This window comes from Bifidobacterium longum subsp. longum JCM 1217 (assembly GCF_000196555.1).
GTDB classification, from domain to species: Bacteria; Actinomycetota; Actinomycetes; order Actinomycetales; family Bifidobacteriaceae; genus Bifidobacterium; species Bifidobacterium longum.
Map to the genome: position 1 here is coordinate 1 of NC_015067.1, position 57,671 is coordinate 57,671.

A 57,671-nucleotide genomic window follows, 5' to 3' on the forward strand; every position below is an offset into this window, starting at 1 on the left:
ATGGTTAACGCTTCCGGCGACCCCGTAATCGAGGCCGCCCACATCTGGTCAGACACGCTGACGGTGCTCAAACACAGCGCTTCGCTCAGCCCACGAGAAAAAGGCTGGTTGGAAGGCGTTGTTCCTGAAGGCGTCTTCGGTTCGACCATCGTGCTGTGTGTGGACAACAACGACACGCTTCAAGCCATTCAGGGTGATTTGAACGATTCCCTGCTTCAGGCATTGCGTACGGTAACCGGCGAAAATATGTTTCCCGCGTTCAAGGTCGTGCCGAAAACCGAGCCCGAACCGCTTTCGGAGGCAAAGCCGGCGCAGCCATATCCTTCGGAAATTTCTCCGACTGTCGCCGAATTCGGTAAAGAATCCTATGGTGCAAAGCCGGCAGCCGCACCGCGGGAACCGATGCCCGCCACCGAGCCGCAGTTCCCGGTCGGTCAGCAGAAGATGAATCGCGATCCCGAGACTCATCTCAATAAGAACTTCACGTTTGATTCCTTCGTGCCCGGCGATTCCAACCGTTTTGCCCGTACGGTCGCACTGGCCGTGGCCGAAGGTTCCGGGCAGGATTTCAACCCGTTGTGTATCTATGGCGGATCGGGCCTGGGCAAAACCCACTTGCTGAACGCCATCGGCAACTATGCACTGGTCAAGGATCCCGGGCTGAAGGTTCGATACGTCACGTCTGAGGAATTCACGAACGAATTCATTGACGCGCTGCAAAACCCGAACCAAAGCCAGGGGCAGATTGCTGAATTCAACCGTCGATACCGACAGGTTGATGTGTTGCTTATTGACGATATCCAGTTCCTCGGCGGCAAGGAAGCCACCTTGGATCAGTTCTTCCATACGTTCAATGCACTGCATCAGGCAAATAAGCGTATTGTCATTGCTTCCGATGTAGCGCCCAAGAATTTGAAGGGTTTCGAGGCTCGACTCATCTCGCGCTTCGAATCCGGCCTGACCGTAGACGTCAAGCCGCCGGATCTGGAGACCCGAATCGCCATTCTTCGCATGATCGCCTCGATGAACGGCTCGAAAATCCCCAGCGATGTGTTGGACCTCATCGCCGAACGCTTCACCGAGAACATTCGTGAACTCGAAGGCGCGCTAACCCGTGTTACGGCCGTGGCCTCGCTGAGTAATCAGCCGGTGACCCGCGCCTTGGCCGAGCAGACGTTGCAGGACTTCTTCACCACCGATGTGGAAATCAAGCCCACGGACATCATCAGTCAGGTGGCGAAGTACTTCCACCTGACGTTTGAGGATCTTGTCGGTAAATCACGAACCAAAAACGTGGCTGTTCCTCGTCAGATCGCCATGTATCTGGCTCGCGAAATGACCAGTATGAGCCTGATGGATATTGGCCAGGTCTTTGGCGGACGCGATCACACCACAGTAATGCATGCCTGCACTCGAATCAGTGACCGAATGCAGCAAAAACAGGAGATCTATAACTACGTTATGGAGCTCACGGTTCGCCTCAAGCAAAGCAACACCAACTGACACAACGCTTCTGAGAGACGAAAAACGGCACTTTTTGGACTGACTTTCCGAAAAGTGCCGTTTTTGGTTGCTCAGGCGGATTCTGGTGGATACGTCGAGGCAACGGATTCGAGACATTAGATTCCTCATGGCTCCCCTTTGTGAGGGGATCTGTCGGCGCAGACGACTGAGGGGAGTTTCGAAGGGGAACACGCAAAAAACCATGAAACGAGAGAATCGATTCTGAGGACCGATTTTGCGGGTTTGGGCGAGCGAGACGGAAAAAGTGCCGAAAACGGTCTCCAGAATCGATTCTCCTCGACGAAAAAACAGTCTTCAACACGCCGTGCGAAAGTGCGAAAACCAAAAAAGTTATCCACATAGTTGTGCACAGATGTGGGTAAACTCGGCGGATAACTCGTGGATTACCCACTGTTTTGTTGTGGAAAACTCGTGCATAACCGCGACCTCGATGTGGAAAACTCAAATTCGACGAACTGGCTGTGGAAAACTCGCCCACTTATCCACAAGCCATGCAGAATTTGTCCACAATTTTCAGGGACTTATGAACCGTTGCAGTTGTAGGGCTCAGCCCTACTTATCCACACTATCCACCGGCCTTATTATGGCGATTACTTACTCAGTTACGTGAAAAGCATCATCGCCATAGTAACAGCCGGTCATCCAGCGTACGTAAGTTCGCCACCTAACGGCTAGAATATTTCTCAGCCAATCCGACGAAGGGAACAATCACACATGAAAGTCGAAATCGATACTGCAGCCCTGGCCGACGCCGTAGCCTGGACCTCCCGAGTCATCGACGCACGTCCCTCCAACCCGATTCTCGCTGGTGTCAAGCTGGAAGCCATTGACGGAACGCTGCAATTCTCCGCCTTCAACTACGAGATTTCCGCTCGCCACCACATCGAAGCCGGCGTTGACGAAGCCGGTTCCGTACTGGTTCAGGGCAAGCTGCTGGCCGATATCACCAAATCGCTGCGTTCGGAGAAAACGTACCTGGTCACCGACGGCTCCACGCTGACCATCACGTCCGGCAAGTCGAAGTTCACCTTGCAGCTCATGCCCGACACCGAGTACCCGGATCTGCCTGTGGTACCGGCCATGCTCGGCCAAGTCGATGCCCCGACTTTCGTTCAGGCCGTGAACCAGGCGTGCGTTGCCGTCTCCCGCGAAGAAAACCGCCCGGTACTGACCGGCGTTCGCATGCAATTCCAAGGCGACAAGGTCGTCATGACCTCCACCGATCGCTTCCGTTTGGCCCGCGCCACCTTCACTTGGACTCCGCAGAACCCGGACGTCGACACCACCACGCTGGTTCGCGGCTCCCTGCTCAAGGATGTGGCCCGTGCTCTTGACGAGCACCAGAACATCCGCCTTGATTTCGATGCCGATAGCCCGACGCTGCTCGGCTTCGAAAACGCCGGCCGCGTCTCCACCTCCCAGCTCATCGACGGTGAATTCCCGGCGGTCGACCGCCTGTTCGCCGACGAATATCCGATTCAGGCCGTAGTCAACAAGCAGGATTTGCTCGACGCCATCAGCCGTGTGGCTTTGGTCGCCGAACGCAATGCTCCGATTCGCATGACCTTCACCGGTCAGGAAGTGGCGCTGTCCGCCGGATCGGTCGACGAGGCTCAGGCCAACGAAACACTGGACATCGACATGGATGGCGACGACATCACCGTGGCATTCAACCCGTCCTACCTGAAGGAGGGTCTGTCCGCCGTAACCGAACCATTCGTGCGCATCAAAATGACGACCCCGGTCAAGCCGGTCGAGTTCAATGGCCAGCAGGAAGCTGATTCCGACGAGTCCATGGACTACCGATACCTGCTCGTGCCGATGCGCTTTAACAACTGAAATCCCTGAATTTCCAACGATTCGCTAATGCACATCTCCCGTCTCGCACTCGACCACTACCGCTCATGGAGTCAGGTAGTGGTCGATTTCGTACCAGGCGTGAATATCCTGTTCGGCAAGAACGGTCTGGGCAAAACCAATCTGGTGGAAGCCGTCGAAGTGCTGTCCACCGGATCGAGCCATCGCACGTCCAGCACGTTGCCGCTGATCGAACGCGGGCAGACCACGGCCACCATCCGCGCGAACGTCGCTGATGATGCCGGTCAAACCACTACGTATGAAGCGTCAATTCATGCGCGTGGTGCCAACCGAGCCCGCATCAACTCGGGGTCGTCGCTGTATCTGCGCGATATCATCGGCAAGATTCCCAGCGTTTCCTTCACTCCCGAAGATCAGCGGTTGGTGTCCGGCGATCCGGGAGCACGCCGCACCATGATGAATCAGGCTGCGGCTCTGCTCGAGCCCGGATACATGCAGACGTTGCAACAGTTCACGCGCATCGCCAAACAGCGTGCCACATTGTTGAAGCAATTGAATGCCAATGTCAACAATGGCCAGCCGATGGATGCGGTTCTGAGCGGTTTGGAAATCTGGACCGGCCAGTTCATCGAAGCCGGTGTGGCGTTGACCCGTATGCGCGCTCATGTGATCGGTCTGCTTGCCGAGCCATTTGCCGCGATTTACGCCGACTTGGCCGGTGCCGGCGAGCAGGTGACGCTCACTTATGCGCCTTCATTCGACGAAGTGCTGATGTTCGACGATCCGCATCCGCAGATTAGCGAGCATTTCCAACGCATCTACCCCGGTGAAGTGGCTCGCGGCGTGAACCTTATCGGTCCGCAGCGCGATGACATGAACCTTGAGTTGGGCGGTATTCCCGCCCGCGAGTTCGCTTCGAACGGCGAGATGTGGACGATGGCGTTGGCCTTGAAAATGGCATTGTTCGAAATAGTGCGTGACCGGTTGGGATTGCAGCCGATTGTGATTCTCGATGATGTGTTCGCCCAGCTTGACGACAGCCGGCGCACGCAGATTCTTGATTTCGCCAGAAAACAGGATCAGGTGCTGATTACCGTGGCCGCTGAAGGCGATGTGCCCGACTATGAATCGGCCCATCGCATCGACGTGGCCGCACTGGACGAACCAGCTTCCGTGATATTGCCAACTCTGGGCAATTTGTCCAATTCGCGGGAAAATGAGAGTTTGGGTGGGTATGACGAAAAAACCGCGGTGGACAGCGCGTCCGTAGAACGGAAAGTGTCATGAACCCGCCGATCGCCCGCCAACTCAACCTGGACGAGACCAAACTGCCGGCCGAAATATTCGAGCGGCTCTCCCGTCGCGGGGCGACCTTGAAGGACTACAGACGCCGCCGTGAAGAGGCCATCGAAAACTTCGGCAAACCGGGGCGCGATCCGGCTGAACTGGGCAGCGTGATGACCACCATCGCCGGCAACGGCGTCTGGACGGCGAATATGAAGCTTGCGCAATTGCGCAACCATTGGGACCAAGTGGTGGGTCAGGCCATCGCCAGCCATTCGGCAGTCGCCGATTTCACTGACGGCGTACTGACCATCCGCGCCGAATCCACGGTCTGGGCCACGCAGCTGACCTACCTTATCCCCCAACTCACCGATACCATCCGTCGCAATCTCAAAGGATTGACCATCACCGAGATTCGCGTGACCGGCCCGGCCGCCGGATACACACGCAAATGGGCTCGGCGGCGGTAGCCAAGATACCAAACAAATTCGCAGAAGCCTCGCTATGGCGCTCGTCGGGTTAGACGAGTAAAATCACATGCAGTATGGTCAAATGGCTAGAAGAGCCCTTTACGGGCCTCGTAAGCCATATCACCTCCGTGAATGACCTTCATGACGGAGGTTGACCCTGTAGTCACGGAAGGAAGCCTGTTGGCAGACGAAACCAGCAAAGAGGAGCAGCTGAAGGCGGCTGCGGAACGCATCAACAATGCGGAATTGACCGAAGGCGAACTTGACGAATCCATGGCCCCCGAGCATTATGAGGCCTCCGATCTGAGGGTGCTCGAAGGACTTGAGGCCGTGCGTATCCGCCCCGGTATGTACATCGGTTCCACCGGCCCGCGCGGTTTGCACCACCTGGTCTATGAGATCGTCGACAACTCGGTCGACGAGGCGCTGGCCGGATACGCCAGCCATATCGAGATCACCATTCTGCCGGACAACGGCATCCGTGTGGTGGACGATGGTCGAGGTATCCCGGTCGATGAGGTGCCCGGCGAGGGCGTCTCTGGTGTGGAGACCGTGATGACCAAGCTGCACGCCGGCGGCAAGTTCGGCGGCGGCGGTTATGCAGTGTCCGGCGGTCTGCACGGCGTGGGCATCTCCGTGGTCAACGCACTCTCCACCCGCGTGGACATCGAAGTGCGCCGTCAGGGCTTCCACTGGACCCAGACGTACATCGACCAGCACCCCACCGCGCCCTTGAAGCAGGGCGAGCCGATGACCGAAGGCGAGTCCACCGGTACGTCTGTGACTTTCTGGGCCGACCCGAAGATTTTCGAGACCACCATCTACGACTTCGAGACGCTGCGTTCCCGCTTCCAGCAGATGGCCTTCCTGAACAAGGGCCTCAAGATCAGCCTGACCGACGAGCGTGAGAACGACCAGGCCGGCGACGAGGTGGCCGGCGACGCCGCGGACGAGCCCGGCGCAAAGCACCAGACCGTCACCTACCAGTACCTCAACGGCATCAAGGACTACGTCGACTATCTGGTCAAGGTGCGCAAGGCCATGCCGGTGGAAGAGGACGTCATCAGCTTCGAGGCCGAAGACCTGAAGCTCGGCATCTCCGCCGAACTCGCCATGCAGTGGACCACTGCCTACTCCGAGGCCGTGCACACCTTCGCGAACACGATTTCCACCACCGAGGGCGGCACTCACGAGGAGGGCTTCCGCGCCGCGCTGACCTCGCTGGTCAACCGTTACGCGCGAGACAAGGGCATCCTCAAGGACAAGGACGAGAACCTCTCCGGCGACGACGTGCGTGAAGGCCTGACCGCCGTGATCTCCGTCAAGCTCACCAACCCGCAGTTCGAAGGCCAGACCAAGACCAAGCTCGGCAACTCCGAAGCCAAGACCTTCGTGCAGCGCGTGATGACCGACAAGCTCGGCGACTGGTTCGATGCCCACCCGGCCGAGGCCAAGAACATCATCCAGAAGGCCATCGAGGCATCCCGCGCCCGTCTGGCCGCCAAGAAGGCCCGCGAGAACACCCGCCGCAAGTCCATCTTCGAGTCCGCCGGCATGCCCGACAAGCTCAAGGACTGTCAGTCGAACAACCCGGAAGAGTGCGAGCTGTTCATCGTGGAGGGTGATTCCGCAGGCGGCTCCGCCATCCAGGGCCGCAACCCGATCACGCAGGCCATCCTGCCGCTGCGAGGCAAGATCCTCAACACCGAGCGCGCCAGCCTGGACCGCATGATGAAGTCCGACACCATCGAATCGCTGATCACCGCGGTCGGCGGCGGCTACGGCGAGGACTTCGACATCTCCAAGGTCCGCTACCACAAGGTCATCATCATGGCCGATGCCGATGTGGATGGTGCGCATATCGCCACCCTGAACCTGACGCTGTTCTTCCGCTACATGCGCCCGATGATCACCGCCGGCTACGTGTACGTGGCCATGCCGCCGCTGTATCGCCTGAAGTGGACCAAGGGCCCGCACGACTTCGTGTACACCGACGCCGAGCGCGACCGCGTGCTCGCCGAAGGCAAGGCCAACGGACGCCAGCTGCCCAAGGGCGAAGGCATCCAGCGCTACAAGGGTCTGGGCGAGATGAGCTACCAGGAGCTATGGGAGACCACCATGGACCCCGAGCACCGCATTCTGAAGCAGGTGCACATCGAGGACGCCGCCGCGGCCGACGAGACCTTCTCGATGCTGATGGGCGATGAGGTCGAACCCCGCCGCCTCTTCATCCAGCGCAACGCCAAGAACGTGCGTTGGATCGATGCGTAACGGAATCCTCCAACCTCCCTCGTCAGAGGGAGGTACACAACGGACTTAGACAACTAAAGGAACAACAGTGGCAGATGAAAACAACACCGGCGACGAGCAGTTCACGCCGGACGGCTCGATGGAGCCGTTGAGCCCGCAGGAGGCGGACACTACCGACTACGGCCTGATGGACACCGGCGAACGCATCCAGCGCAAGGACCTGCAGCAGGAGATGCGCGAGTCCTATCTGGCGTATGCCCTCTCCGTGATCGTCGAGCGCGCCCTGCCGGACGTGCGCGACGGTATGAAGCCCGTGCATCGCCGCGTGATCTACGCGATGTACGACGGCGGCTACCGCCCCGATCGCGGCTACAACAAGTGCTCCCGCGTGGTCGGCGACGTGATGGGTAAGTACCACCCGCACGGCGACTCCGCCATCTACGACACTTTGGTGCGTATGGCCCAGTCCTGGTCGATGCGCAACATGCTCGTCGACGGCCAGGGCAACTTCGGCTCCCCCGGCGACGACCCGGCCGCCGCCATGCGTTACACCGAATGCCGTATGGCCCCGCTGGCCATGGAAATGGTGCGCGACATCGACAAGGACACCGTCGACTTCGTGCCCAACTACGACGGCAAGACCCAGGAGCCGACCGTGCTGCCGGCCCGCTTCCCGAACCTGCTCGTCAACGGCTCCGCCGGCATCGCCGTCGGCATGGCCACCAACATCCCGCCGCACAACATGCGCGAGGTGGCGGACGGCGTCCACTGGGCGCTCGACCACCCGGACGCCAGCCGCGAGGAACTGCTGGAAAACCTGATCCGCATCATCAAGGGACCGGACTTCCCCACCGGCGCCACCATCCTCGGCCACAAGGGCATCGAACAGGCCTACCGCACCGGCCGTGGCCTGATCACCATGCGTGCCGTGGTCAACACTGAGGAGATCAACGGCCGTATGTGCCTGGTGGTCACCGAACTGCCCTACCAGGTCAACCCGGACCGCCTCGTCGTCTCCATTCGTGAGGCCGTGCGCGACGGCAAGATCCAGGGCATCGCCGACATGCGCGACGAGACCTCCGGCCGTACCGGCCAGCGCCTCGTGCTCGTGCTCAAGCGCGACGCCGTGCCGAAGGTGGTCCTGAACAACCTGTACAAGCACTCCCAGCTGCAGCAGACCTTCGGCGCCAACATGCTGGCGCTGGTCGACGGCGTGCCGCGCACGCTGAGCCTGGACGCCTTCATCCGCCATTGGGTGAACCACCAGCTCGACGTGATCGCCCGCCGCACCGCGTACCTGAAGCGCGAGGCCGAAGAGCGCGACCACATCCTGCAGGGCTATCTGAAGGCCCTCGACATGCTGGACGAGGTCATCGCCCTCATCCGTGCCTCCGAAGACACCGACACCGCACGTACGGGCCTTATGGGGCTGCTGGACATCGACCAGGTGCAGGCGGACGCCATCCTGGCCATGCAGCTGCGCACGCTGACCCGCATGAACCGCGACAAGATCGTGGCCGAGCATGAGGAATTGCAGCGCAAGATCGCCGACTACATCGACATCCTCGCCAAGCCGGAACGCCAGCGCAAGATCATCGGCGACGAGCTCGACGAGATCGTCGCCAAGTACGGCGACGACCGCCGCACCAAGATCCTGCCGTTCTCCGGCGAGATGAACGTCGAAGACCTGATCGCCGAAGAGAACGTGGTGGTCACCGTGACCCACTCCGGCTTCATTAAGCGCACCAAGGCCGACGAATACCGCTCCCAGCACCGCGGCGGCAAGGGCATCAAGGGCACCAAGCTGCGCGAGGACGACGTGGTGGATCACTTCTTCCTGACCTCCACGCACAACTGGCTGCTGTTCTTCACGAACAAGGGCCGCGTGTACCGCATCAAGGCCTACGAGCTGCCCGAGGGCTCGCGCGACTCCAAGGGCCAGCACGTGGCCAACCTGCTGCAGTTCGCGCCTGATGAGTCCATCCAGACCGTGCTGTCCATCCCGAACTACGAGGTGGCCAAGTATCTGGTGCTCGCCACCCGTTCCGGCAAGGTCAAGAAGACCCCGCTGGCCGAGTACGATTCCCCGCGCCAGGGCGGCCTGATCGCCGTGCGCCTCATGGCCGACGAGAACGGCGAGAACGCCGACGAGCTCATCGGCGCCGCGCTGTGCAACGCCGAGGACGACATCATCCTGGTCTCCAAACTCGGCATGAGCCTCAAGTTCCAGGCCGACGACGAGCAGCTGCGCCCGATGGGCCGCCAGACCGCCGGCGTGCAGGGCATGAAGTTCCGTAACGACGACAGCCTGCTGGCCATGGATGTGGTCCCTGGCGACTCCGACAAGGACCTGTTCGTGGTCACCAACGAGGGCTTCGCCAAGCGCACCGCCATCAGCGAATACCGTCTGCAGGGCCGCAATGGCCTGGGTATCAAGGCCGTGCAACTGGTCGAGGGCCGTGGTGCTCTGGTCGGCGCGCTCGTGGTGTCCGAAGACGATCAGGTCATGGCCATCATGAAGTCCGGCAAGGTGATTCGCTCCAACGTGGACGAAGTCAAACGCACCGGGCGCAACACCCAGGGCGTGACCTTTGCCAAGCCCGACAAGGGCGACACGATTCTCTCCATCGCCCGTAACGAGGAGAAGGACGAGCCCGAGGATGGCGGCGATGCCGCGGCGAACGGCACCGCCGAGACCGCACAATCCGGCGAGAATGTGAACAACGCGGACGAGGCGTGAGCAGCGTCCTGAAAAGCTGGTAGCCTCGCATACAGCAGAGGCTACCGCCAAGCCTGTTAAGGAGAAACGATGAGCGAGAATCTCGAAGACAACGAGCCCCGGATCATACCGCCGGCAGTCGGCAATACGCAGAACGAGCATGTCGAGCCGCTGATCGGTACTGAGCACGCTCCCCGCGTGGCACGCTCCGTGTCCAGCGATCCGGAAGAATCCGCGTTGCCTTCTTCAGGTGCCGCCACTCCCGTGCGTCCGGCACCTCGCCGTAGCGCCCCCAGGGCTCGCCGCATGAGCTTGTCGCTGACCCGCGTGGATGCTTGGTCCGTGGCCAAGGTGACGTTCATGCTGTCCATCGCCGTGGCGATTATTCAGGTCGTTGCCTCCGCGATCGTATGGGTGCTGCTTGATGTGGTCGGTGTATTCAGCCAGATTACGCAGATTGTGTCTTCCACCGGTCTTGATGCAGGCGGTTTCGATCTCAAGAACGTGTTGTCCCTTACCACCGTGGTCTCCGGCGTCACCATCTTCTCGATTGTTGAAGTGGTGATCTTCACCCTGCTGGCCACCATTGCGGCACTGATCTACAACGTGGTCAGCTCGCTGGTCGGCGGCGTGCACGTCACGCTCGGCGACGACTGATATAGCTATACTGACGGAACTCCCCTCAGTGAACCGCACCCCGGTTGTTGGACTGAAGTAATTCAGATTCGATGATCGGAGGTGCGGTTTCTTATGTGTGGGGTTCGTAGGCGTCGTTGCTGGGCCGAGACTTGGGACTCCGGCGACGCTGGGGGTGGCAGGCGTCGGTGTTGGGACAGGTTTTGTATCTCTGACGACGCTGTGGAGGGCTTACCGTCGTCAGCGGTACAGATCTTGGAGTTCTGCCGACGCTGAGGGTGCGTTCTGTGTCGTATGCGTCCAATTCTTGGCCCTCTGCCGACGCTGGGCACAGCAAGCGTCGTTGCTGGGCCAAGTTTTGGACTGCCGCCGACGCAGAGAATGCACACAGTGGTGTTGGTCTGCCAGCGTGTGGCAGCTTGGCGCCGCTGGGGGGGAGTCATGAGTCCCATTCCAACTCCCCCTTATTGACCACTTAGGGGTGCATCCCAACACATGGGGTGCACCCCCTTTTTTCTTGTTGTGCTACGGGGTTCCAGTCGCATTTTTTTCGGTGATATTTTGAACGCGAAGACAGGCTGGGAAATGCCCGATAGTCGTGTTCCCCTCAGCAGGTGAAGCCCTGCTTTCAGGCTGCAAAACCGACTCGGGTGTTCCGAAAGCGGCTTTCGTTGTTGTACATCGATACATAAGAGAGAACACCCATGAAAAACACCATTATTCGTGCTGCCGGTGTGCTGTTGGCTGCAAGCATGATATTTGGCGGTGCGGCAGCCACTGCATCGGCCGCGGAAGCAACGTCGCCGAGCACCGGCACCACCAGCAGCACGCAAGCCGCGGAATCCATCAATCGCGAATGGGTGCTGAATCCCGCGAACAACACTGAGCTGGCGGCTCTCGGCACTATACAAGGCGGATCCCAGACGTTCGACGGGCTGACCATCGATGCCACTGCAAACGGTGCCAAGTTTGCGCCGCGCGCCAATGACACCCAGATCAACGCCGGAACCATCATCAGCATCCCGGTGCCAGCCCACACCAATACAGCCACCATCACCCTTGCGTTGTCCGGCGGCACCACCACTATTACCGCGGATGCCGGTGAAGTGAGCAGCGACAACACAGTTATCGCCTTGCCTGCTGCGGAGTCGGCTCGTACGGTAAACGTCACCTTCACTGCCCAGACCTATCTCAACGGCATCGCCCTTGCCGAACAGCAGCCGGAACCCGAGTTCCCCGGTACGCCCACGGTCGCGGCCAAAGACACGAACTGGGACTTCACGGAAACCGGCATCGATCGACCGGCCGTGCAGGGCCTACCGACAACTACCAAGGCGTCGCCATCGACGCTCGGGCGCAAGGCGCCAAGTTCAACCCGCGTACTACCGCGGCAAGCGGCGGCAGCGATACTCAGGTGAACGCTGGAACCATCCTGTACATTCCGGTCGCACAGGCCGAGGGCGGCGCTACAGTCACCGTGAAGGGCCAGCTGTACGGTCCTACGCTCAAGCTCGACGGTACGGACATCACCACCGGCACTGCTGTAACCATCGCAACCGACAGCACGCGCTACGTGCCGCTCTCCGTTGAAGGCACGGGCAGCCTGTACCTGACCGGCATCGCCATCGACTACGCGGCCGGCTCCCCCGCCGCCACCAGCCACACGGTCACCGTGGGCCCGAACGGCCAGTACCGGACCATTCAAGCCGCTCTGGATGCTAACGACTCTTCCGAAACCGACCGACTAGTGCTGAAGATCACTCCGGGCGACTATCGCGAGAAGATCACCGTGACCAAGCCGGGCGTCACCTTCGCCAACGCCGACGTGACCGCCAAGCGCGCGGTGACGATTCGCGCCAGCTACTATTCGTCCAACACATTCGATGCCGACGGCAAGTTTGTGCCGCAGGATGAATTCGACCTTGGCACCAACAAGTGCGCCACCGTGACCATTGGCGCGGGTGCCACAGGTTTCTCCGCCTACGGCATCACCTTCCAGAACGATTACAACGTGGTGGATCACACGGCGGCGGGCGAGCAGACGCCGGCCGTGGCGCTGAACACCCAGGCAGACAAGGTGTACCTGAAGAACAGCCGCATCATCGGCCGTCAGGACACTCTGTACGTGCAGGGCGCCGGCAACCGCGTGTACGTGGACGGCGGCTACATCGAAGGCACGGTTGATTTCGTGTTCGGCGACGCCAACGCCTACTTCGCCGGCACCGAGCTGCACATGGCCGCGTTCGCCGGCAAGAACAACGGCTACTTCACCGCCGCCAACACCAAGAAGTCCGGCGTGGGCCTGGTGTTTGACCGCTGCAACTTGACCGTTGCCGCAGCATATGACGACGATGCCAAGCTTTCGCTGGGCCGCCCGTGGCAGACGTTCGCGCAGTACACGCAGGTGCGTAAGGGCGACGGCAGCAGCTATGTGACCGGCGTGGATTTGGGTACGAAGAACTCGGCGTATACGGACACTTCCTCGGCCGTGACCTACCTCGACAGCACGATGTCCAGCAAGATCACCAAGAATCGTTGGAATGTGTGGACCAGCAAGAACCAGAGCGGCAAAAGCGTGGACGTGACCTTCCACGATGATGTGCGATTCGCGGAATACGCCAGCCACGATGAAACCGGCGCGCTGCTTGATCCGGCTGATTATAAGAACGTCGTGCTCGGCTCGATGTCTGCTTTGGATGAGGCTCAGGTGCAGGCGAAGCGTGCTGAATTGCTCGCGGCACTGGGCTTCGGCTCGGCGGCTGGTCAGTGGGTTGTGCCGGATGGCGCGTGGCCATTCGCTTACGACCCGAACTACTCGACCGGCACTGATGTGCAGCCGACTCAGCCGGGCGGCAACGCCTCGCCTAACGCGGATTCGGCGGCCAAGGCCGACACCATGCCGGAAACCGGCTCGGCCATCATTGCGGTGGTTGTAGTCGCCGTGCCGCTGCTCGTTGCTGGCTTGGCGCTGGTAGCAGTGCGCCGCAATCGCCAGCAGTGATTGAAAGCGTTGCTGCGAACCGGACCTGGTGACCTTGTAGACGGGGGGCTATCTCCGTTGAAAGAGGTACATTGATGGCTTTGCAGAAAGCCAACTGCTTTCAAAGGGGTACCTGAACCACGAAACCTCGAGTATAAGCGTTGCAATGACGGCGTTTATACTCGGGGTTTCCCATATTCAGTACCCCTCTGAATGCAGTTAGCTTGGATCGATGATCATATCCAAGAATTCACTCGTATAGTGGTGCGTAATGCTTACGTATTTGGGATAGCACTTGTTGCTCGTTGTACATATAGCAATGCCCTTGCCTCCTCACGGGGAAGCAAGGGCATTACGCTACTGCTTAGTACTGCTTAGTATTGCTCAGCACTGCTCAGCGATTGCTCAGCGGCAAGCGTCACAGCACGCCCTGGGCAACCATGGCGTTGGCGACCTTGACGAAGCCTGCGGCGTTGGCACCGAGCATCAGGTCACCCTCGTGACCGTATTCCTTGGCGGCGGCCAGGGAGTTGGCGACGATTTCTTCCATGATGGACTTGAGCTTGGCGTCGACCTCTTCGAAGGTCCAAGACAGGCGGTAGCTGTTCTGGCTCATCTCCAGGCCGGAGACGGCCACGCCACCGGCGTTGGCAGCCTTGGCCGGGCCGTACAGCACGCCGTTCTTCTGGTAGACCTCGATGGCCTCCGGGGTGGACGGCATGTTCGCACCCTCGACGACCACGGTCACGCCGTTGTCCACGAGCTTCTGTGCGGATTCGCCATCAACCTCGTTCTGGGTGGCGCACGGCAGAGCGATGTCGCCCTTGACGGTCCACACGCCCTTGCTGCCCTCGTGGTACTCGGAGCCCGGAACGCGCTCGGCGTATTCCTTGATGCGGCCGCGCTCGACTTCCTTGATCTGCTTGACGACCTCGACGTTGATGCCGTTCGGGTCGTAGATGTAGCCGTTGGAGTCGGAGACGGTGACGACCTTGGCGCCCAACTGCTCAGCCTTCTGAGCGGCGTAGGTGGCCACGTTGCCGGAGCCGGAGATCACGACGGTCTTGCCCTCGAAGGAGTCGTTGCGCAGCACGCGCAGGGCTTCCTGGGTGTAGTAGCACACGCCGTAACCGGTGGCCTCGGTGCGGGCCAGGGAACCGCCGAATTCCAGACCCTTACCGGTCAGGACGCCGGAGTACTCGTCGCGGATGCGCTTGTACTGGCCGAACAGGTAGCCGATCTCACGACCACCGACGTTGATGTCGCCGGCGGGAACGTCGGTGAACTGGCCGATGTGGCGGCTCAGCTCAGTCATGAAGGCCTGGCAGAAGCGCATGACCTCAGCGTCGGACTTGCCCTTCGGGTTGAAGTCGGAACCGCCCTTGCCGCCGCCCATCGGCAGCGTGGTCAGGGAGTTCTTGAGAATCTGCTCGAAGCCAAGGAACTTGACGACGGACTCGGTCACGGTCGGGTGGAAGCGTAGTCCGCCCTTGTACGGGCCAATGGCGGAGTTGAACTGGATACGGTAGCCGCGGTTCACCTGAACCTTGCCCTCGTCGTCAACCCAGGCCACGCGGAACTTGATGGTGCGCTCCGGCTCGACGATGCGCTCCAGTACACCGGCCTTCTCGTACTCCGGGTGCTTCTCGACAACCGGCTGCAGGGTCTCGAAGACCTCGCGAACGGCTTGCAGGAACTCCGGCTGATCGCCGTCACGGGCAACGACCTGGTCGTAGACACGCTTGATGTACTCGTCAGTGAGCATGATTCTCCTCGATTTGCTAGGGAATTAAGACGGTTTTATTCTATGCGCGCAGGCCCTTGCTGCATAGAGTCTCGCTCGGATAACGGGAAAGCTATCGGCGTGGTTATGGGGTGGTTCAAGTTTCCGTTTGTTAGATTTTTCGGCGATTGCTGGATGTCTGTCTGTGCGTGAATCGGGTCGAAATGGAAGCTGCATCACACCGAAGGTGCGTTCATATAGTGGACATAAAGGTGGACTTGGGTGATGTCGGATGTGCCCGTTGGGAATCGTGCGCCGTAGGGGCCGAGGTCTTCGGCGCGCAGGTTACCGGGTTCGCGGTCAGTGCGCGAAGTAGGTCTGCAGAATCATCGTGGTCTCGGTGCTTACCGGCACCGTGCGGTGGATGAGATTGAGCAATTCCTCAAGGGCGGTGGGGGAGGCCACGCGTACCACCAGTACGAAGCTGGGGGCGCCGGCCACCGAATAGCAGGAGACGATGCCGTCGATATTGTTCAGCTTGTCCGGAATCGAGGATTCGGCTGAGTAGTCGAGCGGGGTCACGTTGACGAACGCGCTGATGGGCAAGCCACGCTGCTCTTGGTCGATGATGGCCTTGTATCCCTTGATGATGCCGCGCTTCTCCAGCTTCTGCACGCGCGACTGGGCGGCGGAGACGGACAGTCCGGTCGCCTGGGCCAGTTGCGCGAGCGTGGCGCGGCCGTCGGCCTCCAGCATGGTGAGGATGCGCTGGTCGGTCTCGTCAATCGCGGTCATGGTGTCTTCTCCGTTCGTTGTGCTCTGTGTTCACTGTACCTGTTGCCGGAATGCGATGGCTTTCCGATTTTGCCTGGTAATTTCAGTAGTTCTTCCTGTGTTTTCTGTTGTGTGGTGGAATGTTTATGCCTAAAGTCCTAATTGAATGTAATAATTCCTTCTGAAATAAGAGAACGACGAAATAATTCCATTGAGGAGGGATGATATGCAGAAGTTTTCCAACATGCCTCTGTCCGAAGTTGCATCTGCTGCTGTGCCTGCTGCCAGACGGGTTGCTGTGCCGACCGCCAAGCCCGCGAGCTTGTCCGCCGAAGCCCTGAATATCCCGCGCTCCGGCATCCGAGACGTATTCGACCGTGTAGAGCGCGTGCCTGACGCGATTTCACTGACCGTGGGGGAGCCCAGCGCCACGGCCGCGCCGCATATCGTGGCGGCCGCTTGCGAGGCCGCACAGGCTGGCCGCACTCGGTACACCAACGTGCTCGGCGTCCCCGAATACCGCAAGGCCGTGGCCGATTACTCCGCCCGTGTGAAGGGACTCACTTATGATCCCGAAACCGAGATTCAAGCCGTTGACGGTGCCACGATTGGCCTGTTTCTGGCGCTGAAAGCCGTGGTAGGCACCGGCGATGAAGTGATTATTCCCTCGCCGTTCTTCACTTCCTATGACGCCGAAGTGATGCTGTGCGGCGGCCGCCCGGTCACCGTGGCGCTGCGTCCGGAGCACGGCATGCGCGTGAACGCGGCGGACATCGAAGCGGCGATCACCCCGCGCACCCGCGCCGTAATCATCAACTCACCCGGCAATCCGACCGGCGCGGTAACTTCTGCCGCTGAACTGGCGCGTATTGCCGAAGTATGCAAGCAGCACAATATTTGGGCCATCTCCGACGAGGTTTACCATCCGTTCGTGTTTGGGGAAACGTTCGGGGAAACGCTTGGGGGAGAGGCAGCCGTGGCACCATCGATTGCCGCGGTGCCGGGCATGAAAGACCGCACCATTGTGGTGGAAAGCCTGTCGAAAACCTACGCGATGACCGGCTGGCGCATCGGCTACCTGCTGGCACCCGAAGCGGTCATCGAACAGACCGGTAAAATCGCCGAACTCATGCACTCCTCGGTGAACTCCTTGGCGCAATACGCAGGCGTGGCAGCACTGGCCGGTCCGCAGGATCATGTGGCCGCCATGCGCGAGGAATACCGCGCCAAGCGCCAGATCGTGCTGGACGGTCTGGCCGGATGCCCGGTATTGCGCTTGATTGAACCGCAAGGTGCGTTCTACGCCTTTGTGGACGTACGCCTGACTGGCCTTGACTCCGGTGAATTCGCAGACCGTCTGCTGGACGAAGAGCACGTGGCCGTGGTCCCCGGCGAGGCCTTCGGCGAGGAGGGGCGCGGCTTCGTGCGCCTCTCCTACGCCGGAGATGCCGGCGAGCTGCGTGAGGGCGTCGCCCGTCTGCGCGCATTCGCCGAACGGGTATGGAACCCCATCACCGGCCACCACACCGCCACCTATCACCCCATGGAGGTGCTGGCCTGAGGCTTAAAGCGAGGCTAGGCCGCCATTCGGCCTCGTCGGCGCGAGCGATGGCCTGCTTCTTGGCTCGCAGCAAGATGTAGCCGAGTACCAGAACGTTGGCCAGAGCTCGATGTTGGCATCGCGTCAAAACAACCGCATTAAGGCTGCCGCGTTTCGTATCGTTACGCGTAGGGGCTGGCTGAGGCGTAATGCTGAAGAGTAACATTGAAGCAATGGCAATCAAGCCGATTTGAGGAAGAGAAGCACACGATGGCGTACTGCGGCCACTGCGGAAATAGAGTTGATAGGCCGGCACGATTTTGCCCGGCATGTGGAGCGTCTGTAGACAGCGCACCGGTTGCGTCTGTACCAGTGCCGGCCGCATCGTCAGCCGTACCGACTGCGTCGATACCGGCACCTGCTGTGCCAGCGCCTTCAGTACCACCATCGATACCAGCCGCGCCGGTTGCCCCATCGGTTTACGCCGCGCCCGCTGCCCCACAGCCGGCACCAACTGCTCCCTTGCCAGCTTTGCCGATTCCCGCTCCTGCCGCATATCAGGCGACTGATGCAACCGCCGTCCTGGCACCGCCGCGCAAATCCAGCAAGAAGCTGATCGCCGTTCTCTGCGCATTGCTTGCGACGATTCTGGTGGCGGCCTTGGCATTCATCGTCCCCAACTTCACCGCCGTCAAAGCGATGCTGGGCTTCCAGCCCACCAATCCGCTGGTCGTCACCTTCGACGCGATCAACTCGCTGTCCACTCTGCGCAGCACCAAATACGAACTCAGAACCCACAGCAGCACTGACGACTCCCTTGACGCGCGGATGTCTGGCATGTATTCGCTGGGGCAAAACCACCAATGACTCCTCCGCGTCTGTGACCATCAAGACAGATGAACAGGCAACAACCCTCGCTTGGCACAAAGGCGCATTCGCCGGGAAAAACGTTTGGTATGATGACGACCCCTACTACATCTACTACCCGGCCGACCAATATGAAGATGACTTAAGGAACGGCGTTGGTAGTGATGTGGCGGACTTGATATTGAACGTCAAGGATGCGTTGGTCAAGAACGGTGCTTGGGACATCACCGGCGCGGAGCAAACGTTCTACGATCAGCTGGACAAGATGAACGACGATGGGTACTCGAACGACATCGACCGGGCCAAGGGCACGAAAACGTCTGCCGAGGTGAAGGCCGAGGCCAGCAAATTCATCCAACAATATTTCGGCGTGGAGCTGGAAGATAAGAATGTGCGCAGCCAGCTGTTCCCGAATACATCGTCTGCCAAGTCTGCCGGCAATACGCAGCTGTCGTACCAAATCGATATCAAAGCGTTGTCTCAGCATTTCGTGAATTACTGGATCAGTCATGAAGCGCAGTATCCGCATCTGAAATCCTGGGTGATTCAGCAAATCGAGGATGCCGGCGTGGACGATGCTGAAGATGAGTACCGTCAGGCGCTCGATAATGTGCGCAACTGGGATTTCGGCACGGATGAAGAGCCGGAGATGCCGACTATCACCGTGGATCTGAACTACGGCAGAAAGCGTCTGATGAATTCGATTGCCATAAGCGTGTCCGGCAAGGACGAATACGGCGACTCCTATAATGGCTCGCTATCGTTGACGCTCAGTCAGCAGAACGCGGTGTCTGTGGACGACCCCGATTTGACTGATATGGTGAGCAAAGCCAAGGACAACAACGGACTGGATTTGTCCTGAATATGGTGCGTGGGATGTTGCGGCGGCGCTAATTTCCTCGGTGGGCTATCACGCACTCTTCCCGCTTGCAGCGGTCTGCTCGCTGATTGGCGCGGTGCTGATCGTCTTCATCAAGTCAGTGAAGTAAACATACTTATTCATCCCTCTTCCTTCCATAACAAACGAGCGGAGGGGTTGGGCCATTGTTTTGCGGTGTGTCCAGTCTCTCCGCTCGTTTATTTGCTTGATTCTGTGGAATGGAAGGGGCATGCTCTATGTCAAATAAGATAATGCGGAAGGGCTGTTCTGCGTGCATATATCTTGCTGAACGTATTTGAGGGTACTTTCTGGTTAAAGACACGCCCTATGGTGGGCAGAATGCTGCCGTTGTGTCTGGCGTCGGTCGCAGGACATGTCGTATCATGAGGGCCCAAGCTTAATTCAGCCGTCCTCAATCTGATTAGTCGTCGGGTCGGGTTGGCGTGATCGGCTTGCAGGGAATCATCCGGCTCTTCCGGTTTTGGCGTGACCCGCAGCCTCCTCCACACCGGCGGCTTCAGACACACCATACAAGCCCACCTATAAGCATCCCCCTACACACCAAAACCGGAAGAGCCAATTATCTGCCGGTACCTTCCACCCGAGAGGAAGGTGTAGTCCTCCGGGTCCGGGCGATATCGCCGCAAGGCGAAGGATTTTCGTGTACCGTTCCATGAAGACGGAGCGACAATGACCACGCGGTTGGTCTGAATCCTCGAGGGGTGGTCCTTAACAGGACCACCCCTTTTTCGATGGAGAGGGCCATGGCGGACTGGGAGAATCCCTCGAACAAGAACGCAAAAACCCTCAGAATCGGTATTATTCCAAGGGTTGTCTGTGGAGCTAGCCGGGTTCGAACCGGCGACCCTCTGCTTGCAAAGCAGATGCGCTACCAGCTGCGCTATAGCCCCGTGAGAAAAAAAGAGCGGCTCGCGGCCGCTTCATTTTTCCTGTGGGCCCGGGAGGACTTGAACCTCCGACCTCATCCTTATCAGGGATGCGCTCTAACCAGCTGAGCTACGGGCCCGATCCATACGCTTCAAAAGCGCACAAGTGATTACAATACCATTGAACGGCGGTATGTCAATAACGGCGTGTCGCGATTGTCGCTTGCGCCATGATTGCCGGCTCGACGGTCAATGCCCAGCTACGTAACCTTGCGTTCTCACACCGTAATGCTGCGGTTACACCTCCCTCTCTGCGCAGAAATGTCCAATACATATGAGGCTTCTGCTGTTTTCGTGGGTTGGGTTCTTGGTTGTGGTGGGCGTATGTCGAGTCCGCCGCGGCGGAGCATGACAAGCGCGATGGGATTGTTCGCGTGGTGGAAGCCGTAGGCCATGCGGATGGTGACCTTGATCCTGTTGTCGGACGCCTCGAGCCTGGCGTTTGAACAGCCCAATTCGATTGTCCCGAGGATGTCGGGCCCATGACGGCGGATCTTCCGGGCGGGTTCGACGATCTCGGGGATGCGGCTGTGGGACGCCCGGAACACCCGGCGGTTCAGTTCGGTCCGGGCCTGGTCGCCGGTCGTTTGGGCATCGTCCGGAGGGGTTCCCTGAGCCGCCATGAACGGTAGGGCCGGCCCTTGGGGTCCGTGTCCCGCAGGTTCCCGGACGCCTCGGACCGTCTGTCGGTCAGCTTGCCGGGGTTCTTCAGGACGGTGTATCTGCCGCCGCGCATGCGCTTGACGGATTTCTCGTCCCCGTCGCGGCGCTGCGCTTCGACGGCTACACGGACGGGGCGGACCTGTGGCAGTACGTCATCGCGAACTTCGGCACCCTCTGCTGGGTGCCATCATGCTCGGCTGTCTCGTCATGGTGTCCTCGGCCACCGCGAAGGCGGGGCAGATTCTAGTGGTGGTTGCAACACCTGAGGTTTGAGCGGCCTTCCATGGTCACGTTGTCGGTTGTTGAGGTTATCACGCGGCGTCGAGCAGTTCGATGATCTTCTCGCTTGGTTTCATGAACCCGAGGGTTTTGCGTGGCCGGTCGTTGAGTTCCTCGGCGACCGCGTCGAGGTAGTCCTCCGGGTAGACGGATAGGTCGGTGCCTTTGGGGAAGTACTGGCGCAGGAGCCCGTTGGTGTTCTCGTTGGTGCCGCGCTGCCACGGGGAGTGCGGGTCGCAGAAGTAGACGGCCATGTCCAGCGAGGCGCCGATCCGTTTGTGCAGGGCGAGTTCCGCTCCCTGGTCCCAGGTCAGGCTGTTGCGCAGGAGTTTGGGCAGGTGCTGCATCTTGTCGATGATGGCCTGCTGGACGTGTTCGGCGTCGTGCCCGTCGGGCAGGTGCAGCAGGATCGTGAACCTGGTGGTGCGCTCGACGAGCGTGCCGATGGCGCTTTTGTTGCGGCTGCCGGTGATGAGATCGCCCTCCCAGTGGCCCGGGACCGCCCGGTCCTCGATCTCCGGGGGTCGCTCCGAGATCATGGCCATGGGTTCGCGGAAACGGGGTTTGCGGCCTTGGCCGCCTTGGGGTCTGCGGGCGGTTCGCCCCTGCCTCATGGCGCGTTTCAGCTCCTGCTTGAGTTCGCCCCTGGCCTGCAGGTAGATGGCCTGGTAGATCGTCTCGACGCTCGCGTGCATATCCCCATTATCCGGGAAGTCCAGCCTCAGCCGGTTGGCTATCTGCTCCGGGCTCCAATGCCTGCGCAACCCGGCGGCGATCTCGTCCCACAGTCGCGTGCCCTCGGCCGCCTTGCGCGGTTTGGGGCGTTTGAGCCGGTCCGCGGCCTTCTGCTGGGCGCGGTAAGGCTCGTAACCGCCGGACTCGGGATTCCTGTTGCGCTCGACCTCGCGGCTGACCGTGCCGGGGTCGCGGCCCAGCAGGCGGGCGATGGCGCGGATCGAATCGCCCAGACGCAGACGGTCCGCGATCTGGATGCGCTCCTCCTGGCTCAGGTAGCGCGGATGGAGGGTCTTGGGTTTGTCCATGGTGGAACGATACCAGTCCACCAGGGGTTTCTCGTTTGTATTTAGTCAAGTCGGTGTTTCGTGTTTCGTCACTAATTTTTTTCGGTTTTCGGCATGAGGAGTGCCGGCCGGTGGTTTGTTTTACTGGTTGTCCGTCTTGCCGAACATGAGGGCCTGGCTGACGCGTCGGCTGGGGCCGGTGAATTCGATGAGGCGTCCGTGGTGGACGATGCGGTCGATGATCGCGGCGGCGAGTTTGTCGTCGGCGAAGATCGTCCCCCATTTGCTGAACTCGATGTTCGTGGTGAAGATGATGCTGCGCCGCTCGTAGCTGCCGGCGATGATCTGGTAGAGGAGGCGGGCCCCGTCGATGTCGAAGGGCACGTAGCCGAACTCGTCGAGGATGATCAGGTCGGCACGGGCGAGGTCTTTGAGCAGGTTGTCGAGGGCGCCGTCGCGTTTGGCCTTGCCGAGCTGGAGCACGAGCTCCGCGGTCTGCCGGAACCTCACGCTCCTGCCTTGCTCGATGGCGAGCATGCCCAGGGCGGTGGCCAGGTGGGTCTTGCCGCGTCCCGTCTTGCCGTAGAACACGAGGTCCTGCGCCTTGGCCACGAAATCGAGGCCGGTCAGCTGCTCCTTGGTGTATCCGTCGGGCAGGCGCACGTTCGCGAAGTCGTAGCCGTCGAGGCTTTTGGGCACCGGGAACCGGGCCTGGCGCATGAGCCTTGCCCGTTTGGAGGCCTCCCTGTTGGCCAGTTCCGTGGCGAGCATGCGGTCGATGGCGTCCAGTTGGCGGGGCGTGGCCCATTCGAGCGTTTCGTCGATGGTGGCCTGCGAGATGAACAGGCTCCTCGCCCGCTCGCGCAGCGGGCCGGGGTCGGTCCGTCCGTTCTTCTGGTTCACTCGTCCTCCTTGGTGTAGGCGATGTCGTATTCGCTCAGGTCCACGGGGTCGTCGTAGGCCACGGGTCCCAGGCCCGAGGCGTGGCGTGCCGCGGCCAGACATACCCCGGCCCGGTCCGTGCCTCCGGTGGATTCGAGGATCTCGAGCATGCCGGCCACGGCCGCCCGCCAGCCGCTCTCGCCGTCGGCGTGCAGCAGGGCACGCAGGCTGTCGCGCCGCGTGGCCTCGTCCTGCGCGTCGATCCATTCGCGAAGCGGGTCGGGCATCGCGTCGCGCACCCGGCTGTTGCGCCAGGCCGCCGGCCGGTCGCACAACAGCCCGAGCTGGCTCGACGGGTCGCCGCTGTCGGTCGGCTTGTCCCCGTAGGACCTCGGATGCGTGATCACGCGTTTGCCTTCGGCATCGAGGATCTCCACCTCCAGGGCCCTCAGGCCGACGATCATCTCATGGCCGGCGTGTTCGGGTCCGGCCGCGTACCGGTGGCGGCCCTGGACGGTGACGTTTCCGTATTTGTCGGCCTTCATCCTCGTCCACGTGACCACGTCGAACGGCTTGGCGGGCAGGGGCAGCAGCGCCTTGCGATCATCCTCGAACAGGCCGGCCTGGCTCTCGCCCTTCCTGTAATGGTCCTTGTCCCCCAGCTCGAGACAGCGGTCGGGAAGGCGCAGGTTGAAGTTGTCGAGGCTCCACACGCTGGGCACCGGCACGAACAGCCTTCGGCGCACGGCCCCGACCCTGGCCTCGACCGCGCCCTTCTCGTGGCCCGAGTACGGGTTGCAGAACGAGTACTCGAACCCGTAATGGGCCTGGAACGCCTGGAACAGGCGGGTCAGGCGGATCTCGTCGAACCGTCGGCGGCCCACGCCGGCGGCATTGTCGTACACGATGCGCCGGGGCACCCCGCCCAGCCATTCGAACAGGTTAAGCAAAGCCTGACACGTGCATTCCGCGTTCTCCCCGGGCATCAGCTGGCACGGCGAGATGTTCGAGTACGGGAAATCCAACACGAAATGCCGCATCCGCGTCACGACGCCCCGGTAGCGCACGTCGACCTGGCCGAAGTCCGCCTGGCATTCGCCCGGATGCCACGACAGGTCCAGGAAACCCATCTCGCGCTCCGCCATGAACTCACGCTTCAACCGGGCCACCGTCCGGGTCACCGTCGACAACGACGCCTCCACCCCGTACTCGTCACGCAACCGCTCGTGGATGCGCGTCGCCGTGTGACGTTGCTTGTGCCAGGTCTCCCGGTCCTCGGCGAGCATGCCCTCGATCACGGGAATCCACTCGTCGAGCACCGAGCCACGGCGTCTCCTTACCGGAGGCCTGGCCGACAGGTCGTCGGCCTTGAGATACTTGCGCACGGTCGGCTCGCTGACCTTCTCGCCGCGCGCGATCGAGGCGACGGACTCCCCATTCCTGCGCCTCTGACGGATAGACTGTATTTTGGGCATGCTGATCATTTGCCTTTCCGGCCCTTTCCCGAATGGATTCGAAGCACCATCAGGCTAAGGCCCACGGGTGGTCGGCATGCCTTTCTGCCTAAACCCGAAAAAACTACGTGACTAAAACCTCAACTCCCTATTGAACACATACACTCGTTCCTTCCCGTGGCGCGCGTCCTGCCGTTGCGCCACGCCTTGCCGGTGCGTTTCGAGACGCCGACCGCGTGCGCGGCCTGGGTGAAGTTCATGCCTTCCTCGTCCAGCAGGCGCACGTACTCGGCGCGTCTCGCCTCGCACATCAGCTTCCTCGTCGGATATTCGACGCCGTTGAACGTCCAACGGTGTTCCCCGCCACGGTCTTCGTTTCGGTGGCTTCTGGTCACCTGACCCTCCTTGCGGTAGGTCAGGTGTTGCAACGATCACTAGAACCCGCCCGGTGTTCGAGGAGTGGGGGGGGGGCTGCGTTCCGGGGCATTTGCCGGCCGTCCGGCGTCACATCGTCAGGCTGTCCGGGTTGAGGAGGAAATCGTAGACGCTCATCGTGAGGATGCCGTGTTCGTCGCGGACGGGTTTGACCACGTCGCGTACGAGGACGATCTTCTGGAAGCTGTCGTCGATCTCGAGCAGCGAGGCCTTCTCCTGCGCGACCTTCTCCGGTGTGGGCAGTTGGTATGCGGATTGAATGTAGCAGCGCCGGTTGCCGAGGTTCGCCACGAAATCGACCTCGAGGCGTTTGCGGTACGGCACACCTTCGCTGGTGCCGCGCCGGTCGACCACGCCCACATCGACGTTGTAGCCGCGTGTTCGCAGCTCGTTGTACACGATGTTCTCCATGATGTGCGTCTGCTCGATCTGGCAGAACCCCAGTCGCGCGTTGCGCAGCCCCATGTCCTCGAAATAGTATTTCTTCGGGCTGCCGATGTACTTGCGTCCCTTGACGTCGAACCGTCTCGCCTCCTCGATGACGAACGCGTCCTCGAGATGGCCGATGTATTGCATGATGGTGTTCGTGCTGATGCCGGAATGCAGCACGCTGGCGAACGTGGCCTTGATCTTGGGCGGATTGGTCAGGGCTCCGATGGAGGAGGCCAGCACGTCGACCAGGTCGTCGAGCTCCTGCGACCTGCGCAGCCCGTTGCGCGAGACGATGTCCTTGAGATAGGTCTCCTCGAACAGGTTCTTCAGATAGAGGGACTTCTGCTCGTCGCTTCTCATGGACAAGGTGAGCGGCATGCCGCCGAACATCACGTATTCGGCCCAGCCGTGCTGGACGTCGCCGTCGTACGCCTGCATGAACTCGGCGAACGACAGGGGGCGGACGCGGACCTCGTCGCCGCGGCCGCGGAACTCGGTCATCACGTTGGTGGACAGCATCTTCGAGTTGCTGCCAGTCACGTACACGTCCACGTTGCGCATGCGCAGCAGCCCGTTGAGCACCCCGTACAGACGGGGCGGCTCCTCGCCGCGCATCTCCTCGTCCGAGATCGCGTACTGCACCTCGTCCAGCAGCACGTAGTACGGTTCCTCGCGATTCGTGATACGGGATCTCACATAGTCGGACAGGGCGTGCGCGTGGGGGTAAGGGGCGGTTGCCGATTCGTGAGGGGCGGCATTGTGTGCCGCTTGTTGTCCGCCGTTGTGCAAGAATGACTTGCATGCCTTATCGCCGTCGTCAATCCACCGCTCCGAAGTCCGGTGCGCCGAAATCCGTTCGGTCCGCTGCCGCCGGGCAGTCGTTGGACATTGACGGCATCCATCTGCACCTGACGCGCAAACCCATCAAAAACCTGTATCTGCGCATCAAACCGCCGAGCGGCCGCGTCGAAATCTCCGCACCGATGCGGATGAGCGAGAGTCGCATTGCGGATTTCGTCAAAGAGCGACATTCGTGGATTCTCGCCCAGCAGCAGCGCATGGCTGAGGCGCAACGGCGCTCCATCATGGCATTGAACGAGGGCGCCGGCTTCGAGAACGGAGGTCGTGGTGTAGCTGGTGCCAGCGGCCATGATGGAGGCGTTGCCGGTCGTCCGAAAACCGGTGATATCAGTCGTCCGGGAATTGGTGACGCCGGGCCAGGCCAAGCCGGTACGAATGTCCAACCGTATTTTGACCGCTCCCAAATCTGGACCGACGAACGCAAACGACAAGCGGCGGCCGCGATCAACGCCGCGTTGCCACAGCTGCTGGCCAAGTGGGGGCCGGTCGTCGGCCGGCAGCCCACGCATATCACGCTACGGGTCATGACCTCGCGCTGGGGATCGTGTACACCGCGAACCGGCCGCATCCGTCTGAACCTTCAATTGGGACTGATGGAACCGCAATTCCTGGAATACGTCTTGGTCCATGAGATGACGCATTTGTGGGAAAGCGGCCACGGTGCCGGATTCCAGCGCCGCATGACCGCCTACCTACCCGGCTGGAAGACGCTGCGCCGCGACCTCAACCGCCGCGTGGTGCTGTGACGATGACGGGTCAGGCTTCAGTGCCGGCGATGTGGCTGATGGCCTGATCGGATTCGTCGACGATTTGCCGCATGGTCCGAATGCGCCACCATCTCGATGGCCGCCGGACACCCGCTCACCGACGAAGACCGCTGGCCTTGGCTCGACACCATCGCCGCGTGGATCGACGAGCGCGTGGCCGCCGGCGAGCCCGCCGTGGTCACCTGCTCGGCGTTGAAGAAGATCTACCGCGACAAGCTGCGCCGTCAAGGCGTGGTGTTCGTCTACATGCAGGGCACATTCGACGAGGTGATGGAACGCCTTTCCCACCGCCAAGGCCACTTCATGAAGCCGAGCATGCTGCAATCCCAGTCCGACATTCTCGAAGAGCCGGGCGATGACGAAATTCACGTCAACGTACACATCGGCCAGGCCGATCCCGAACACGAGGCCATGGCCGTGGCCGGTGCCCTCGGCCTGTGAGCCATCTCTCGGTTCCCCTTAGTCTCACTTCGCCACACGTGCGGCGCATCGACGAACTCGAACGGCGCATCAGCGAACTTCAGCTGGAGCTGAAGCAGTGTGAAGGCCAGCAAGGGCGAACCGGATCGGTCCAAACGGGCTACTCAGGCCGACCAGCCCAGCCAGTCCGTTCAGACCGACCTAACTGATCAGAGCGGGCCCTCTGACCAGTCCGAACCATCTGACCGACATGTACTTGTTGACTAAGTGTGCGGCCCGTCATTCGTTATGGAACATGCCGGCCATGTATACAGGCAGGTAGGTTACATTCCCTTCGACTGAGACGTTGCACGGGCCAAGCACATAGCCTGTATTGAGATGGTATTCAGGGTGGACGAGCACGTTGTCCATTGCGCGATGGCGTTTGTAGGATTTGCCGGACTTCACCTCAATCGGCAGCACGTGATCGTTGCGGTCTTGGATGAGGAAATCGAGCTCGCCAAGCTTCTTACTGTTGTAGTAGTACAGGTCAAATCCGTGAGCGCGTAGCTCTTGGGCCACCGCATTTTCATAGATTGAACCGTAGTTGATATCAGGGTTGCCGTCGAGTACGTCGAGCGCGGTTTTCTTGAGAAACGAGCCGGTAAGCAGACCCACGTCGTTGTAAAAGAGTTTGAAGAGGTTACGTTCCTTGCTCATCTCCAACGGTGTGCACGGTTCGTCCACGTTGTACGCGGCGACGGCTACATCCGCATTGACCAGCCAATCGAAATCGGAAGCAACCGATTGGAATCTCATGTTCTTTTCGATTTTGGCGAAGGTAAAGCGCTTGTTTGGGTTATTTAACTCGCTGGGCACCAAATCGTAGATAGCGCGGATATGCAGCCGGTCTTCTTTGCGCGCGTATTGGCTGATATCGCGGCGATATTCACGCTTTATGTTCTCTTGTATAGTGCGCACGTCCGCAACGCTGCCGTTTGCCACGAACGAGTCGACTGCGGCAGGCATGCCGCCGATGACCAGATATTTGGAGTATAGCTCCATGAGCCTTTGATGAATGAACTCATCCACTTCCTGGTGCTTGGCAAAGCATTCGGCAAGCATATCGAATACGTCGTTGCCGATATGCTGCGACCAGCAGAACTCTTGGAAATCCAGTGGATACATATCCAGCTCGGTCAGGTACCCGACCGGTACCGAGCGTATATCTTCGAGCTCGACTCCAAGTAGCGAGCCGGAAAGCGCGTAATCGAACCGACCATCATCTACAAGGAACTTAATTGCGGTGACCATTTCCTTGCAACGCTGGACCTCGTCAAAGAAAATCAGGGTTTTGCCGGGTACTAATGGCGTATTTACGGCCAGTTCCAGCCTCATCAGTAGGTTTTTGGCATCGCGGGGCCGATCGAATAATGCAACGAGGTCAGGGTTCTCGATGAAATTGAGCTCGGCGATATGGTCGTAATGCTGTTGGGCAAAGTGCCTGATGATATAGGTTTTGCCAATCTGACGGGCTCCGGTGACCAGCAGTGCAGTGCGTTTCGGCGCGGATCTCCAAGCTTCCAGCTGTGTCTCGATTTTTCTTCGCAGCATGAGAATCTCCAGTCATTTGTAGGCCTTGCATCTATGCTGGGCACGTTTTCCAACTGTTTATAGCGCATATTTTACACTTTTCCAACCATAAGAATGCGGTTTTGGCTACGTTTTCCAACCTCAAAATGGGGAGTTTTATACACTTTTCCAACTTATGTATGTGGAGACTCTCTATTTCACGTGAGACGAAAGTGGCTCCCCTCTTTGAGGGGAGCCACGGAATACTGCTTTTACTTATGCCAGGTGAGAGCGCATGAACCACTGGAACTTTTCGAGTTCCTGCACGTGGTCCTGGATGATGTTGGAGCTGATCACATCCAGCTCGTCCAGCTCGGCGATGGCCTTGCGGTCGTCGGCGATGAAGGCGTCGTAGTACTCGATCAGCGCCTTGAGATACTCCTCGGTGCCCACGCGGCCCTCAGCGTCGAACGATTTCCACGTGCGGTTGCGCACGATGGCGTCAGCACGGCCATCCGGGGTGCCGCCCAGAGTGGCAATGCGCTCGGCGGTCTCGTCGGCCTGGGCCAGCACGGCCTCGACCTCGGGGTCAAGCATCTCGTGAACGGCGATGAAGTTCGGGCCGGTCACGTTCCAGTGTGCGTGCTTCAGGACCAGAGCGGCCTCCTGCTCCTGGCTCAGTCGGTTCTGCAGGATGGCGATGGCCTTCTCACTGGCCGCTTCATCAAGGCCCGGCACAACAAATGCAAGTGTCATAATGTTCCTTCTTTCAGTAGGTGGAACGTTGCCCTTTCATTCTACGTTTTTTGGTTATGCCCCGGGCCGAACGAATAGGTGGTGAATATCACGCGACTATTTGGCATCGTCGCTTTGTGATTCGGCCGGCAGCGGCGCATGGTCCGGGGCGCCGGCTTTGCGGACTTCGATGGTTTCGATGCGGCGGCCATCCACCTTGGTGACGACCATGTTGTAGCCGTCGTCGGAATGCAGCACGTCGCCTACCGCTCCCATCTTGCCGGTCTTGGACAAGAAGTAGCCGGCGACCGTCTCGTACGGGCCGTCCTCCAATTCGATGCCGGTCAGATCGGCGAAGTCCTCAATGGTCATGCTGGCCTCGATCGTGGCCACGCCATTGACGAACGCGGTGCTGGTGGTGCGTTCGCCGCCCTTCTCGCTGGGCAGATCGTACTCATCGCGAATATCGCCCACAAGCTCCTCGGTCATATCCTCAAGCGTCACGATGCCGTCCGTGCCGCCGTACTCGTCGATGACCACGGCCAGATGGATGCCGCGCTTACGCAGCAGTTCCAGGCTTGGCAGCAGCTTGGAGGTGCCGGGCAGGGAGATGCCTTCGCGCACCACATCGCGCACGATCTTGGCGTTCGGATCGCGCACGTCCAGCAGATCGCGCACATGCACGAAGCCGATCACGTCGTCGAAATCCTTGCCGGTCACCGGGTAACGGGAGTACGGCTGGTCGCGTACGAACGCGGCGGCCTCGGCCAAGGGCTGGTCGCCCTCGATGAAGACCACGTCGGCACGTGGGCGCATCACCTCGGCGACGATGGTTTCGGACGCGTCGAACACATCGTCCAGAATCGTGCGTTCGTCCTTGGAGAGGTTGGTGTTGGAGCTGACCAGCACGCGCAGCTCGTCGTCGGACACCTCGGACTCGGTCTGCTGCGGGTCGAAGCCGAGCAGGCGGACGATGCCGTTCGTGTTCTTGCCGATGAGCCAGATGATCGGGCGGCAGACGGCGGCGAAGGCGTCGATGGCGGGCACCACGGCGCGCGCGATCTGCTCGGTGCGCTGCATGGCGATGCGCTTGGGCACCATCTCGGAGATCACGATGGAACAGTAGGAGATGATGAGGGTCAGGATGATGTTCACCAGGCCGCCGGCGATGCCGGGGTGCACGCCCCAGCTTTCGACCGCCGGAATCAGGTAGGGGGCGATGGAAGAGGCGCCGAACGAGGCGGACAGGAAGCCGGAGAGCGTCACGCCGATCTGCACGGTGGACAGGAAGGTGTTCGGGTCACGTGCGATTTTGGCGACTTTGGCGCCGCGAGCGTCCTCCTGCTCCATTTGCTCGATCTGCGAGCCGCGCAGAGAGACCAATGCCAACTCGGTGCCGGAGAACACGGAACCGATAACGAGAAATACAAAAATCAGGAGGATGTTCAAACCAAGTGACATGGCTTCAACTCTAGGGGAGTGGCACGTCAAATTGGGGTGTGCTGGCTGGGCAGTAAGAAACTCGGCAAAGGGAAGGGCACTCTTATCATTACTGCGGCCGACGTGTCGACCGGTGTTTCCGATGCGTTGCTCGCCTTCGACGATGCCGTATGCGCTCCAGCGCTGGACGGCATTACTAGTGCAGAGAGGCTGTTTCTCGCGGCTATGGCCAAGGATTCGCCAAATCCCACGCAGGTTGGCGATGTTGCGGATCGCACGCTCAGAAGCTCAGCACTTCTACTTTGCCGGAATCGAGCTGATAGCGGGCGCCGACGATCATGAGCTTGTCAGCGGCGAGGGCCTGCTGGATGACAGGAGACTGCTCCACCAAAGTTTCAATAATGTGGGCCACATGCACGCGCTCGATATCTTCATGCGCGTCGAGCTCGGCTTCGCGCGCCTGCCAGACGGACATGCCGGCCTGGCGCAGAATAATCGATTCGGCGGCGGCGATGTGCTCGTCGAGGTCGTCCATCGCATCCGCGGCCTCCAGTGAGCCGTCGGCTTCGGAAGTGATGGTGTGCATCAGGTCGTCCAGCTCCTGCTCGGCGGCCTCGATTGCGCCGCAGTGCTCGTGACCGAGCACACAGATCAGGCTGACGTGCAGTTTCTTGACCGCGTACTCCAGCGAGGCGATAACCGCGCTATCGATGAGTTGCCCGGCGGTGCGCACGGTGAACAGGTCGCCCAGGCCCTGATCAAAAATGATTTCCGGAGGTACGCGCGAGTCCGAGCAGGAGAGCACCGCGGCATCCGGGTTCTGGCCATCAAGCAACGTTTGACGGGTCTCCTGATCCTGCCATGGATGGTCGGGCTTGCCCTCGGCAAAGCGCCGGTTGCCTTGCAGCATGCGACTCCACGTTGCGTTTGCGGTCGATTCCTGTTCAAAGTCTGACTGAGCCATGAAACCTCCATTATCAGCGGGCTGCTGATTGCCATATTAGCGAGTATTCGCGCATAGTCGTGATTGGGGCAACGGCCATTTGGGCACAAGGGTTGCGGGTGGTGTGATAAGGCTCATACGTTACACCCGCGCGAGCCGTGGCTCACCACATTACGATAGGTGGTGGTAAACGCTTGAAGATTAACAATTCCCGAAAGGACCGATGATGACTCTTCTGCAGCATGAACTGACCGATTTCAAGGTGAACGCATTCCAGAACAATGAGTTCCACGAAGTGACCAAGGACGATGTGCTCGGCCACTGGTCCCTGTTCTTCTTCTACCCGGCCGACTTCACCTTCGTGTGCCCCACCGAGCTTGAAGACCTGGCCGAGAACTACGCCAAGTTCAAGGAAATCGGTTGCGAGATCTACTCCGTCTCCTGCGACACCCACTTCGTGCACAAGGCTTGGCACGACGCCAACGAGAAGATCGCCAAGATCGAGTACCCGATGCTTGCCGACCCGACCGCCCTGCTGGCCAAGGATCTCGACACCTACAACGAGGCCGATGGCGTGGCTGAGCGTGGCGACTTCATCGTGAGCCCGGAGGGCAAGGTCGTGGCCTACGAGGTCATCTCCTCCAACGTGGGCCGCAACGCCGAGGAGCTGCTGCGCCGCGTGCAGGCCTCCCAGTTCGTCTACGAGCACGGCGACCAGGTCTGCCCCGCCAACTGGACCCCTGGCGAGGAAACCATCGAGCCCAGCCTCGACCTCGTCGGCCAGCTGTGATCGACACTGAATAGGCGGTAATCTTGGCCCCCCTTTCTGAGGGGAGCTGTCGCTGAAAGCGACTGGGGGGAGTGCTCGCGAGAGCTAGCCTGATCCGATATGCTCCCCTCAGTCTCACTACGACAGCTCCCCTCAGAGAGGGGAGCCAGTGTATGTAAGGGAGTTTTCATGACTCAGACCAACAATCTCTATGACGTCGTCGTCATTGGTGGCGGGCCGGCTGGCCTGACGGCCGGCCTGTACTTGGCCCGCGCTCGCTACCGTGTGCTGATTCTTGAAAAAGATGATTTCGGCGGCCAGATCACCATCACCAACGAAGTCGTCAACTATCCGGGCGTGGGCCGCACCACGGGCCGCGCGCTCACCCAGACCATGCGTCAGCAGGCTCAGGACTTTGGTGCCGAATTCCTCTCCGCCGAAGCCACCGGTCTCGACGTGGATGGTGACATCAAAACCGTGCACACCTCACGCGGCGACCTCAAGACCTTCGGCATCCTCATCGCCACCGGCGCCAGCCCGCGCAAGCTGGGCTTCGAGGGCGAGGCCGAGTACGCCGGCCGCGGCGTGGCCTACTGCGCCACCTGCGACGGCGAGTTCTTCACCGGCAAGGAAGTACTGGTGGTCGGCGGCGGATTCGCCGCAGCCGAGGAATCCGTGTTCCTGACCAAATACGCCTCCAAAGTCACCGTGCTCGTGCGCGAACCGGACTTCACCTGCGATGCCGCAGTGGCCGCCGAAGCCAAGAACAACCCGAAGATCGACGTGCGTTATCAGGTCGAGCTGAAGGGCGTCACCGCCGGCCAAGGAGGCCTGCGAGAAGCCTCAATCCTGAACCTTGCCACCGGCCAGACCGAAACGTGGAAGCCCGCCGACGCCGGCACCTTCGGCGTCTTCGTGTTCGCCGGCTATGTGCCCGCCACCGATTTGGTGCGCGGCGTGGTGGAGCTCGACGACCACGGTTACGTGGTCACGCACGACTACCTCAGAACTTCGGTGCCGGGCGTGTACGCGGCCGGCGATCTGCGCGTCAAGAACCTGCGCCAGGTGGTCACCGCCACCGCCGACGGTGCGATTGCCGCCGTGGAACTGGAGCGTTACGCCAAGCAGATGAGCGAGAAAACCGGCTTGGTGCCGCCGCGTCCCACTGCTTCCGCTTATGAGGAGTCCGAGGCCAAGGCCGCCTCCGCCGCCTCGGCCGCTGGCACGACGCCCGCCCCGGCTCCCGCCAAACGCAGCGCCGATGCCGCAGCCGCAGCCAGCGCCGCCAAGAAGCCCGGCGAACTGTTCTCCGCCGCCGTCAAGCAGCAGCTTGGCGTGGTCTTCGGACGCATGACCCGCCCGGTCACGCTCGCTCTCGAACTGGACGGCACTCCGCTTTCGGCGGAATTGCAGGGTTTCATCGGCGAGATGGTTGCGCTGTCCGGCGGCAAGCTGAACTCGGTTGCCGTTGATGCCGCAGGGCTGATCACGGCGGTGGATGGTGCTTCTGTGCCTACTTCTTTGGTGGTCGGCGAACCGCTGTCCGTCACCTTGCCGGACGGCACCGAACTGCCCACTTATGGTTCGTTGGACGATTCCGGCCGCGCCACATTCGACGTCGCCGGCGTCCTGCCGCTCGCCCGCCCAACTGTGCGCATCTGCGTGCCGGCTGAGGGCGACGGCAAGGCCGGCAAGGACGGCAATGGTTCACTGGTCTTCACCGGTCTGGCCTTCCACGGCGTACCTTCCGGCCACGAGTTCAACTCGTTCGTGCTCGGCCTGTACAACGCGGCCGGTCCCGGCCAGCCGCTGGGCGATGACCTGGTCGAACGCGCGAAGTCCATCACGGACCCGCTGAACATCATGATCCTCGTCTCGCTCACCTGCACGATGTGCCCGGAAACCGTGCTTGCTTCCCAGCGCATTGCCTCCCTGAGCCCGGCCGTGCGCGCCGAAGCCTACGACGTCTCGCACTTCCCCGAACTTAAGGACCAGTACGGCGCGATGAGCGTGCCCTGCATCGTCATCACCCACGCCGACGGCACCCAGCAAGTCGAATTCGGCAAAAAGAGCATCCCCCAAATGCTCGAACTGGTCGGCGCGTAAGCCGCACGACCTCAGGTACTCAACAGCAACAACAACGATTCTGCCAAAATCGTGACGTACATCGATTGATGCGATCGATGCGCCCGACTCCGGCAGAATCGTTGTTTTGCGGCAGCTCAGCCTCGGTCTTCGACGGCCTTCGTGACGTTTCTGTCGCCGAGGTACTTGACCAAGCTGATGCTGATCAGGGCCACGACGAACAGGCCGGTGAGCACCGGAATCAGCGCGGCGTAGCGGTGGGCCTGATCAGGCGCGTGGGCAACTACGAACGAGGCCAACTGGTTGCCGGACAGACCGGCGAACGCCCAGGCGCTCAGCGTCAGACCGTGCGTGGTGGAGACGGTTTTGGTGCCGAAGTGCTGATCAAGCAGCACGGGCAGCGTCGAGAAACCGCCACCATAGCCCGCGTTGACGAGGAACAGCATGGCCAGCACGGCCCACAGCAGAGCGTTGCCGATGCTGTTGGTGAAGATCTGCAGCAAGCACACGGCAATCGACATGATGAAGATTACCTGATAGACGGTCTCGCGGCGCTTCAGGTGGTCGGAGAGTGTGGAGAAGCCCACGCGGCCAGCCGTGTTGAACACGGAGTCCACGGCGAGCACCAGTCCGATGATGCCGGAGATGGCGGCGGCAAACTTGGCGGGGCTCAGGTTGGCATACTGCGGGAAGGCCCTGAGCACATCGTGCAGGATGTCCTTCTCTTGGCTGATGAGGGCCAGGCCGCAGGTGATGTTGATATAGAAGGCTATCCAGATGCCCCAGAACACGGGCTTCTTGAGGATTGTCTTGCGGCTGACGTGTGAGGTCGCGGGATCGTACACCCAGCCGGCCGGACGCTTGATGAGCAGGAAGCCGACGAACATCATCACCGCGTAGACCGCGGCGAGGATGAAGAACATGCTGACCAGGCCAACCGTGCCGATGAGATATTCCATCAGTGGGCTGGCAATGGCCTTGGCCAGGCCGAAGCCGGCGACGGCGATGCCGGTGGCGAGGCCCTTGTTGTCGGCGAACCAAAGCATCAGGTTCTTGACCGGAGTCAGATAACCGACGCCCAGGCCGATGCCCATGATCGCGCCATAACAGATGAACACGCCCGGCAGGAAGTTCAGGGCGATGCTCACGCCCGTGCCGGCGAAGCCGACCACGAAGCAGACCATGGAGACGAGTGCGGATTTCTTGATGTTTTTCTCCACCATTGGCCCGGCAAACGCGGCGGACATGCCGAGGAAGAAGATGGCGAGTGAGAAGCCCCATTCCACGGAGGCGGGGCTGGCGTGGAGACGGTCAGCGATAAGCTGCTTGAACACGCTCCAGCAATAGACGGTACCGATTGGGATATGAATCAGCAGTGCAGGGATAATCGCGCTGGTCCAACGATTCTCGGTAAACCTTGCCATATATGGGCGGATCCTTTCGTAACTGGTGTACGATGGCCTGCCGGCCCGAACGAGAGTCGTATCGCCCATATCCACGCACATCACGACGGCATGCCCCTGTGAACCATCCGGGCTGCACGAATCGAATCAAATCGAATCGTGCGAACTGCGAACAATTCGCTAAACATCCTTGGTGTGCATTTCATCGGCGCTGCTGGCTCTTGTCGACGCCGACAAACAGAACTATAACGCTGTTATGGGGTTGCTGTGGCTGATTTCTGTGGTCGGAAGCTATGAGCTTTCTCACATCGAAAACAGTTATATGACGGTATCGGCGTGATTGATACGTGACGTCTGCCCGTGGACGCGGCATATCCCTCTCGGAAAACAATGACTCCGTCATGTCCATTTCTTGGTTTGACATGTTTTCGTTTGCAGCGTCGGTGCTCACCACGGTGACCGCGGCGTTCGAGTCGCCGGGCAGGGCCTCGACCGAGGGTCTCATCCTCGGCTGAGATGTGGGCGGTACTATGGATTCTTATCGATAAGGTTCGTGATATGCGGAGATGGTAACGATGGTGACCTTAAAGGATGTCGGCGAACTGGCCGGAGTGACCGCCACCACCGCCTCCGCGGCCCTGCGAGGCAAGGATTACGTCAAGCCCGAAACCACGCAACGCGTGCGTGACGCCGCCCGCAAACTCGGCTATAAAATCAACCTGTCTGGCCGGTCCCTGCGTTCTGGGCGGTCCGATACCATCACCTTCCTTACCTCGGGCCTCGAGGGCGACTATTTCTCCCATCTGGCCATGTGTGTGGCTGAGGAAGTGCACAAGCGCGACTCGCACATGCTCATCGAACTGTCCCGGTATCTTACCGACGACAACGATCTGTCGTACACGTTTTCGGACGGCATCATCGCCATCAATGCGCCACGTGCGGTCGATATCCTGAAGCGGCACCCGGCCGTCATGCTGGAAAACTACGACACCAGCCTGCCCGTCGACACCGTGAACGCGCCGAGCGACGCCGGCTCACGGGCGGCAATCGAACACCTTATCGCGCGTGGCTGTGCGCGCATCGGCATCGTCGGCGACAATCACGATCCCAACAATCCCAACATCATTCCCGGCTCGCGTGATATTCGTATGCGGGCCGCCAAGGAGACGATTCTCGCGGCCGGACTGCCGTTTGACGAGCGCCGTGATTTCATCAAATCCTCGTGGTCGATTGACGGCGGTATCGAGGCCGGGCGCGGCTTGGCCAAGAAAGGCAAGTGCAAGTACGACGGTCTGTACTGCCTGAACGACGGTATTGCGCTCGGTATTCTGCGTGGTCTGGCGGACGATGGCGTAAGTGTGCCGGGCGATGTGCGCGTTATCGGCTTCGACGGCCTGAGCCAGAGCATGTACAGCGTGCCGACTTTGACCACCGTGGCCACCGATTTCAAGGGCATGGCGGATACCGCGCTGACCTTGCTTATGCGGCGTATCGAGAACCTGGACGACGAGTTCTTCCCGCAGACCGTGAATGTGGGCTATAAGCTCATCGAGCGCGAATCCACTGCGGCGTAGAGTCTTTGGCCGTGTTGAGCTTCAATTGGGTGATTGGACTGGCACCAGCGGCTGATATCAGATATGCCGAAAGCAGCGATGATCGGATTTAAGTTGCTGGAGATGACAGGATGGATTGCTCTTTACCCCTTTCACCATCTTGCAATAATTCTTACATGTAAGAACTCTCTGTTAACATGTAAGAATTATTGCAAGATGGTGAAAGGGGATGCTCATGTTGCCGGCCAAAGAAAGTTTGACGGTTGAGTTCAAGAGTGAGCAGAAGCGCCCTCAATCGCATGATGAAATTGTTGACAACGTAGTGGCTCTAGCCAATACCGAAGGCGGCACACTGTATCTCGGTATTGAAGACGATGGCACTGTGACCGGCGTATGTGACGAGCATCGCAATATCAATGGACTTGCGGTACTAATTTTCAATAAGACTGTTCCGCAGCTTCCCGCTCGCGTGGCGCTCTTGTATGAGAACGAGGTGCCGATAGTCAGTATTGAGGTGGATAACAGTCAGCAAATCGTATCTACCAGTCAGGGGAAGACATTGCAGCGCCGGCTGAAAGCAGACGGCTCGCCTGAGGTCGTTCCGCTGTTTGTTTCCCAATTCATTAGCCGTTTATCTCAGCAACGGTTCTACGATTTCAGTGCGCAACCTGCCCCAGAGGCTCGGTTGGACGATTTGAATCCAGACTCACGGAACAAGTTGAGAAGCCATATTCGCAGTGCCAATGCGCAAAACTCGTTGTTGTCTTTTACTGATGAGGATTTCGATCGGGCACTTGAGCTGGTTGTTGATGGCCCGTATGGATTGCAGCCATCTGTTGCTGGTCTGCTCACCATTGGTTCGGTTGATGCTATTCATCGATCGGTTCCAGCCGCATCGGCTGTTTTTCAAGTGATGAAAGGCATGTCTCCAAAGGTCAATATGGATCCGTTCGTGTTGCCCTTGGTGGATATGTTTGATCGTGTAGGCGAGCTGATGGAGCCGTGGAATCCCAGCCACGAAGTCATGAGCGGCTTGATTCGGGTCGATCTGCCAGACTTCGATCGAGGGGCATTCCGTGAGGCAATGATTAACGCTTTCTGCCATCGCGATTATGCACGAATGGGTTCGGTGAGGTTCCTGGTTGATGATGATGGGTTGACCATAGCCAACCCCGGAGGATTCATAGAGGGTGTTTCCGAAGATAACCTGCTTACTGCACAACCGCGTTCCCGCAATCCGCAGCTTGCCCTGATTCTGAAAGCTGCCGGATATGTTGAACGCACCGGACGAGGCGTGGATACCATCTATGCCGGGTCGATTGCGGCAGGCGGTTCTTTCCCGGATTATTCACAGTCCAGTGCTGAGGAAGTTATCTTGTTCTTGCGCCGCGTGGTACCTGACGAGGCATTCGTAACCATGATTGGCGACGAGGAACGTCGACGTGGGGCTCCATTGCCGGTCTGGTCACTGATTGTGCTCTCGCTGCTGCGTGAGCATCGTAGGCTTACCGTGGTCCAATTGTGCGATTTTTCTCATTTGGAGCATCGACGCATCGTGTCCGCTGTTGAGAATCTGGTGGAAGCTGGTTTGGTAGAGGGGGTCGGTAGCGGGAGCTCTCGTTCGTATATGCTGAGTGCCCGAGTGTACAAACGTTCAGAGGGGCTGGCGTCTTACGTGCGCCAGCGTGACATCGATGCCACCCGGCGCAGTGGCCTTGTTCTGGAGTTCGCCGAAAAAAATGATGGTGTCGTCACTACGGCGGATGTCATGGATTTGTTTGGCCTGAGCTATATCAGTGCATACCGGGTGTTGAAGAAGCTAGAGGATGCGGGCAAGTTGCGCCGCGAGGGGAATGGACCGTCATCCCGATACGTGTTGGAATGATTGGTACGCGTGAAAGTAAGTTCTTTCATCACCTTTCAATAATTCTTTCATGTAAGAACTCTCTGTTTACATGTAAGAATTATTGCAAGATGATGCAAGATGCACACAAAACGGGGAAGCTCTGCTTGATGTGAGCGGGGCTTCCCCATATGCGCTGGTGTGTAGATCAGCCTGTGTTCTGCAGGCCGGCAGCGACGCCGGAGACGGTGCACAGGATGAGGTAGATGAATCCTGCCTGTTGGCTTTGCGAGAGCTCTTCCTTGTCCACCTTCTTGCGCAGCGACCTGAGGGCGAGCACCTGGGTGACGGACAGCGCGTCCACGTACGGGGAGCGGATGCGGATGGCCTGGCCGAGCACGTGGCGGTGCTGCAGCGGCCACTTGTCGCCCACGATGCGCTCAAGTTAGTCCGGTCAATGGCTTTGGAAAATCATGGGGAGTGCGGCTGCGCGGGTTCGCTCCTCGACAAGGTGACTTGATTTGGGACCGCCGTTAACTTTCGTCAGACACATCGTAAATCCCGTCCAAGTATCCGTATCGTCCGTTGTGCTTGTCCTTCGAGAATTCGACGATATTGATGTTATCGTCAAGAGGAATGCCAGCCATGTGATTCGTGTTTTCGATAATGATGATTTGTTGTGAAACCGCTTGTTTCGCTAGATAGGAAAACAGGCCCACTTTCATGGATGAGTCTTCCAGGGGTCGTATTCCTTCGTCAAACCCATGCAGAGGCGTATCAATAAGCAGCCAACCCGGAGTATGCTTTGACTGTTCATTGAGATAATCATGAAATGCGAGCATAACAACGCTGTTAAGAAATGCGCAGTATCCCTTGCCTTGTTCATCAGCCTTGGAATACCCTGCTATTTCGACATCAAAAGAAGATCTGCTGAAATCTGCAGTATCAGCACCTTGAAAATGACATTGTTGCAGAATGCTGCGTATGGTGTTATTCATGGAATACCAGAAATCACTCTGGAAACATTCGCGTGGCTTGTATTTTTCATCATTCTGTGTTGCTTGACCAGCGTCATCGAGTGCCTTGTTGAAACGAGCATGCAGCGCTATGAGTTCCGCATATTCCGCATGCAATTGTTCTGCATGGGCAATTTGCTCAATATCTTGTTGCATGTGCTGCGCTGTTGGTTGAATGTCGGATTTGAGCGAATGCATATTTTGCCGATGCTGCTGTTTCTCCAGATGCAGCTCCTGTTGCACCTCATCGGCTTTGTCGACGAGGATGGCTAGATCGGTTTCAACGTCTGCTTGGATTCTGTGGATATGCTCAATTTCTGTTGAGACGATTAGAATGTCCTGTTCAGTCGGCACAGACATGTGGATGGGGCTGTGGCAAAACTGACATGTGGCGGGATAGGCATGTGTGCGGGCATGTTTCATTGCCTGTAGTTGCAAATCAAGACGTGCAGCGTCTGATTCGTATTGACTGATAAGTACCTTACGTTGGCGAATAAGTACCTCAAGGTGCTCATATTGTTGATTAAGCTGAGAGATATGTGAGATGGTATGGGCATCTCGATTGAGGAGAGTTTGTCTTTGCTGTTCTACGTGTAATGCTTTTTTGTGAAGGTCTTCCAAATAGGTGTGAATGGTCTTCCCCTCATTTGTTGCGATATGGCGCATCTCCTCAAGGTGTCTGATGCGAGGCTCTATATCATCCAACTGCTGATGGATGAACTGTTCCACGGCTTTTCTGCGGGCGTGACGTTCGCTGGCACTCTCTGTCTGTATGGAGTTGTCGATTTTTTTCATCTTGAACTAGCACGAGCAACGAGGACAGACTTTGTGTGAGAGTTGCTAGAGAGGTACTTTTGGGGAAAAGAATGGAGGGGCGTGCACGTCCTATTTGGTCCTCGGGGACAATCATGAGATGTCTGATGGCATTCCATGTGAAAGCAACTGTATGGTAGGTTTCGTTTGTCGCTATTCTACGGGTTGATTCAACGCCTAGTAAGGCAAGAAGAACCGTATTGATTGATTTACCGGCACGTGATGAAACGGAGTAGGAACCGGGGACGATCATTGGGTTGCTGGATTTTACATGGATAGTGTTCTGAACGTGAATCGAACGACTAAGCGAAACCTCACCGCCGTTGGTCACGAACGTGACCTGTGCAATTTCATAGGCAGTTTTATCGGTAAAGGGGAGCTCTTTCCCTCCGCAGGCAAATTCCACGGTTTTTGCGATTCTGGTTTTCCCGGTGTTCGAAGCGCCGATAATGCAGTTCAGCCCGCATGTGAGATTAATGGCGGATTCCACTCCGTCCTTTCTGATTGCCGAAATTCGACGTATCCATGTGTTTCTCATAACTGGTTGTTCTCTTTCGTTATTCGGTTCATGATGGTTTCATAATCGTTTTTTATCAAGAGCTGAACAGCCTGTCGATAGGAGGCAGCGTAATCGCCGTGCAATGCTTCCGAATATTGGAAACATTCCGGAGTGGCGCGGTACAACAGGCAAGTGGAATCCACGGTTGCTGCTCCAACGATTACGAGTTGGGCTAATCCTGCTTGTATTCGTTTGCGACGAGCATCATATTCGGCTAAAGCATGTGGACCATCGCCGTGAAGATTGCGCTGTCCGAATCCGAATGTTTTCATATAGGTGGCGATAAGGTCAATGGCTGTGATTTCGTCAATTGTGGAAGGTCTAGAAAGAAGGGGAAGGCATAATGTCAATCGTGTTGCTGTTTCCTGTGTTGTGTTAAATAATGAATTATTCATTTTCGTGTACCCACTCCAGCATATGGTCGTTGACCAGCATATGACACAGCCCTTTCTTTTCCGCTGCCTTAATCATTGATGGGAATTGGGCTATAACTGAACCGGATAGGGGGAAACCGGCTGCCTGAGATAGCGTTGCTCGCATGCGTAACAGTCCATCGGCGTAATCAGATGCGCAGGTATCGCATATTCCGTCATAAAGATCAACCTTCAGTGCATCAAATTCTTGCTCTCCGTTTTCTATAACATCCCGTAGATTCCTGCGCATTCCTTCCGCATCGTAAAAATATTCACGTTGCTTGGCGTATTCAGGACGACATGTCTGAGGAAGATCGTCGGAACAGTTGATTGGCTTGTGCAAGTGATCGGCATAGGCGGCTTGCATCTGCGTGAGGTATGTCTTTTCAAGATGATCATCTGGTTTATCCGGTGGAATTGGATAAGCCTTCCAGGGGACCGAAGAGCGCCCAAGGTGCAATTTGCCGTTGTTGATGCGACCAGACGCCAGAGGTAAGTTTTCGAAAATATCGAATTTCGGCTGAAAGCTTATGCCGTCGATGAGAATGTCACGTCCACCGGCATTCGCCTGGAGTATTGACAGAAGCCATTTTCCTGTGGCAGAAGGAAGCTCACTGATATCCGTAACTCTAATATTTGCCTTGATAAGCTCCTTTTGAAAATCGGCAAGGGCATCAATGCTGATATCGCAGCAAAGACGTTCTACTTTCGAGATATCTAGGCGCTGATAAAACTCGGCGGCTTTCCAGGCAGGAATCTTCTTGCGACCGTTATAAAAACGAGTCAGATCAGTATCGTTGATTCCAGACCAGACCCCGGTGGTAATAGTGGTCTTTCCGGGTTTGCGGTTTCGATGATGTTGGGGAAGTGGATTTCTTAGACCGTCATCCTCTAACACAGCATCGAAGAAATCCTTCATAAATCCCTTTTTGTGGTGGTCTACGCCAGATATATAAGGGTTTACGAGCTGACAGAAGACTCCCAGAGCATAGGTAGCAGTAGTTTCGGCCAAGTGAGTCTCCTTCTCGTCTCCATTTGTCTTCATCCGTCGCCTTCCCATGAGGTCACTGTTCCTACGATGGAAGCCAGATTCAGACGAATAAGCCGGTAAAACACTGGAATATCGCCAGTATACGCCGCTTACAGCTGGATCAGAGAAGCGCAACTTTCGTCTATTGAAAGGATTTGAGACCAGACACATCGTAATTTCTTCTTCAACTCGATGTCATGCGATAACCGGTTATAGAAGTAGGGCATTGGGCTGTTCATCCGTTGTGCCGCAGTGAAGCTGACTGGGGCTTTTAACTAATCACATGCATGAGATCTGCCTGCTTATTCATGGTGACGCGTCGGTTTTCTCCTGAACTGACGCGTCATGCTTATCCAGCAGGTTGGATGCTCATGTGGTGGCCTATGCAAGCAGGTCTCGAAGACCCAATAACTGGGTGGGATCGAGACTGGAATGAGAATTTCATTGAAACATGAGGCAATGCGCGCCGGTAATGTGTCCGTAACTGATATATACAACTGTTCGGAAGTGGAATTACGGACGATGGTTGAACGCGATAGATGTTTGCGCGCAATCCGTATGGGTTGTTCGCCACGTGATATTGCACTACGTACCCCTCAAACGATACTTCAGGAATTGTGGAATGCGGAGGAACGTTCCGCTCACGCTTATTATCGATCGGACCGTGTCAGCGGAGTTATTTGCTCCTATGAGGATTTGGTTGGTGCAGGGCGGGAACCCCAGGGGTGTTCTGCTTCTTCTGAGGATATTCTCTTATGCGCGGAGGATGCGAGAGAAAGAGCTAACTGTTTGCAAGCTATCTTTGCGGAGATCGAAAAACTGCCAGCAGGTCAGCGCAATATCGTCAGGGGTGTACTGGTAAAGGGGGCATCTCAATCAGATATGGCACGAGAGCTGGGCGTGTCCCGAGCTGCGGTGTCCAAACAGCTTTCAACGGCTGTGCGCAAAATTCGTGCCGCTATTCGCGACGAAAGCAAAGAAACGAAGAACACGACAACATCAGCAGTTTGTGAAAGAAAGGAGCATTAATGGTTCATTTCAGTGTTATCAGAGTGAAAGGAAGCCCGTCATATGACTTCGATGCATGCGGAGACATTTTGGCTATGGCCAAAGCTGTAGGTGTCATGACGGAAAACATGCGCACTGATCGCTGCGACAATACACAGTGTGATGGAAGTCGTTGTAAGGGAAACACTATGTTTCGGTTGGAGTTAGACACCGAAAATCGCAGAGTTCATCGCAGACGCCATGCCAGATGAAACGCCCGAGGTTAACACCTCGTGGCGAAACGGCAGTGCAGGTGAGGGCAGATATTGGGTCTGCCTTCAGCAACAGGTCCCGAAGGAGGACATCATGACTGATCAGATGGTGCTGCAGACGCAGCAGTGGCTGAACAAGACATACGGGAATGATCCCCGATTCAAGAAAATCAACCCGGACGGCAGAACTGGTTGGCCGACAATCTATGCGCTTACTCGCGCATTGCAGATTGAATTGGGCATCCAGTCCACTGCCGATAACTTCGGTCCTTCCACCCAGCGGTTATTCAAGCAGCGGTATCCGAATGGGGTGCGGCAGCAGGCAGTTGCGGACAAGAGCACTTCCAACGTGTATTCCATCATTCAGGGGGCGCTGTGGTGCAAGGGCTACTCCACTGGTGGCAACATCTCACAGCATTTCTACGACGGAACAGGTTCCGCGATCAGGAAGCTTAAGGCTGATATGGGCATAGAGGGAGATTCCAGCGTAGACGTTGAGATCATGGGGGCGTTGCTCTCGATGAAGCAGTTCGTGCTGCTGGCCTCTTATGGCGGTATCGACTCCGTCCGTAGGGCACAGCAGTTCATCAACAAAGCATATCGTCCATACACGGGCATCATTCCGACTGATGGACTGTACGGCAGGGAGATGAACACGGCTCTTATCCAGGTGCTTCAGTCGCTTGAAGGTTTTTCACCCAGTGAGGCAACGGGGAATTTCGGCAACGGAACTAGATCTCGTTTGAAAACGATAACAGCAAATAACGCATCCTCTAATGAGTCGTGGGTCTGGCTCGCCAGCACGGCTTTGGCGTGTAATGGGATCGGGGGCGGGCCGACCTTCGTATGGACGAGCACGTTCGCCAATATCGTGAAAGCGTTCCAGGAGCGTTATGCCATTGCTGTGACGGGCTCTATTGATTCGACCACGTGGATGAGCCTGTTGACATCTAAAGGTGATCCTGACCGTCCGTGTGTGGCCTGTGACACTAGGTTCGAAATTACCGACGCCAGGTTGGCGACGTTGAAGGCAGACGGGTATGAAATCGTGGGACGTTATCTGACGGAGCCTGGCCAGTCGTCGTTGGCGCCCAAGGATTACTTTAAGGCCATCCGTCCGGGTGAGCTCGAGCGCATCACTCGGGGCGGCATGCGGTTCTTCCCGATCTTCCAGGAGTACTCCACGAAGCTGGAGCATTTCACCCCGGCAAACGGCGCTGCTCATGCCAAGACCGCTCGTGAGGCGGCGCAGCGTCTTGGCATCCCTCCCACCCATATCTACTTCGCTGTAGACTTCGATGCGACCGATGACCAGGTGACCAGCAATATCCTGCCATACTTCCGTGCGGTTTGTTCGTCTCTTGGTGGTGGATACGGAGTAGGGATTTACGCGTCCCGCAATATTTGTTCCCGCGTCATCGGTGCGGGATGCGCGAGTAACGCGTTTGTGTCCGACATGTCGACGGGATTCTCGGGCAATCTCGGCTTCCCCATCCCGGACGGTTGGGTCTATGACCAGTTCACCGAGATTGACGATTACAAGGGCCAGGGCTGGGATCTGGACCGTGTTGCCTATTCCGGGAAGGTATCAGCATGCGCTTCACTGTTGCCTGCCGTGCCAGTGCCTGCGCCTGATCCCGATCCCGTCTCGCCAGAAACGGATCCGCTGCTAAGATGGGTCGCCGTCACGGAGCAGGAGTGTCGCAAAGCCCTTGCCGCTCTGGGTACCCAGGTAGCGGTTTACGAGGACAGCATCGGTCAATTCATCCTGGAATGGCTCCGCAAACCTGAATACTGGTCGGAAGGCGGTAGCGGGACACAAGCAATGTGGCACGCATATACTCCTGAAGTTTCGACTCCGCCCGACTTGGACGCGGCGCGTGTGGTATGTGCCAATGTATGCGAAGCACAGCCTTCAATTAAAGAGAAACTGCCATCGACTCGAGATGTTGCACACATGGCTGCAACTGCTCTCGGATACCTGACATGGGGTATCGAAAACAATCCAGCCAAATATGGTCTAGGCGATTTAGGTGGCTGGCCTCTCGACTTGTTGCAGATCTGGGGTGCCTATCGCCGTGACGGCAAGCATGCCGACTTGGCAGCATGGCTCTATAAGCACCTTGGGAAAGATGAAGGATTCGGGTACGATGACGTTCTTGCGGATGCAGATGCATGGCTAATTGCTTCTAGTATGAGGAAACGATCCGGTTCGACGGTTCTTTCTGCTGCTATGCGTGAAACGTTTAAGCAGAGTGAGACCCATCGTATCGTTCGATTCTACGACGAACGTTTTGCATCAAGCGCAGATAATGTGGTGAGTGCATATTCAACAATGGCGGACGGTCTTGATGCACTTGGTTTGACAAATATTGGAATGAGCGAAAGCATCCTAAAAAAGGCTGCCGGTACAGACAAGCTTCCTGATAAGCAGGAAGCTGAAGTGAGTGCTCGGGCGTTCGCTGCATTCATTGATCAGCCAAGACGGTAGCTCGCATAATGCATTATGTGTGGGCAGATGTGTCGTCTGCCCACACATTCGCTGTTGTGCTTTCGATTTGGAATTCCTCTGCCAGATACGGGGAAACTTCTAAAAGGCCGCTATGCCGAGGAAGAGTCCTGTAATACCGGTGGCCATCAATACGATGATGGTGATGATTCCGGCGAAGATGCGTACAGGAAGGGTTTCTTTTCCATGGTTTGATGGGCTGTCCGCAACTAATCTCATTACTCCAGCTGTAACCCAGCAAACTGCGCCCAGGACTAGTGCCAGGAATTCTCGACACCATTCCGTTTCAAGTGCGGGAATGCCGACGATTGATGACGGGTCGCTTGCCAGTCTTGGCGGAATAGCGCATAGGATACGCTCCAATATCAGGTAAGGGGTATCAAAATGGATCAGAGTCAAAGCGAATGGGAGCTGTAGCGCCAGTCCTATCCACCACAGCGTGCGTCGGATGGTCGCGAGTCTGTCGCCCGGCCTAGTGTCCGGCTTGCCGCCTTCGCCCTCCGTCCCGGCACCGTCCGCGGGCGTGTGGTCCCCCTCGTGCGCGTCCGTCGTCCCGTCCGTGTCCCTTTCCGCGTCCATATGTCCCCCTCCGATCATCCGAGTCTGTCGCTCGGCCCGCGCGCCCGTTCCGTGCGCGCCGTCGCCGGCCAGTCTAGGGCCGTGCGACGCGAACGGGGAGGCCCGCGCCGTCAATCGGCACGGAACCTCCCCGTTCATCAAGCGGTCGGACAGCCGCGGATCAGCCCGTGTTCCGCAGGCCGGCGGCGACACCCGAGCAGGAGTGTCACAAAGCCCCTGCCGCTCTGGGTACCCAGGTGGCGGTTTATGAGGACAGCATCGGTCAACTCATCCTGCAATGGCTCCGCAAACCTACGTACTGGTCGGAAGGTAGTTCCGGCACGCAGGCACTATGGCATGCATACACACCGGAGCCGGTTACTCCCAGCGAATTGGCCTTGTCGCGTCAGGCATGCGGTGTCGCATGTGATGCACAGCCTGTCATCAAAGGCACGCTGCCCAATCGGGACATCGCCCATATGGCTGCCACATCCTTGGGATACTTGACATGGGGCGTTACGAACGATCCAATGGACTATGGTCTCGGTGATCTGGGCGGATGGGCTCTGGATTTGCTGCAGATTTGGGGAAGCTACCTGGCGAATACCCCGAAAGAGGACCTGGCGTCATGGCTGCACGCTCATCTCGGCGAGCAAGACGCTCGTATGGGATTCAGTTACAGCGATGTTCTCGCGGACTGTGATGCATGGTTGCTGGCGCGGTCCATGCAGAGCAATTCTTCCGAAAGGTCTTTGTCCACCGCTATGCGGGACATGTTCGCGCAAAGCGAGACGAATCGAATTAAACGGTTCTATCAGTCCCGGTTCAAGGGAAGTGCGGACAACCTGGTCATCGCATTTCGAAAGCTTGTTGATGGAATCGATCTTGGAATATTCGATAACGTATCCGGAAGTAAAAAAGCACTGCTCATTGCGTCACATGCAGACCGACTCCCGAGTCAAGCGGAGGCTGGTATATTGGCATTATCCTATGCTGAATCTCTTGAAAATCCGAACCGTTAATCAATCATGATTGTGATCGCATTGCGTGGAATGATTCAGCCATTCCACGCAATGCGCCTCTGGTAAAACGTCATAGAGTCATTAGAGCGGAAAGTAGCGTTATCACAAGAACGGGAAAGACCATGACCAGCACGAGAAACGATATGATTCCCACAAGGACATGCGAGGCGGAAGAGGAATGATCACGAAGTTCCGGATATACAGATCGCATATATGAACGCACGCCAAAGATGACAAGCGCCGCAATCCAGCAGACTACCCCCATAATCAATACTAAGGTAAGTCTACGTACATACTCAGTTGCCGTAGTTAAATTCATGCACGAAGAGGAAGAGAACGTTAAGACTCTGCAGATTATAGTATCATCATCGCCATTGGCGCCCCATTCCGCCCACAAAATAAGTGCTGGTGAAAGCAGCAGTAATCCCAGCCACCATAGCACGCGTCTGGCCTTGCCCAAAGCCACATAGCATCTACTCGCCTTAAGGAATTTGGTAGCTGCTTTCGGTGCCAAAGCATATTTCTTGCCGGAAAAATTTTCTGACGTATCTTCCAGGCCATGTTTTTTCCCAATGTCATCGATCATAGCCGGATTCGCTTTGCAAATGTGGCGTTCGTTTCCGGCATCGCCCTCCGCCTTGATGCCGTCCGTTGGCCCGGTGCTCCCGCGCTCATTCGATGGCTTGTCCATGTCCCCTCCGATCATCCGAGTCTGTCACTCGGCCAGCGCGCCCGTTCTATGCGCGCCGTCGCCGGCCAGTCTAGGGCCGTGCGACGCGAACGGGGAGGCCCGCGCCGTTTATCGGCACGGAACCTCCCCGCTCGCTTTTCCCGATCGGTCGGCCGGGAATCAGCCCGTGTTCTGCAGGCCCGCGGCGACGCCGGAGACGGTGCACAGGATGAGGTAGATGAATCCGGCCTGTTGGCTTTGCGAGAGCTCTTCCTTGTCCACCTTCTTGCGCAGCGACTTGAGCGCCAGCACCTGAGTGACGGACAGCGCGTCCACGTATGGGGAGCGGATGCGGATGGCCTGGCCGAGCACGTGACGGTGCTGCAGCGGCCACTTGTCGCCCACGATGGCCAGAACCCACTTGCGGGTGAGCTCCATCTCGTTGAGTACCTTCTCATTGAGGTCCTCGCGGTCGCCGAGGGCAAGGTACATCCTGGCGATGCGCTCATCCGTCTTGGCGATGGACATCTCGATGTTGTCGATGAAGGTGGAGAACAGCGGCCATTCCTCGTAAGCCTGACGCATGGTCTCCAGATCGCCGAACTTCTCGCATGCGGTGCCGAGACCGTACCAGGCGGCCAGGTTGATGCGGGCCTGAGCCCAGGAGAAGATCCACGGAATCGTGCGCAGGTCGTCGAGCGACTTGGCGCCGAGGCCACGCTTGGCCGGGCGGGAGCCGATCGGCAGCAGGCCGATTTCGGTCAGCGGCGTAACGATCGAGAACCACGGGGCAAAGCCGTCGGTGTTCAACAGGTCGAGGAAGCGGTTGTGCGCGGCCTCGTCGAGCTGAGCGGCCATGTCGGCATACTTCTCGGTCATCTCGGTGTTGCGCTTCTCCACGCTCGGCGCGGACTGCAGCAAGGTCGCCGCAGCCACGGACTCGACGTGGCGGATGGCCAGCACCGGGTTGCCGTAACGGGCGAAGATGACCTCGCCCTGCTCGGTGAGCTTGAAGCGGCACTTGACGGAACCGACCGGCTGGGCGAGCACCGCGCGGTTGGCGGGGCCGCCGCCACGACCGACGGCACCGCCGCGGCCATGGAACAGGGTCAGGTCGATGTCGTGCGACTCAGCCCATTTGGCGATGCGCTCCTGAGCGGAGTGCAGGGCCAGCGTGGCGGAGGTCGGGCCGGCGTCCTTCGAGGAGTCGGAGTAGCCGAGCATGACCTCGAGCTTGTTGCCGGTGGCCTTCAGACGAGCCTGAACCTCGGGGATCTTGATCATTTCCTCGAGCACGTCCACCGAGTTCTGCAGATCCTCAAGCTGCTCGAACAGCGGGATCACGTCGATGGTGGGCACGTCCTCCGGGTGGGAGAAGGCCAAGCGGTTGAGCTCGTAGACATCCTTGATGTTCTGGGCGCTCTTGGTGAAGGAGATGATGTAGCGGCGGGCGGCCTTGAGGCCGTTGCGCTTCTGGATGGCACCGAGGGCGCGGAAGGTGTCGAGCACCTCGTGCGTCATCGGCTGCAGTTCGCCGCGCTCGCCGTGCAGGCCGTGCTCGCGGATATCCGCAAGGGCGCGGGCGTGCACCACGGAGTGCTGACGGAACTCCATCTCCACCATGTGGAAGCCGAAGGTCTCGGTCTGCCAGATCAGATCCTGCAGCGGGCCGTAAGCGGAACGCTTGGCACCGGCGGCGGCCAGCGAACGCTGGACCACCTTGAGGTCGGCGAGGAAGTCGTCGCAGGAGTGGTACATGAGGTCGGCGTCGCGCTCGATGGTGTAGTGCAGACGATCGGCCATCACCAGCATGACCGCGCGGTGCATCTCCTTGGTGGAGATCAGGGCGGCCTTGTCGGTCAGGCGCTCGCTCATTTCCTTCTGGTGGCTCCAGAGGCTCTTGAGCTCGGCGCTCGGCGGCGTGGTCTCGGCTTCCATCGTGAGGTTGCGGCCCACGGTGCGGGTGGCTTGCTCAAGGGCGGCGATCACGTGATCGGAGAACTTGCGGGCCACGGCGCGGCTCACCTTGGCGGTGACGTTCGGGTTACCGTCGCGGTCGGAGCCGATCCAGCTGCCCGGGTGGAAGAACGCGGGGCAAGCGGGCTCGACGAGACCGGCCTTATCGCCCAGGACCCAGTCGTCGAAGCGACGGTAGACCTTGGGGATGGTGTTGAACAGCGTGTTGTCGAAGATGTCGAGAATCGTGTCCGCTTCCTCAACCGGGGTCGGCTTCTTCAGCGCGATCGGAGAGGTGCGGAACAGGGCGTCGATCTCGTTGTAGAGACGGCGCAGGCATTCCTTCTTATCCGAGCCGCCGAGGCGCTTGTACTCCTCAAGCAATTCGGAAACGCGGCGAATCTTGCCTTCCACGGCCTTGCGACGGGCCTCAGTGGGGTGCGCCGTGAAGACGGGGTGGAATTCGAGCTGGTTGAGCAGTTCCTTGGCCTTGGCCGGGCCAGTCTCATTGATGAGCTGGTGGTAGGCGACGGTGAGCTCGTTGATCGGGTCGACCGCCTGGTCAACGGGCACGTTGTTCTCGCGCTCGTGGAGCACGGAAACGCGGTAGTTCTCCTCGGACAGGTTTGCCAGATGGAAATACGTGGCGAACGCGCGGGCCAGCAGCTGGGCGTCGTGCAACGTCATGTTGTCGATGACGTTCACGGCCTCCTTCAGGCCATCCTGGTCGGGGTTCGGATCCTTCAGCTCGGCGAAATGCTCGGCGCTGGCCTCCACCGCGTAATGACGCACGGTGTCGAACGTAGACAGCAGTTCGGGGTTGTATTCGCCCAGTACGTTACGCAGGATCTCAAGACACAGATCCATGTCGTACTTCAGGCTTTCGGGAAGATCATGCTCCTCCGGGCCCTTTCGGCCGGTCCCGGTAGTGACGATGGCGGCGTCAGCGGGAGTGATCTGTTCTTCAGGTGTTGCCATATAACCTCCTTTGCCGAATAACAGGTTGCTCGGTCTACTGGTCGTCTGCGGCTCCTCCGCAGTTGTTGAGACCAGTCGTTGCGAGCCCACAGCCCATATTCAACGTGGTTGTTGTGTGGGCAATAGTGTATCCCCGCGAAATCGCTTTTTACGTTACGAAGTCCATATAGTGCGCCAAGTTGTCCACCTATAGAGACCGAATATCGGACAGCATATGAGACACTGTCCGATTCGCGGAAGATTTGAGCGCCTTACGATTGCTGGCGGGGAAGGCAGGGAGTAGTAATGAAGGATGTGAGCGAACAGAAGAAAAAAAGTGCGCCCGAAGCGAAAGGCGCAACGGCTGTACGTAAATTCCACACCCACTCCATTCCGCTGGACATGGAAGATATTGCACGCGATTGGGAAAAACCGGTGGTGGACGCCGGTATCGCCGCCAAAGCCAGCGTGATTGTACGAGTCGGCATGTTGGACCTGGGAGCCGGCACCGGCTCCTTCCGCGTGCGTGAAATGATGCACCGCATCGCCTACCCGCTGGGCGTGCACGTACGCGCCGACGTGAACCTGACGGATATCGAGGCCACCTGCACGGATGGTCGTAACCGCATCACCGAAGTCGTGGATTTGCCGAGTACCGGCGTGAACACCGAACGTATCTGGCTGCTGGAACATTTCGCCGACTGGTTCTCCGTGAATCTCGGCAAGGGGTCGATGTATCACGTCGATTCGCAACTGTCCGATGGCGTGGTCAAGCATTTGGACGAACGTGACGCTTCGCAGTATTCGGCCGATCTGGCCAAGCGCCTGCGCGAACGTGCCAAGGTCGAGGCTGAGGCGGCCAACGGCAGCGTGGACGAGGCGCTGGATCTTGCGTCGAAAACCAAGGTACTCGTGACCTCCGTGGCCAAGTCCTTGGACGATGACAATGAAGAAGCCCACCGACTTTTGGCGGACAGCGCGGAAGTCACTCCGGTCGAAGACAAAGCGGCCGAAGAGAAGGCCTACGACGATGCCGAAGTGTTTACCGGTGACTCCAATGAGTCGGTTGAATCGGCGAACGCGGCGAACGGCGCAACCGCCGAAAGCCCTGCTGCAAGCAGTACGAAGCGTAAGAATCGCGTGCCCAAGGAATACGCCGAACACTTCAACGAGCGCTCCGACGAAGAGAAGGCCAAGGGCGGTATCACCGTGCGGCAGGCGCACGAGCGACTCGATCTGATTGAGCGCCGCAAGCCGCTGTACAAGCCGTGGTTCTCCGGTCTGGCCTCCGCCCTAGCCTGCGCGGCCTTCGTGTTCCTGCTCGGCGGCGGCCCATACGACATGATCGGTGCGTTCGTGGGCGCGGGCCTTGGCCAGTGGATGCGTCGCCGGCTGTTTGCATACCATCTGAACCAGTTCTTCGTCACCTTTGTGTGTGTGGCCGCGGCGGCGCTCGCCTGCACCGGCACCCTGCGACTCATCGGCATTTTCGACCCAGTCGCGCTCTCGCACGATACGGCCTACATCGGCGCCATGCTGTTCGTGATCCCCGGTTTCCCGCTCATCACAGGCGGACTCGACATGGCGAAAATCGACTTCCCCTCGGGCATCCAGCGCGTGGCGTACGTGCTGTGCATCATCCTGATGGCCACGCTGGCAGGCTGGGCCGTGGCCGTGATGGTGCACCTGCACCCGGAAGGCTTTGAGCCACTGGGGCTTGACCCGTGGGTCAACGGATTGCTGCGATTCGTGGCGGCGTTCGTCGGCGTGTGGGGCTTCTCCGTGCTGTTCAATTCGCCGCAGCGCATGTGCCTGACCGCCGCCCTGATCGGTGCGATCACGGACACGCTGCGCTTGGAATTGCAAGACTTCAACGTGGCACCCGAGATGGCTACCTTCATCGGCGCGTTTCTGGCGGGCATTCTGGCATCGGTGTGGCGTTCATCCGTGCGACGTGGCTGGCTACCGCCGCACCTCGGCTACCCGCGCATCTGCCTGACCGTGCCGTCGATCGTGATCATGGTGCCCGGTCTGTATATGTATCGTGCCATGTGGTACCTCGGCAGCTTCCAGACCATGAATGCGCTGGACTGGGCGTTCCGTGCGTTCATGGTGATTATCTGTCTGCCGATCGGCTTGGCGATGGCCCGCGTGGTGACCGACAAGTCCTGGCGCTACGACATCTGACCGTCATCTTGGCTCTCCTCAGGTGGGGGGAGCTCGGATAAAACAGCGTCTCAGTATGGAAACGGTGGAAGGTGCTTGAGCCCTTGTATCCACTACCATCAGGCGAAGTGCGTTGCGGCCGTATTCACGGCTGTGACGGTCTGTATGACGCCGCTCCGGCGTCAATCGCATATCAGCACATAGTTCTGCCATGGCGGTAGCCGCTTGGCGTCATGATTGAGGAGGGGCGCAGTTGGCCAACGATTTCTGGATTCTGCTGGCCATGGTCATCTATTTTGCGGCCATGCTGTCCATCGGATTCATCTACTCCAAACGCTCCAACTCCTCCTCCAAGGAATACTTTGCGGGCGGGCGCGGCGTGGGGCCGTGGCTCACGGCCCTGAGCGCCGAAGCCTCCGACATGAGCGGCTGGCTGCTGATGGGCCTGCCGGGCCTGGCCTACTTCACTGGTGCGGCCGACCCGATGTGGACCGCCGTCGGACTGGCGCTCGGCACCTATCTCAACTGGAAGCTTGTGGCCCGGCGACTGCGCCGCTACTCGGTAGTGACCGACGATGCCATCACCATTCCTGACTTCTTCGCCAAGCGTTTCCATGACAAGAAGGGCGTGATCTCCACCATCGCGGCCGTGATCATCCTGGTGTTCTTCAGCGTGTACGTGGGCAGCTGCTTCGTGACCGTGGGCAAGCTGTTCGCCACGTTGTTCGGTTTCGACTACCACGTCATGATGATCATCGGCGCGGTGGTCGTGTTCGTCTACACCGTGGTGGGCGGCTACTTGTCGGTGGTGATGACCGACTTCATTCAAGGCATGCTCATGTTCTTCGCGCTCGCGGTGGTGTTCATCGGCACCGTGGCCAGCGCGGGCGGTGTCGACAACACCGTGGAATTCCTGCGTGCCATCCCCGGCTACCTGTCCGGCACGCAGGTGGCCGCGCCCAAGCTGGACCCGGCCACCGGCCAGCAGCTCGTCGAGGCGGGCAAGGCCGTGTTCGGCGCGCCCTCCGACTACGGCATCATCACCATCATCTCCATGCTGGCGTGGGGCCTGGGTTACTTCGGTATGCCGCAGGTGCTGGTGCGCTTCCTGTCCATCCGCAGCGTGGAAGAAGTGCGCAAGTCCCGAATCATCGCCACCTCCTGGTGCGTGATTTCGCTGGGTTGCGCAGTGTGCATCGGCTTGGTGGGGCGTGCGATGATGCCCACCGAACTGCTGACCTCCACCGATGCGGAAACCATCTTCATCGTGCTGGCGCAGACCCTGCTGCCGAGCTTCATGTGCGGCGTGGTGGTCTCCGGCATTTTCGCGGCCTCGATGAGCTCCAGCTCCTCGTATCTGATCATCGGCGCTTCGGCCATGGGCGAGAACATCTTCCGCGGGCTGCTGCACCGCAAGGCCACCGACAAGCAGGTCATGATTGTGGCCAGGGTCACGCTGGTGGTCATGTTCCTGTTCGGCATTCTGGTGGCATACGACCAGAACTCGTCGATCTTCCAGGTGGTGTCTTACGCGTGGGCCGGGCTTGGTGCCTCATTCGGCCCGTTGATGCTGTGCTCGCTATACTGGCGTCGCGCCAACAAGGCCGGCGCCGTGGCCGGCATGCTGTCCGGCACGGCGGCCGTGCTGATCTGGCACAACCTCGTCAAGCCCTTGGGCGGCGTATTCGCCATCTATGAGCTGCTGCCGGCGTTCATCATTTCGCTGCTGTTCATCGTGGTGGTTTCGTTGCTGACCGCCAAGCCGAACAAGCGCATGCTCTACGAATTCGACCACTACATGGACGATCCGCTGCCCGGCACCCTGCCGTCCGGCACCGTGCTCGTCGACGAGCCCATGGAAGCCATGGAGTCCGAGGTCCGCAGCGGCAAATGACACGTGCCTGCTGTGCGGTCGGCTCGTATGGCAGAGGAGTGGCTTTTTTGTGGTTCGGCAGGAACCATTGAGGCCAAAACGGACTTCGAGGGGCTGATTTGACGTTCTGGAGAGATCTACTTCCGTTTCAAGGGGCTGATGCCTGAGTAGACGCGGCTCCAAAACGGCGGAATGGCGTTGACGTAAGGGCATTGATACACGTGGTCTACCGGATGATCAGCCCCTTGAAACGGAAGTAGACCTCCGGCGGAGGCCAAATCAGCCCCTTGAAATGGGTTTTGAATACCGTAGCGCGGTGCGGACGGTGCGGACTGACTCTACCGGGCTTATTATTCCTGCGTCGTCGGAATAATTGGCAGCAGAGGCTCGAATTTCAGCCGTTTGTACAGTGGAATACGGCGTAGCTTTCGGACATCGCTAATTTGCTGGGTAGTTTGCCGCATCGTGAGCTGGACTGTTTTGCCCGTAACCTCCTGTATCCTTTCGGCAACTCTTCGGGCAAGGGCCTCTTCTCCCGCTTCGTCGCCAATATCTAATTTGGTGACTTGAATGTACTTCCAGCCAGCATCTTCGATCATCTGGCGGCGTCTCGCGTCATTCAGCCATTGCCCGGCATGATGAGAGCCTTCGTATTCGATACATATCTTGAATTCAGGGTATGCAAGATCGAGATATATGGGTCTGGTGTTGTTTCCTACGAATATTGGATAATTCACCTGCGGGCAATTCAGACCGTATTTCAAGAGAACCAAACGAGTTCGTGTTTCCATGGAGGAATCTGTGCCCGCGCGCGCCAAAAGTAGGGCGCGACGGCATTTGTTATACCCGCGGAACAAATACGAATTGGTGCCATTCTCTTTGTCGGCTCGCACCTGGGCCTCGGCCTCATCGAGATACAGA

Annotated in this window: 42 protein-coding genes, 2 tRNA genes and 3 pseudogenes (1 of these 47 running past the window's edge); 24 read left to right on the top strand and 23 right to left on the bottom strand. The window is 58.8% G+C overall.

The features are described from left to right. From dnaA to BLLJ_RS00045, 9 genes are all read left to right on the top strand, one after another. Window positions 1-1,503 (top strand): chromosomal replication initiator protein DnaA, encoded by a 1,503-nt coding sequence (gene dnaA, locus BLLJ_RS00005; protein WP_007051767.1) that lies wholly within the window; start codon window positions 1-3, stop codon window positions 1,501-1,503. A gap of 735 nt (window positions 1,504-2,238) precedes the next feature. Continuing rightward, window positions 2,239-3,363, top strand: coding sequence for a DNA polymerase III subunit beta (dnaN, locus tag BLLJ_RS00010; RefSeq protein WP_007051765.1), 1,125 nt, complete (start codon window positions 2,239-2,241; stop codon window positions 3,361-3,363). A 27-nt stretch (window positions 3,364-3,390) separates the two neighbouring features. Then, complete coding sequence (recF, locus tag BLLJ_RS00015) at window positions 3,391-4,629, top strand: DNA replication/repair protein RecF (RefSeq protein WP_007054593.1); 1,239 nt, start codon at window positions 3,391-3,393, stop codon at window positions 4,627-4,629. After that, on the top strand, window positions 4,626-5,096 hold the full coding sequence (locus BLLJ_RS00020) for a DUF721 domain-containing protein (protein ID WP_007051763.1): 471 nt from the start codon (window positions 4,626-4,628) through the stop codon (window positions 5,094-5,096). Before recF ends, BLLJ_RS00020 begins: the two co-directional genes overlap by 4 nt. Window positions 5,097-5,228: 132 nt before the next feature. Next, on the top strand, window positions 5,229-7,367 hold the full coding sequence (gene gyrB / locus BLLJ_RS00025; RefSeq protein ID WP_173361534.1) for a DNA topoisomerase (ATP-hydrolyzing) subunit B: 2,139 nt from the start codon (window positions 5,229-5,231) through the stop codon (window positions 7,365-7,367). Window positions 7,368-7,434: 67 nt separating this feature from the next. Next, entirely contained in the window at window positions 7,435-10,086 is a 2,652-nt protein-coding gene (gene gyrA, locus BLLJ_RS00030; protein ID WP_007051761.1) for a DNA gyrase subunit A, read from the top strand. Between the two features lie 69 nt (window positions 10,087-10,155). Next, window positions 10,156-10,722: a DUF3566 domain-containing protein gene (locus BLLJ_RS00035; RefSeq protein WP_007051760.1), complete on the top strand. Its 567-nt coding sequence runs from the start codon at window positions 10,156-10,158 to the stop codon at window positions 10,720-10,722. Between the two features lie 683 nt (window positions 10,723-11,405). Further along, window positions 11,406-12,119, top strand: coding sequence for a hypothetical protein (locus BLLJ_RS00040; protein WP_007051759.1), 714 nt, complete (start codon window positions 11,406-11,408; stop codon window positions 12,117-12,119). Then, complete coding sequence (locus tag BLLJ_RS00045) at window positions 12,116-13,702, top strand: pectinesterase family protein (RefSeq protein ID WP_007054589.1); 1,587 nt, start codon at window positions 12,116-12,118, stop codon at window positions 13,700-13,702. The genes BLLJ_RS00040 and BLLJ_RS00045 overlap by 4 nt, the downstream gene beginning before the upstream one ends. A gap of 397 nt (window positions 13,703-14,099) precedes the next feature. Here BLLJ_RS00045 and gdhA read toward each other — a convergent pair whose 3' ends face one another. Both gdhA and BLLJ_RS00055 read right to left on the bottom strand, forming a co-directional pair. Next, complete coding sequence (gene gdhA, locus BLLJ_RS00050) at window positions 14,100-15,446, bottom strand: NADP-specific glutamate dehydrogenase (protein ID WP_007051757.1); 1,347 nt, start codon at window positions 15,444-15,446, stop codon at window positions 14,100-14,102. A gap of 318 nt (window positions 15,447-15,764) precedes the next feature. Beyond that, window positions 15,765-16,199, bottom strand: a complete 435-nt coding sequence (locus tag BLLJ_RS00055) for an Lrp/AsnC family transcriptional regulator (RefSeq protein ID WP_007051756.1) — start codon at window positions 16,197-16,199, stop codon at window positions 15,765-15,767. A gap of 205 nt (window positions 16,200-16,404) precedes the next feature. On the opposite strand from BLLJ_RS00055, the gene BLLJ_RS00060 reads away from it, so the two are divergent. From BLLJ_RS00060 to BLLJ_RS00070, 4 genes and pseudogenes are all read left to right on the top strand, one after another. Continuing rightward, entirely contained in the window at window positions 16,405-17,739 is a 1,335-nt protein-coding gene (locus BLLJ_RS00060) for a pyridoxal phosphate-dependent aminotransferase (protein ID WP_007056527.1), read from the top strand. 249 nt (window positions 17,740-17,988) lie between these two features. After that, window positions 17,989-18,054, top strand: a pseudogene (locus BLLJ_RS11580) (zinc-ribbon domain-containing protein); the annotation flags it as partial. 195 nt (window positions 18,055-18,249) lie between these two features. Further along, complete coding sequence (locus tag BLLJ_RS11060; protein WP_007051753.1) at window positions 18,250-18,585, top strand: P-loop NTPase family protein; 336 nt, start codon at window positions 18,250-18,252, stop codon at window positions 18,583-18,585. A 13-nt stretch (window positions 18,586-18,598) separates the two neighbouring features. Continuing rightward, entirely contained in the window at window positions 18,599-19,447 is an 849-nt protein-coding gene (locus BLLJ_RS00070) for a hypothetical protein (protein ID WP_013582287.1), read from the top strand. A gap of 856 nt (window positions 19,448-20,303) precedes the next feature. On the opposite strand, the gene BLLJ_RS00075 is transcribed toward BLLJ_RS00070, so the two are convergent. From BLLJ_RS00075 to BLLJ_RS00110, 8 genes and pseudogenes are all read right to left on the bottom strand, one after another. Next, window positions 20,304-20,376: transfer RNA gene (locus BLLJ_RS00075), tRNA-Ala, on the bottom strand. Window positions 20,377-20,418: 42 nt separating this feature from the next. Then, window positions 20,419-20,492, bottom strand: a tRNA-Ile gene (locus BLLJ_RS00080). A gap of 138 nt (window positions 20,493-20,630) precedes the next feature. After that, window positions 20,631-21,035 carry a transposase gene (locus BLLJ_RS11350; protein ID WP_230473291.1) on the bottom strand — a complete coding sequence of 135 codons (405 nt, stop codon included), beginning with the start codon at window positions 21,033-21,035 and terminating at the stop codon, window positions 20,631-20,633. A gap of 351 nt (window positions 21,036-21,386) precedes the next feature. Next, window positions 21,387-22,397, bottom strand: coding sequence for an IS30 family transposase (locus BLLJ_RS00090; RefSeq protein ID WP_114555269.1), 1,011 nt, complete (start codon window positions 22,395-22,397; stop codon window positions 21,387-21,389). Between the two features lie 120 nt (window positions 22,398-22,517). Next, on the bottom strand, window positions 22,518-23,279 hold the full coding sequence (gene istB / locus BLLJ_RS00095) for an IS21-like element helper ATPase IstB (RefSeq protein WP_013582291.1): 762 nt from the start codon (window positions 23,277-23,279) through the stop codon (window positions 22,518-22,520). Continuing rightward, on the bottom strand, window positions 23,276-24,733 hold the full coding sequence (gene istA / locus BLLJ_RS00100; protein ID WP_013582292.1) for an IS21 family transposase: 1,458 nt from the start codon (window positions 24,731-24,733) through the stop codon (window positions 23,276-23,278). The genes istB and istA overlap by 4 nt, the downstream gene beginning before the upstream one ends. Before the next feature lie 143 nt (window positions 24,734-24,876). Further along, window positions 24,877-25,107: pseudogene (locus BLLJ_RS00105) on the bottom strand (helix-turn-helix domain-containing protein); the annotation flags it as partial. Between the two features lie 109 nt (window positions 25,108-25,216). Further along, complete coding sequence (locus BLLJ_RS00110; RefSeq protein ID WP_007054571.1) at window positions 25,217-26,275, bottom strand: ATP-binding protein; 1,059 nt, start codon at window positions 26,273-26,275, stop codon at window positions 25,217-25,219. 104 nt (window positions 26,276-26,379) lie between these two features. On the opposite strand from BLLJ_RS00110, the gene BLLJ_RS00115 reads away from it, so the two are divergent. Both BLLJ_RS00115 and BLLJ_RS00120 read left to right on the top strand, forming a co-directional pair. Then, window positions 26,380-27,186, top strand: a complete 807-nt coding sequence (locus tag BLLJ_RS00115; RefSeq protein WP_007054570.1) for a YgjP family zinc-dependent metalloprotease — start codon at window positions 26,380-26,382, stop codon at window positions 27,184-27,186. A 96-nt stretch (window positions 27,187-27,282) separates the two neighbouring features. Next, the gene (locus BLLJ_RS00120) at window positions 27,283-27,648 is read left to right on the top strand and encodes a gluconokinase (protein ID WP_007051744.1); all 366 of its coding nucleotides are present in this window, start codon (window positions 27,283-27,285) and stop codon (window positions 27,646-27,648) included. 258 nt (window positions 27,649-27,906) lie between these two features. Here BLLJ_RS00120 and BLLJ_RS00125 read toward each other — a convergent pair whose 3' ends face one another. The 4 genes from BLLJ_RS00125 to BLLJ_RS00140 form a co-directional block, all read right to left on the bottom strand. Continuing rightward, the gene (locus BLLJ_RS00125; RefSeq protein WP_013582295.1) at window positions 27,907-29,220 is read right to left on the bottom strand and encodes an ATP-binding protein; all 1,314 of its coding nucleotides are present in this window, start codon (window positions 29,218-29,220) and stop codon (window positions 27,907-27,909) included. A gap of 234 nt (window positions 29,221-29,454) precedes the next feature. Beyond that, on the bottom strand, window positions 29,455-29,934 hold the full coding sequence (locus tag BLLJ_RS00130; RefSeq protein ID WP_007051742.1) for a Dps family protein: 480 nt from the start codon (window positions 29,932-29,934) through the stop codon (window positions 29,455-29,457). Between the two features lie 96 nt (window positions 29,935-30,030). Then, window positions 30,031-31,374: a hemolysin family protein gene (locus tag BLLJ_RS00135; RefSeq protein WP_013582296.1), complete on the bottom strand. Its 1,344-nt coding sequence runs from the start codon at window positions 31,372-31,374 to the stop codon at window positions 30,031-30,033. A 259-nt stretch (window positions 31,375-31,633) separates the two neighbouring features. Beyond that, entirely contained in the window at window positions 31,634-32,317 is a 684-nt protein-coding gene (locus tag BLLJ_RS00140; RefSeq protein ID WP_007056544.1) for a carbonic anhydrase, read from the bottom strand. Between the two features lie 205 nt (window positions 32,318-32,522). On the opposite strand from BLLJ_RS00140, the gene ahpC reads away from it, so the two are divergent. After that, on the top strand, window positions 32,523-33,086 hold the full coding sequence (gene ahpC / locus BLLJ_RS00145; RefSeq protein ID WP_007056578.1) for an alkyl hydroperoxide reductase subunit C: 564 nt from the start codon (window positions 32,523-32,525) through the stop codon (window positions 33,084-33,086). A gap of 168 nt (window positions 33,087-33,254) precedes the next feature. Continuing rightward, window positions 33,255-35,171: an FAD-dependent oxidoreductase gene (locus tag BLLJ_RS00150; RefSeq protein ID WP_007056574.1), complete on the top strand. Its 1,917-nt coding sequence runs from the start codon at window positions 33,255-33,257 to the stop codon at window positions 35,169-35,171. Between the two features lie 116 nt (window positions 35,172-35,287). On the opposite strand, the gene BLLJ_RS00155 is transcribed toward BLLJ_RS00150, so the two are convergent. Then, window positions 35,288-36,574, bottom strand: coding sequence for an OFA family MFS transporter (locus BLLJ_RS00155; protein WP_007051737.1), 1,287 nt, complete (start codon window positions 36,572-36,574; stop codon window positions 35,288-35,290). A gap of 554 nt (window positions 36,575-37,128) precedes the next feature. Between BLLJ_RS00155 and BLLJ_RS00165 the strand changes: the two genes are divergently transcribed. Together BLLJ_RS00165 and BLLJ_RS00170 are read left to right on the top strand one after the other, a co-directional pair. Beyond that, window positions 37,129-38,127 carry a LacI family DNA-binding transcriptional regulator gene (locus tag BLLJ_RS00165; protein ID WP_013582297.1) on the top strand — a complete coding sequence of 333 codons (999 nt, stop codon included), beginning with the start codon at window positions 37,129-37,131 and terminating at the stop codon, window positions 38,125-38,127. Window positions 38,128-38,335: 208 nt separating this feature from the next. Continuing rightward, a complete protein-coding gene (locus BLLJ_RS00170; protein ID WP_007054562.1) occupies window positions 38,336-39,991 on the top strand; it encodes an RNA-binding domain-containing protein in 1,656 nt (551 codons plus the stop codon). 166 nt (window positions 39,992-40,157) lie between these two features. On the opposite strand, the pseudogene BLLJ_RS00175 reads toward BLLJ_RS00170, so the two are convergent. The 4 genes and pseudogenes from BLLJ_RS00175 to BLLJ_RS00185 all read right to left on the bottom strand — a co-directional run. Beyond that, window positions 40,158-40,388: pseudogene (locus BLLJ_RS00175) on the bottom strand (phosphoenolpyruvate carboxylase); the annotation flags it as partial. Between the two features lie 94 nt (window positions 40,389-40,482). Continuing rightward, window positions 40,483-41,760: a coiled-coil domain-containing protein gene (locus BLLJ_RS00180; protein ID WP_013582298.1), complete on the bottom strand. Its 1,278-nt coding sequence runs from the start codon at window positions 41,758-41,760 to the stop codon at window positions 40,483-40,485. Window positions 41,761-42,312: 552 nt separating this feature from the next. Then, window positions 42,313-42,732 carry an ABC-three component system middle component 2 gene (locus BLLJ_RS10805; RefSeq protein WP_011742575.1) on the bottom strand — a complete coding sequence of 140 codons (420 nt, stop codon included), beginning with the start codon at window positions 42,730-42,732 and terminating at the stop codon, window positions 42,313-42,315. Then, a complete protein-coding gene (locus BLLJ_RS00185; RefSeq protein WP_229063274.1) occupies window positions 42,725-43,762 on the bottom strand; it encodes an ABC-three component system protein in 1,038 nt (345 codons plus the stop codon). The genes BLLJ_RS10805 and BLLJ_RS00185 overlap by 8 nt, the downstream gene beginning before the upstream one ends. A 540-nt stretch (window positions 43,763-44,302) precedes the next feature. Between BLLJ_RS00185 and BLLJ_RS10135 the strand changes: the two genes are divergently transcribed. Continuing rightward, complete coding sequence (locus BLLJ_RS10135) at window positions 44,303-44,809, top strand: RNA polymerase sigma factor (protein WP_157821773.1); 507 nt, start codon at window positions 44,303-44,305, stop codon at window positions 44,807-44,809. Between the two features lie 324 nt (window positions 44,810-45,133). Next, window positions 45,134-47,530 (top strand): glycoside hydrolase domain-containing protein, encoded by a 2,397-nt coding sequence (locus tag BLLJ_RS00195; protein ID WP_008783074.1) that lies wholly within the window; start codon window positions 45,134-45,136, stop codon window positions 47,528-47,530. A 99-nt stretch (window positions 47,531-47,629) separates the two neighbouring features. On the opposite strand, the gene BLLJ_RS11220 is transcribed toward BLLJ_RS00195, so the two are convergent. Beyond that, complete coding sequence (locus tag BLLJ_RS11220; protein ID WP_138267181.1) at window positions 47,630-47,947, bottom strand: hypothetical protein; 318 nt, start codon at window positions 47,945-47,947, stop codon at window positions 47,630-47,632. A gap of 416 nt (window positions 47,948-48,363) precedes the next feature. On the opposite strand from BLLJ_RS11220, the gene BLLJ_RS00205 reads away from it, so the two are divergent. Next, a complete protein-coding gene (locus BLLJ_RS00205) occupies window positions 48,364-49,128 on the top strand; it encodes a hypothetical protein (RefSeq protein ID WP_007058018.1) in 765 nt (254 codons plus the stop codon). Window positions 49,129-49,198: 70 nt separating this feature from the next. Here the strand turns inward: BLLJ_RS00205 and BLLJ_RS00210 are convergent, their stop codons facing one another. Both BLLJ_RS00210 and BLLJ_RS00215 read right to left on the bottom strand, forming a co-directional pair. Then, window positions 49,199-49,834: a hypothetical protein gene (locus BLLJ_RS00210; protein WP_007054553.1), complete on the bottom strand. Its 636-nt coding sequence runs from the start codon at window positions 49,832-49,834 to the stop codon at window positions 49,199-49,201. A 144-nt stretch (window positions 49,835-49,978) separates the two neighbouring features. Next, on the bottom strand, window positions 49,979-52,732 hold the full coding sequence (locus BLLJ_RS00215) for a phosphoenolpyruvate carboxylase (protein ID WP_013582301.1): 2,754 nt from the start codon (window positions 52,730-52,732) through the stop codon (window positions 49,979-49,981). Window positions 52,733-53,017: 285 nt separating this feature from the next. Here BLLJ_RS00215 and BLLJ_RS00220 point away from each other — a divergent pair, with 285 nt between their 5' ends. Beyond that, window positions 53,018-54,898 (top strand): threonine/serine exporter family protein, encoded by a 1,881-nt coding sequence (locus BLLJ_RS00220; RefSeq protein WP_008783076.1) that lies wholly within the window; start codon window positions 53,018-53,020, stop codon window positions 54,896-54,898. A gap of 232 nt (window positions 54,899-55,130) precedes the next feature. Beyond that, complete coding sequence (locus tag BLLJ_RS00225; protein WP_007054550.1) at window positions 55,131-56,771, top strand: sodium/proline symporter; 1,641 nt, start codon at window positions 55,131-55,133, stop codon at window positions 56,769-56,771. A gap of 329 nt (window positions 56,772-57,100) precedes the next feature. On the opposite strand, the gene BLLJ_RS00230 is transcribed toward BLLJ_RS00225, so the two are convergent. Then, a protein-coding gene (locus tag BLLJ_RS00230; protein ID WP_007058012.1) for a hypothetical protein crosses the window boundary here: on the bottom strand, window positions 57,101-57,671 show its 3' portion. Its footprint extends 416 nt past the window's final position; 571 of the gene's 987 nt are visible here — the last part of the coding sequence; its start codon lies off the right edge, out of view — the gene reads right to left on this strand; its stop codon occupies window positions 57,101-57,103.

What these genes read in the sequence shown, in the direction of transcription:
- dnaA (WP_007051767.1), top strand. Translation starts at nt 1, where the DNA reads ATGGTTAACGCTTCCGGCGACCCCGTAATCGAGGCCGCCCACATCTGG.
- dnaN (WP_007051765.1), top strand. Translation starts at nt 2,239, where the DNA reads ATGAAAGTCGAAATCGATACTGCAGCCCTGGCCGACGCCGTAGCCTGG.
- recF (WP_007054593.1), top strand. Translation starts at nt 3,391, where the DNA reads ATGCACATCTCCCGTCTCGCACTCGACCACTACCGCTCATGGAGTCAG.
- BLLJ_RS00020 (WP_007051763.1), top strand. Translation starts at nt 4,626, where the DNA reads ATGAACCCGCCGATCGCCCGCCAACTCAACCTGGACGAGACCAAACTG.
- gyrB (WP_173361534.1), top strand. Translation starts at nt 5,229, where the DNA reads ATGACCTTCATGACGGAGGTTGACCCTGTAGTCACGGAAGGAAGCCTG.
- BLLJ_RS00035 (WP_007051760.1), top strand. Translation starts at nt 10,156, where the DNA reads ATGAGCGAGAATCTCGAAGACAACGAGCCCCGGATCATACCGCCGGCA.
- BLLJ_RS00040 (WP_007051759.1), top strand. Translation starts at nt 11,406, where the DNA reads ATGAAAAACACCATTATTCGTGCTGCCGGTGTGCTGTTGGCTGCAAGC.
- gdhA (WP_007051757.1), bottom strand. Translation starts at nt 15,446, where the DNA reads ATGCTCACTGACGAGTACATCAAGCGTGTCTACGACCAGGTCGTTGCC.
- BLLJ_RS00055 (WP_007051756.1), bottom strand. Translation starts at nt 16,199, where the DNA reads ATGACCGCGATTGACGAGACCGACCAGCGCATCCTCACCATGCTGGAG.
- BLLJ_RS00060 (WP_007056527.1), top strand. Translation starts at nt 16,405, where the DNA reads ATGCAGAAGTTTTCCAACATGCCTCTGTCCGAAGTTGCATCTGCTGCT.
- BLLJ_RS11350 (WP_230473291.1), bottom strand. Translation starts at nt 21,035, where the DNA reads ATGGCGGCTCAGGGAACCCCTCCGGACGATGCCCAAACGACCGGCGAC.
- BLLJ_RS00090 (WP_114555269.1), bottom strand. Translation starts at nt 22,397, where the DNA reads ATGGACAAACCCAAGACCCTCCATCCGCGCTACCTGAGCCAGGAGGAG.
- istA (WP_013582292.1), bottom strand. Translation starts at nt 24,733, where the DNA reads ATGCCCAAAATACAGTCTATCCGTCAGAGGCGCAGGAATGGGGAGTCC.
- BLLJ_RS00115 (WP_007054570.1), top strand. Translation starts at nt 26,380, where the DNA reads ATGCCTTATCGCCGTCGTCAATCCACCGCTCCGAAGTCCGGTGCGCCG.
- BLLJ_RS00120 (WP_007051744.1), top strand. Translation starts at nt 27,283, where the DNA reads ATGGCCGCCGGACACCCGCTCACCGACGAAGACCGCTGGCCTTGGCTC.
- BLLJ_RS00125 (WP_013582295.1), bottom strand. Translation starts at nt 29,220, where the DNA reads ATGCTGCGAAGAAAAATCGAGACACAGCTGGAAGCTTGGAGATCCGCG.
- BLLJ_RS00130 (WP_007051742.1), bottom strand. Translation starts at nt 29,934, where the DNA reads ATGACACTTGCATTTGTTGTGCCGGGCCTTGATGAAGCGGCCAGTGAG.
- BLLJ_RS00135 (WP_013582296.1), bottom strand. Translation starts at nt 31,374, where the DNA reads ATGTCACTTGGTTTGAACATCCTCCTGATTTTTGTATTTCTCGTTATC.
- BLLJ_RS00140 (WP_007056544.1), bottom strand. Translation starts at nt 32,317, where the DNA reads ATGGCTCAGTCAGACTTTGAACAGGAATCGACCGCAAACGCAACGTGG.
- ahpC (WP_007056578.1), top strand. Translation starts at nt 32,523, where the DNA reads ATGACTCTTCTGCAGCATGAACTGACCGATTTCAAGGTGAACGCATTC.
- BLLJ_RS00150 (WP_007056574.1), top strand. Translation starts at nt 33,255, where the DNA reads ATGACTCAGACCAACAATCTCTATGACGTCGTCGTCATTGGTGGCGGG.
- BLLJ_RS00155 (WP_007051737.1), bottom strand. Translation starts at nt 36,574, where the DNA reads ATGGCAAGGTTTACCGAGAATCGTTGGACCAGCGCGATTATCCCTGCA.
- BLLJ_RS00165 (WP_013582297.1), top strand. Translation starts at nt 37,129, where the DNA reads ATGGTGACCTTAAAGGATGTCGGCGAACTGGCCGGAGTGACCGCCACC.
- BLLJ_RS00170 (WP_007054562.1), top strand. Translation starts at nt 38,336, where the DNA reads ATGCTCATGTTGCCGGCCAAAGAAAGTTTGACGGTTGAGTTCAAGAGT.
- BLLJ_RS00180 (WP_013582298.1), bottom strand. Translation starts at nt 41,760, where the DNA reads ATGAAAAAAATCGACAACTCCATACAGACAGAGAGTGCCAGCGAACGT.
- BLLJ_RS10805 (WP_011742575.1), bottom strand. Translation starts at nt 42,732, where the DNA reads ATGAATAATTCATTATTTAACACAACACAGGAAACAGCAACACGATTG.
- BLLJ_RS10135 (WP_157821773.1), top strand. Translation starts at nt 44,303, where the DNA reads ATGGTTGAACGCGATAGATGTTTGCGCGCAATCCGTATGGGTTGTTCG.
- BLLJ_RS00195 (WP_008783074.1), top strand. Translation starts at nt 45,134, where the DNA reads ATGACTGATCAGATGGTGCTGCAGACGCAGCAGTGGCTGAACAAGACA.
- BLLJ_RS00210 (WP_007054553.1), bottom strand. Translation starts at nt 49,834, where the DNA reads ATGATCGGAGGGGACATGGACAAGCCATCGAATGAGCGCGGGAGCACC.
- BLLJ_RS00215 (WP_013582301.1), bottom strand. Translation starts at nt 52,732, where the DNA reads ATGGCAACACCTGAAGAACAGATCACTCCCGCTGACGCCGCCATCGTC.
- BLLJ_RS00220 (WP_008783076.1), top strand. Translation starts at nt 53,018, where the DNA reads ATGAAGGATGTGAGCGAACAGAAGAAAAAAAGTGCGCCCGAAGCGAAA.